A 57287-nucleotide genomic window follows, 5' to 3' on the forward strand; every position below is an offset into this window, starting at 1 on the left:
GTTCGCTGCATCGGCACGCACCGCGCCAGGCCGACCCTCGGGGATTTCACGCGAAGAGATGGAGTGTGCGTTCCTCGCGTCGGATGCAAGCTACGACGGCCTCTTCTGGACCGCGGTCCGAACCACGGGCATCTTCTGCCGGCCGACCTGCCCGGCCCGCAAGCCCAAGCCGGAGAACTGCGAATTCTTTGGCACGGTGCGCGAGGCGATGTTCGCCGGCTACCGCGCCTGCAAGCGCTGCAAGCCCTTGCAAGCGCCGGGCGCAGCGCCGGACTGGGTTGCGCCACTCTTGAGCGAGATCGATTCCGACCCACAGCCGCGCGTGCAGGCCCATCACCTTCGTGAGCGCGGTCTCGACCCGGGCCGCGTGCGGCGCTGGTTTGTGGCGCACTACGGCATGACCTTCGCGGCGTATTGCCGGGCCAAGCGGCTGGGCGGAGCGCTGCGGCAATTGCGCAGCGGCGCCTCGGTGGATGACGCGGTCTTTGAGAGCGGCTATCGCTCACACAGCGGGTTCCGTGACGCGTTCGGAAAGTCATTCGGCCAGGCGCCGGGAAAGGGCCGAAGCATGGAACCCGTGATTACCGCGATGATCGAGAGCCCCGTCGGCCCGCTGCTGGCCGGCGCGCGCGACGAGGGAGTCTGCCTGCTCGAGTTCACCGACCGGCGCATGCTTGAAGCGCAGCTGCAAACCGTGCAGCGGCGCCTCGGCGCGGCGCTGGTTCCCGGCGAGCACCGCTGGCTCAGAAAGTTGAAGACGGAATTGGACGAATACTTCGCCGGCGCACGGCGGGACTTTACGGTACCGCTGGTGGCACCGGGCACGCCTTTCCAGGAGCAGGTCTGGGCCGAGCTGCGAAAGATCCCCCACGGAGAAACCATCTGCTACGAAGAGCTGGCCAAGCGCTTCGGCCGCCCGGGCGCCTCTCGCGCGGTCGGCACCGCCAACGGAATGAACCGGATCGCGATCCTGATTCCCTGCCACCGCGTGCTCAACAAGAGCGGCGAGCTTGGCGGCTACGGCGGCGGCATGTGGCGCAAGCAGAAATTGCTGGAATTGGAGAAGGGTGAAGCCGCGATAAAAAGCATTTTTGGCTCGGTTGCCATCGGCGGCTGAAGCTGCGGCCCCCTATTTTATTTCGTGCGCGTGGCGGTGAGATCGCCGCCCTGAGTAAGCGTGAATGTCGTGGCCGGGCCCTCCCCCGCCGGGAAGGTGAATTTCACCTTGTTGTCGAAGTCGGCGACGAACACGCCCTGTCCTTGGTAGAGCAGACGGTTTTCCGGCTGTTTGGTGGCTTGCGCGTACATCTTGCCGTCACGCAGGGTGAAGACGATCTCGAGAGGGATCGTGTCGAACTTGAATTCACCGACGAAACGCTTCGCTTCATCCGCGGACACGGGGAGATCGGCCGGCACAAATTCGGGAATGTCCATCGCGGCGCGGGCGATCGAATCCGCGACCTTGCCGGGATCGAAGGAGTCGCAGTTGGCGATGACGGCGATCGAAAGCTTTTCGGCGGGGAAATATTCCAGCATCGAGCTGAAGCCAAAGATGCCTCCGCCATGCGACACGCGCTGCCGCGTTTCCCATTCGCTCACCTGAAGTCCGAATCCATAGCGGGTGTTCTTGCCGCCAGGCAGGATGGTGGGCGTGGTCATCAGCTCGTAGGACTTGGCGGAGATCACCTTGCCGCCGGCCAACGCGGTGTTCCAGCGGACCAAATCCTCGGCGTTGGATAGCAAGGAACCCGCCGCGCCCGGCACATCGGCGCCAATGGGCTTGTCATTGACGAGTTTGCCCTTCTCGAAGGAGTAGCCCTGGGCGCGGTTGGCGATCACCTCGCGGTTGGATTCATAGCGGGTGCGTGAAAGGCCAAGTGGCGTGAAGAGCTCATCCTGCACGAAAACGGCGTAGGGCTTTCCCGCGGCCTTGGCGACGATCTCGCCCAGCAGGTAGTAGGCGCTGTTGCTGTAGTTCCATTTCGTGCCGGGGTCGAAGTCGAGCGGGTGGTCCTTGAAGAATGCGACGAGTTCCGTCGGCGTGAGCTCGAGCGATGCGTCGCGCGACATGAACTTGTCGTCATTGGTGTAGGACCAGATGCCCGAGGTGTGGGTGAGGATCTGGCGCAGCGTGATCGGCTTGCTGGTGGCGGGAAAATCCGGAAGCATCTTGTCGAGCGTGTCGTCGAGGGAAAGCTTGCCCTGCTCAACGAGCTTCATGACCGCGGCCGCGGTGAACTGCTTGGTCACGCTTCCGATGCGGAACATCGTCTCCTTGTCGGTGGGAACCGCGAATTCAAGATCGGCCTTGCCGTAGCCCTTGGAGAAAATCACTTCGCCGTCGCGCGCGACCGCGATCGAGAGGCCCGCCACGTTCGGCTGCGCGAGGGCCTTGGCCGCGATGGCGTCGATCTTGGCGGAAAGGTCCGCGGGGGCATGAAGGGAGAGCGCGAGCAGGACGGGAAGAAGGGTGTGCAACATCGGGGCTCCTGTTGGTGCGGGGAAGGCATCATGGTAAGGACCCGACGAAGGTGGCGAAGTTGCAGATTCCCCTTACCGGAAACGGCCCGGCTGCTGAGGGTCGCATTGTTGATGGCGCCAGGGACTTCGCGAACCCGCCGCCGGTCAATCGTGAAGGACTCCGGCCTTGGCTTTGCACTTCGCGCACTGGCCGGTGCATGACTTCTTGGCGGTTTGCCGCTGGGCCTCCAGGGACTCTTCGACCTGATCGAGGATCGACTCGATCTGGCCCAGGTCCTCCATGACGAAGAGATGCTCCGGGGAATGCGCCAGGGACATGGGAGCGGCGAACACCTCCCGGATGTCGAAGGGGCGATGCGTTTCGAGCGGGGATTCGAGGCAGCGCCGCGATTCGACGGGCGAAGCGACCAGGCCGGAGCCGAGCAGGCGCACCTCGCCCTCCTCGCGAATGAGCCCGAATTCCACGGTGAACCAGAAAATCTTCTCCAGCCGCTCCAGCTGTGGAGGGTCCAGCTGCACGCCCACCTTGCCGAACCGTTCGAGGATGTCCGCCATGCGCGGGTCGGCGCAGAGCGGCGCGTGGCCGAAGAGATCGTGAAAGGCGTCGGGCTCGACGCCGGATTCCCGCCGATCACCGCTGTGCAGCGTCACGGTGACCGGCATGATCTTCTGCGAGAGACAGCGAAAGAAAATCCGGGAGGGCAAGTGGCCGGTGGTCGCGCGAATCTGCCATCCGGTCAGCGCGAAGAGGCGCCGGGAGACTTCCTCCACCGAGGGCACGCGCGACTTGCTCAGCTCCAGCGCCGCAGCGCCATCGCGCCAGGCCGCGCTGGCGTGCGCGGCGAGATGCGGAATTTGAAATTGGGTGAGGGAATCCCACGCCTGATGGTCGCGGCGCCGATAGCCGCGCTGGTCCTGCTGAACGAAAATCTCATCCAACGGCAAGTTGAGCGAGGCATCATCCTCAAGACTCTGGATGGCCCGTCGGGCGGCATCCATTTCCAGGGGATGGATCACGGGTACGGCACGAGAGCGGGTTGAAACCATGGCCTGCCTCCTTATGTAGACTCGTCTAGTATAACGAATTATGGATATGTTTATCGTTATTCATCAAAATCCCAATTTCACGGCTGATTCACGCCATTTCTGCCAATTCGAATCCGCGCCTTCGGCCCCGCTCCCCTGCCCCCCTGTGGCCGATTGGGCGATGGATTCGCAGATACGCTTTGGGCATGAAAGCCACGCAACTTCTCCTCGGGCTCCAGGCCATGAACCTGGAGCAAATCCACGGACTTCTCAACGGACTCAATGATTCACACCTCACGACCTGTCCCTACAAGGGCGGCCACGATGTGCGCTGGGTCCTCGGACACCTCGCCATCAGCATGGATTTCGCCGCCAGCATCCTCGGACTTCCCAACGCGTCGCCCGAGGAATGGAACAAGCTTTTTGGACCTGGCGCCAGCGGCCAGACAACGAGCGGACCCAACATTGCCGAGCTCGTTAGTGTCATCGATCGAGGTCATGCCCAGGTTGCGACGGCGCTGTCGAAGGCGGATCCCGCGCTGCTCGAGCAACCGCACGGCATGGATTTTCTCGCCAAGTCGCCCCTGAAGTCCAAGGGTGATGTGCTGGGACTCCTGCTGACGAATCACGAGAGCTACCACATCGCGCAACTCTCGGCGTGTCGCTGCGTCGCCGGATTGAAGCCGCTCTTTTGATTCCTCCTGATCGAGGAACCCTGAATGCGTGAGTCCCGATCCATCGCCCGCTCGCATCGTGCCGGACGCTTTGCGTTGGTGCTTGCCATGGCCCTGTCGGGAGTTGCCGCGATCTTCGCCGCCAAGGCGTGGGCCGGCAATGCCGCGGAATCCTCGGCACAGGCCGGGAAATCCCCGCGGATTGCCGAGAGCCTCAAGGCGAAATATCCCAAGTCCGAAGGTCTGCTGGTGGTGCACTATGCCCGCGCCGACAAGAAGTACGACCGATGGAATCTCTGGTGCTGGCCCCAGGGCGGAGAGGGCGCTTCCTATCCCTTCACCGGCAAGGACGGCTTCGGCCGATACGCGGTCATTCCCTTCGACAAGCTGCCCAAGGAGGCCGGGTTCCTCGTGCGCCTGGGCGACTGGGAGTCGAAGGACATCGAGCATGACCGCTCGGTCAAGTTTGACGCGGGCAGCACGCGCGAAGTATGGCTGGTCGCCGGCGATGACCATGTCTACGCCGATCCCGAGATCGATCAGTCGCTGCGCGTCACCGGCGCCTTCCTGGATTCCGACAGCGCCATCACCCTGGCCACCTCGGCACCGCTGAGCAAGGAGCAGACGCAGAAGGCACAAATTGTGCGCCGCGACAAGCGCCCCGGCGCGCCCAAGATCACCGGCATCGCGCCGAGCCACGAATCCGGCACCTCGCGCTCGCTCTACACCGTGAAGCTGGCCAAGCCCGTGGCCGACGCCGACATCGCGGCGCTGCAGATCGAGATTCCCGGTGCGAAGCCGCAGACGCTCTACGCGCGGAACATCCTTGACCAGGAGCGTTTCACGCCGTTGCAGGCCCATTTGGGCGCCTTCTGCACGCCTGAGAAAACGGATTTTCAAACCTGGTCTCCGGTGAGCAGCGGCGTGCAGCTTCTCTTCTACGACAGTGTGGATGCCAAGCAACCCTCGCGCAGCGTGCCCCTGCAGCGCGGCGAGAAGGGATTGTGGAACGCGGAGGTTCCGGGCGATTTGCAGGGCAAACTCTACCGCTATCGCTTCGACAGTTATGGCGAGCAGCGCGAGGTTCCCGACATCCACACCTTCGCGGCAACGGCGGACGGCAGCTTTTCGGTGGTCGCCGACTTGAACCGCCTCAGCCCCAAGGAGTGGGAGTCGACCGCGGCCCCGATCCTCAAGCATCCGACGGACGAGATCATCTACGAGGTCCACGTGCGCGACTTCTCCATCGCCGACTCCGCGTGCCCGACGGCGCTGCGCGGCACCTACCTGGGGCTGACGCAGGAAAGCGCCGCCAAGGGCGGCATGATGAACGGCGGACTCTCCCATCTGAAGGAGCTCGGCGTGACGGCGGTGCATCTGCTGCCCATCGAGGATTTTTCCGCGGCGCCCAAGGAGTACAACTGGGGCTATTGGACCGCCTTCTTCAACGTGCCCGAGTCGAATTACTCCAGCGACGACAAGGATCCCCTGCAGCCCATCCGCGAGGTCAAGTCGATGGTGCAAGGCCTGCACGCCGCGGGCCTCCGCGTCATTCTTGATGTCGTCTACAACCACACCTCCAGCACCGGCACCTCGTCGCCCTTCGACCAGACGGTGCCCTTCTACTTCCACCGCACCGCGGACGACGGCCACTTGATGGACGACACCGGCGTCGGCAACGCGGTCGCCGACGAGCGGCCGATGGTGCGCAAGTACATCGTCGACAGCCTGGCGCATTGGCTGACCAACTACAAGGTGGATGGATTCCGTTTCGACCTGCTCGGCACGCACTACCCGGAGACGGTGAAGGCGATCTGCGACCGGCTTGTCGCGCTGAAGCCCGACATCACGCTCTACGGCGAGCCGTGGACCGGTGGCGGCGTCACCCACTTCGGCAAGGGCGCCCAGAAGGGAATGCGCATCGGGGTCTTCAACGACAACATCCGCAATGCGGTGCGCGGCGACCTGGACGGCACGACGACGGGTTTCGCCACCGGCCCCGGGGGCGACGCCGCGGCCTTGAAGCGCGGCGTGATCGGATCCATCGATGACTTCACGCTCGAGCCCGGCGAATCGGTGAACTACGTCGCGGCCCACGACAATCTGACCCTATGGGACAAGCTGCTCAAGGCGCAGCCGAGCGCCGACGACGCCACCCGCCGCGCCATGCAGAAGATGGCGCTGGGCATCGTGCTGACCAGCCAGGGCATCGCTTTTCTGGATGAAGGCAGCGACTTCTGCCGCACCAAGAACGGCAATCACAATTCCTACAACGCCGGCGACGAAGTGAACGCCCTCGACTGGAAGCGCAAGATGGAGTACCGCGACGTCTTCGACTATGTCAGCGGGCTGGTGGCCCTGCGCAGGGAGCATCCGGCCTTCCGCATGGGGGACAACGCCTCGGTGCGGAAGTCGGTCAAGTTCCTCGACAACGCCGGAACGGTGTCGTTCACGATCAACGGCTCCGCCGCGGGCGACTCCTGGCGCGACATCTTCGTGGCCTACAACGGCGAACCCAGGACGCAGCAAGTCACGCTGCCGCCCGGCGCCTGGACGGTGGTCGTCGACGCCAAGCAGGCTGGAACCGAGCGGCTGCGCCTGGCGTCGGGCCTGACGGGCATGCCCGCCTACTCCATGATGGTGGCCTACAAGAACTAGGCGCCGGCGAGCGCAGTGCGAGGAGTCCTCAATGAAGAAGCAACTGCAACGATGCTGGTGGTGCGGCGAGGATCCGCTCTACGTGGCCTACCACGACCGCGAGTGGGGCGTGCCGGAAATGGACGACCGCGCCCTCTTCGAGAAGCTGGTGCTCGACGGCTTCCAGGCGGGACTCTCCTGGATCACCATTCTCCGGAAGCGCGAGGCTTTCCGCGCGGCATTCGCGCAGTTCGACCCGCACAAGATTGCCAAGTTCGGCAAGAAGGATGTGCGCCGCCTGCTCGCCAACGCCGGGATCATCCGCAGCCGCAGCAAGATTGAAAGCGCCATCGGCAACGCCCACGTGTGGATCAACATCATGAAGGAGGGCGAGGGCTCCTTCCGCGACCTGCTCTGGCAGCACGTGGATCACCGGACCCGGCAGAATCGCTTTCGCCAGAAGTCCGACCTGCCGCCGGCGACGCCGGAAAGCGAGGCGATGGCCAAGTGCCTGAAGAAGGTCGGGTTCAAATTCTGCGGGCCGACGATCTGCTACGCCTTCATGCAGGCCGTGGGCATGACCAACGATCACCTGGTCTCCTGCCCGCGGCACGCCGCGGTAAAGAAGCTGGCGCGGATCAAATGATGGTGCAGGCCTCGTCGAACTCGAGGCGCGGCGAGCGCGGAAAGAGCTTGCCGGCGTCGCCGTAGCCGAGGTTGCAGAGGAAATTGGAGCGGTGCTTGGTGCCCGCGAAGAAGAGTTTGTCGGCGGCGGCGTTGTCGAAGCCGGACATCGGCCCGCAGTCCAGCCCCATCGCGCGGGCGGCGAGGATGAAGTATCCGCCCTGAATGCTGGAATTGCGGAAGGCCGAGTCGGCGATCATTTTTTCATTGCCCACGAACCAGGAGCGCGCATCCGCGGCTGGAAAGAGCTTGGGCAGCTTCTCGAAGAACTCCATGTCCTGGGCCAGGATCGCCGTGACCGGCGCCGCCTTGGTCTTCTCCTGGTTGCCCGGCGCCACGCAGGTCAGCAGTTTGGCCTTGGCGGCGGGCGATTTCACGAAGACCACCCGGAGCGGGCTGCAGTTGGCGCTGGTCGGCGCCCAGCGCATCGCATTGAACAACTCGCGCAGCGTGGCGTCGCTCACCGGCTTGTCAAGCCAGGCGTTGTGCGTGCGGGCGTTGAAGAACAGCTGGTCGAGCGCGGTCTGCGGGATGTTGGGCATGGGTGAAGTGTAGCCCGTTTTATTTTGCCGACTTCGTCCGCGGGATGAAGTCGATGACTCTCTTTGTCAGCTCGGGATTGATCGGCAGCGCGGGATCCGAGTACGAAGCCAGCTGCTTGGCTTGAACCGCTGGAACGGTCTTAAGGACGTGGTTCATGCCCTCGATCATCACGAGTTGCGCGGAGGGCGCCGCCTTCTTCAGCGCCTCGGCCTCCTCGACCGCGACCTGGATGTCCGTTGTGCCCTGTCCGATCAGGATGGGAACCTTGAGATCCGCGAAGATTTTCGCGGGGTTGTGCTTGAACCACGAAATCAGGTAGGGCTGCACCGAGGGCCGGTAGAGGGCCTGGAGCGCGGCGGGCACGGCATTGATGGTGCGCCCCGACTCGAGCTCGGAAAGGATTTTTTCGTTGGCCTGGAAAAGCTCGGGGGTCAGCTTGCCGTTCATCTGCTCGCGCAGGATCAGCCCTGCCGGGCGCGCGACGCCCGCGAGGGAGACGAAGGCGTCGGGATGAACGCGCGAGGCTGCGATCGCGCCGATCAGCGAGCCCTCGCTGTGGCCGATGATGGTGATGGTGGAGAATCGCGGATCGCGCCTCAGTTTCTCCACCCAGGCGGCGGCATCGTCAACGTAATTCTCGAAGCGCAGATTCGCTTCACTGGGACCGGCGGCGCGGCTGGCCGAGATCCCCCGCTTGTCGAAGCGCACCGAGGCAATGTTGGCTTCGGCCAGCGACTGCGCCAGCATTTGAAGTGAATTGTTCTTCCCCTTCAGAGCGCCGCTGTTGCCGTCGCGGTCCGTGGGACCGGAGCCGGCGATGATCAGCGCCACAGGAAAGGGACCGGTTCCGCCGGGCATGAGCAGCGAACCGCGAATCACTCCGGTGTCGGTGTCGAGCTTGAAGGGTTCCTCCTTGGGCGCTGCGGCAGCGGGAACCGCAGGCGCGGCGGGCGCAGCGGGCGGCGTTGTCGCGGGAGCGGTGGCCTGAGCCGCCAGAAGCACGCCAAGAACGATGGACGAAAACCAGCTCATGCGATGCAATCCTTCCGGCCGGATTTGGAGCGGCGCGGACGCGCCAACCTCACCGTCGACCAGCGCCAAGTTTAATCGAAGTCGGTTCTCAATGGACACGCGGGCCATCGTCCGCAACAACCGATTGTCCTTATACTGCGGCGACATGCCCAAGACCGAATCGTTGGCGCCGTTGGAGATGGATCCCCAGAATAAAATCATGATCATGTCGCCCTATGGTGCGCCGGAGGGGCCGGGCATGGACCTGGCGGATCTGTTCGTGGCGGCCTGGAGGAGCCGCGTCCTGCTGATCGTGTCCTGGATCGTCCTGACGGTGGCGATCTACGCCGTGCTGGTCTTGCTGGGAAAAACCACGGTGAGCACGGTCATCCGCAGCGGGCAGCTGAGCGACGCGATCCAGACGCAGGACCAGATCCGCAACCAGATCACGCAGCTGATCTTCCCGCTCCAGATGCAGTCGCTGGCCAAGGAGAAGCAGCATCCCGTCGCCGCATCGGTGAAGGTGGACTTGCCGCGGAACTCGGATTTGCTCGAAGTTTCGATCACCAGTTCCAGCCTGTCCGAGGACGAATTGAACGACCTGCTTGAGCAGGTCACGCAGGCGTGGTCACGCACTCAGTCGGTCAAGATCACCAACAATGTGCAGTTGACCCGGGATCACATCACGCTGCTTGAGAACGAGATCGTCTCGATCAACAATTATGTCAACAGCCTCAACACCAAGACCGATCCGATGCAGCAGACCGAGGCCGACCGGATGCGGATGCGCATCGACTCGCAAAAGCAGACCATCTTCTCCCTGAATAACTCGATCACGACCTTTGAGCAGCCCCTCATCCGCAAGCCCTTCGAGACCCTGGAATCGAACCTGGCCGTGGGGATCCGCGGCGCCGGCCTCTGCGTCCTGCTCGGCGCCGCCTTGGCGTGCTGCGTCGCGTATTTCGGAAGCGTGGTCCGCGTTGCGCGGTCGCGACTCCGGAATAGTTGACAGGGCGCGGGGTTTATATAGACTGGCCCCCCTATGAAAAAATCATATAAACAGCTCGTCAAGGACATCCAGCAGCTCACCGCCACGGCCAACAAGATCCGCAAGGCGGAAATCTCGCGGGTCAAGAAGGCGATCAAGACCAAGATGGCCGAATACCAGCTGAGCCTGCACGACCTCGGCGCCGTCGGCGCCGCCGCCTATGCGGGCGCCCGCGACGGCATGAACAAGGCCGTGTCAAGCAAGTCCCGCGCCGCCAAGGCCGCGAAGAAGGTCAAGGACAAGCGCAGCATTGTCAAGCCGAAGTACCGGCACCCCAAGAGCGGCGCCACCTGGTCCGGCCGCGGAAAAACCCCGCGCTGGATGGCCTCCGAGCTGAAGCACGGCAAGAAGCGCGAGTCGTTCCTCATCAAGAAGTGAGCGGACGCGGCGGCATGGGTGTGAGCCCCCTCGGCGCGGACATCACCGCCCGCGGGGTCGGCGACCCCCATCGACTGGGACCGGGATCAATCACCATGTTCAACCTCGGCCCCATGCCCCTGGTCAACAATCTGTACGACACGGCGGACGCCGCGGAGTCCGCGCGTCGCCACCCGCTGAACGTGGTGATGGACGGCGACCTGGTCGCTCACCTGGATCACCAGGTGCCGCCCGATGAGATGTATGCGAACTACCTCTACCGCTCGGCGGTGGGCGCCCCCTACGTCGAGCACTGCAAGCGGATGTGGCGGGATCTTGCCGGGCTCAAGCCGCGGCGCATCATCGACATCGGCGGCAACGACGGGACACTGCTCGCCGCCTTCCAGTCGCAAAGCGCTGAGAAACTCGATCGGGTCAACGTCGACGCGTCCGCCTCGGTCGGGCCGGAGAACCTGGCCAAGGGCATCCGCTACGTCAACGCCTACTGGGGCGACGCCGATGTGGGCAAGGCCGATGTGATCGTCTCGACCAACGTCTTCCAGCACACGGCCGACGTCGACAAGTTCCTCCGCGGCATCCAGAAGCACCTGGATGGCGTGTGGGTGCTCGAATTCCCCTACTTCTTCACCACGCTCCTGACCAACCAGTTCGACCAGATCTACCACGAGCACTACTACTACTGGCTGGTCACGCCGCTGGTGAAGCTCTTCAAGAAGTACGGTCTGACGATCACCTCCATCAGCGAGCAGGAGATCCACGGCGGCTCGCTGCGGATCATCTCCACCAACAAGCCGCTCCCCGATCGCGGGGTTCACGAGAAGTTCGTGGCGCAGGAGGCGGCATACGACTACACAGGCTGGGCGGCGCGGATGCGCGACAAGATCGAGCGCGATCGCGCCTTCTTCAAGGAGTTGAAGAGCACGTCCACCATTGCCGGCTTCGGCGCCGCGGCCAAGGGTTGCATCTACCTCAACGCAGTCGGCTGCCACGCCCAGCTGGACTACGTGGTCGACGACACGCCGCAGAAGCAGGGCAAGTTCATTCCCGGCACGCGGCTGGAAGTGGTGCCGCGCGAGCGGCTCTTCGCAGATCAGCCCGACTGCCTGGTCGTGCTCGCCCACAACTTCAAGGACTACATCGCAACATCGCTCCGTCCTCATTACAAGGGGCGCATCGTGGCGATGATTCCCGAGTTCGCGCAGGTCGACCGGACCTGAGCCGGCTCGCGGCGCAGGATCACTTGAAGGGCTTGAAGTGCCGCCGGGAGAGATCCCACCCGAAAAGTCTTTCCAGGCGCATCATCATCCGGTACTTCCGCTCCTTGCGGGTGATCCGATAGTCGGGATCGGGCGCGAAGCCGCGCTCCGACTCCTCCTCGATCCACTTGTGGATGACCGCGGGATGCGTTCCCTGGAAGCGGGCGAGCCCCATCGGATCGGTCTCATAGCGCTTGATGGCCGCGGCCGTGGAGCCCCAGTACTTGGTGACCCGCGCAATCTTCTTGTTCATCGACTCCACGCTGCGCACGAAGCCGTAGTGGTAGATCGCGGCGTCCGCCACGGCGGCGCGCGGATAACGGCCGCGCCGCTGCCGGTCCATGACCACCCAGTAGAGGCCGTCGGGGGCCCAGGTCCGGATGGTGTTGCGGATGATGCGCGGCTCGCGGCGGTACCAGCCCGGGCTCACCGATTCCCATTCGGCGCTGCCGAAGAAGTGGTGGAAGTGAAAGGCGATCGCGTCGACCTGACGGTTCTCCAGGTGGCGCTGCATGCACTCTCGGATGGCGGGCAGGTCCTTCTCGTGCACCACCTCGTCGCCCTCCAGGTAGAAGGCCCAGTCCCCGGTGCAGTGGTATTGCGCGATCATCTTCTGCTGGGCGTAGACGAAGCCGCGGTCGTGCATCTTCTCGTTCCATTGCGTCTGCAGGATCTGGATCTTCGGCGACTGAATGGCGCGGATCCTCTCAAGCGTGTCGTCCTCGCCCTGGCCCACCGAGATCACGAACTCGTCGCACAGCGGCAGCACCGACCGGATGCTCTCCACGAACGGATACCCCAGCAGCGTGCCGTTGCGAATGAAGGAGAACCCGCTGACTTTCATGGCGTGGCGGATGATAGAAACATTTCAGGCGCGGATCGCGCCGAAACCGGAGCCGCGATTCCCTGAAGGTAGGATGAGCTGCGACAACGACCGCCATGCCTTCCTCCAGCCGCAACCTCCGGGACTATTTCGCCAGGCCATTCACGCGGCCGCCGCGCATCCGCGACCACTACCCTGTTGGCGAGGGCGCGTTCGGTGAGACGCTCGAATCGCTCCCGATGAGTCCCATGCAGGCGCTGGGGGCGAATGTTCGCAAGTTCATCCTGAAGCACCGGATCAGTTTCCGTTCGCTCAAGCGAGGGCGGGTCCGGGACCACTTTCCCGTCGGGCGCGGCACCTACGGCGAGCCCACCGTCCAGTTTCACAACGCGGCGAATCTGCGGATCGGCTCCTTCTGCTCGATCGCCGACAATGTGAACATCTTCCTCGGCGGCAACCACCGGATTGACTGGATCACGGCCTATCCGTTCAATGTCTTCCGCGCCTCCGCGAGGCACATCAAGGGCCAGCCGCAGACCAAGGGGGATGTCACGATCGGCAACGATGTCTGGATCGGCGACGGCGTCACGATCCTTTCAGGTGTCACGATCGGCAACGGCGCGGCCATCGGCGCCAAGGCCGTCATCGCCAAGGATGTGCCGCCCTACGCCCTGGTGGCGGGCAATCCGGCGAGGATTCTGCGCTATCGATTTCCAGAGCACCAGATCGCGGAGCTCCAGCGCATCGCGTGGTGGAACTGGTCGGATGCGAAGCAGGAGATGGCGATGCCGATCCTGCTGTCGGGCGATGTCGAGAAGCTCATTTTGTTTGCCGACAGCCATCGGCACATCGACTGACGACTTCGCGCAGCGACTCGCGCCACGGCGGAAGCCGGCATTGGAATGCGTTGAACAATTTTCCGCAGTCCAGCCGTCCATTTTTCGAGCGCGGCGCCGGCAAGGGATAGTCGCTCGAAGGGATGGGAACGACCTTCGTCCCGCGCTCCACGGCCGCCGGTGACAGCCCCACGATCGCCTGGGCAAACTCGAACCAGCTCGTGCTTCCGGTGCCGGTCGCGTGGTAGATCTCCGAAGCAAAGTCGCCGGGAGCGGCGAGCACACGCTGGACGACCTGCGCGGTCGCGTCGGCGAGGGAGCCCGCCTCGGTGGGATTTCCGAATTGGTCGTTGACCACGCGGATCTCGTCGCGCTCGCAAGCGAGCCTGAGGATGGTCCGCACAAAATTGTGTCCGTGCGAGGCATAAACCCAGCTGGTCCGCAAAATCACGAAGCGACCCCCGGCCGCCGCCACCGCCTGATCGCCCTCCCATTTGCTCCTGCCGTACTGATTGATCGGATTGGGCGCGTCGCTCTCGACATAGGGCGCGCCCTTGGTGCCGTCGTAGACCGCATCGGTGGAGTAGTGGATCAACAGGGCGCCGAGCATTGCCGCCTCCTCCGCCATCACGCCGGGAGACTCCGCGTTGATGCGACGGGCGAGCTCCGACTCGCTCTCTGCCTTGTCGACCGCGGTGTAGGCCGCGGCGTTGACGACGATCTCGGGTTTGGCGTAGCGCACCACCTCTCGCAGCGACGAAGGCCGGGAGAAATCCGCCTGGCTGGGGGTCGGAACGATCAGCGTTCCGATCGACGTGAGCGACCGCTGCAACTCGAGTCCAACCTGTCCGTCGCCGCCGAACAGCAGGATTCGGCGGGCCCCCTGACTCAAGGAAAGAGCTCCGCGTCCTTGAAGGCTGACCCGGCCGCATCCTTGGCCGAGAGGATGGGCGTCGCGGAGAGCGGCCACTTGATGCCGGTTGCGGGATCATCCCAGCGAATGCAGCGCTGGTGCTCGGGCGACCAGAAGTCGGTGTGCTTGTAGAGCACCTCCGCAGTTTCGGAAAGGGTGAGGAACCCATGGGCAAAGCCCCTGGGTATCCACAGTGCGCGGCGGTTCTCCGCACCGAGGCGCGTGCCGACCCAGCGACCGAAGTTCGGGGAGCTCTTTCGCAGGTCCACGGCGACATCGAAGATCTCTCCGGTGACAACGCGGACGATCTTTCCCTGCGGCCGAGCGATCTGGTAGTGCAGGCCGCGAAGCACATGGCGGGTCGAGCGCGAGTGATCATCCTGCACGAAAGCGTCCATGCAGCCCGTTGCACTCTGGAATGCTCGTGAGTTGAAACTCTCAAAGAAGAACCCGCGGTCGTCGCGAAACACCTCCGGCTCGATCAGCATGACTTCGGGAAGATCGGTCGGCGTGAATTTCATCGGCGCCTCAGCGCTCCCGCAGCATCTGCATGAGGTATTGGCCGTAGTCGTTCTTGAGCATCGGCGCCGCCAATTTCTCGACCTGGGCCCGGTCGATGTAGCCCTGGCGGAAGGCGACCTCCTCGGGGCAGGCGATCTTCAGGCCCTGGCGGTCCTCGAGCGTCTGCACGAACTGGCTCGCCTGCAGCAGCGACTCGTGCGTTCCGGTGTCGAGCCAGGCGTAGCCGCGCCCCATCAGCTCCACGTGCAGCCTCTTGCTCTCCAGGTAGGCGCGGTTCACATCCGAAATCTCCAGCTCGCCGCGCGCCGAGGGCTTGATGCCGGCCGCGACGCGCAGCACGTCGTTGTCGTAGAAGTAGAGCCCGGTCACCGCGTAGTTCGACTTGGGCTTTTCGGGCTTCTCCTCGATCGAGGTCGCCTGCCCCGCGGCGTCGAAGGCCACCACACCGTAGCGCTGCGGGTCACGCACGCGGTAGGCGAAAACCGTCGCGCCCTCCTCGCGCTTGGAGGCCTTCTGCACCAGGTTCTGGAACTCATGCCCGAAGAAGATGTTGTCGCCCAGCACCAGCGCCGTCGGGGCCTTGCCGACGAATTCCCTGCCGATGATGAAGGCCTGCGCCAGCCCGTCGGGCGAGGGCTGCGGGGCGTATTGCAGATTGATTCCCCACGCGCTTCCATCGCCGAGCAGCTTCTGGAAGAGCGGCAGATCCTGCGGCGTGGAGATGACCAGGATGTCCCGGATGCCCGCCAGCATCAGCGTGGTGAGCGGGTAGTAGATCATCGGCTTGTCGTAGATCGGCAGCATCTGCTTCGAGAGCGCCAGCGTCACCGGATGGAGCCGCGTGCCCGAGCCGCCGGCCAGGATGATGCCGCGCCGCTTCAAACCGAAGTCTCCTGCCGCTTGGAATAATTCGTGTCCACCCACTCGCGGTAGGCGCCGCTGGTCACGTTGGCGACCCACTTCTCGTTGTCCAGATACCAGCGCACGGTCTTCTGCAGGCCGCCGGCGAAGGTCTCCGCGGGCTTCCACTTGAGCTCGCCCTGGATTTTCCGCGAGTCGATGGCGTAGCGCCGATCATGCCCCGGCCGGTCCTTCACGAAGGTGATCTGCGTCCGGTAGGACTTGCCGTCCGACCTCGGCCGCAGCGCGTCGAGGATGTCGCACAAGGTGTGGACCACGTCAAGATTTTTCATCTCGCTGTTGCCGCCGATGTTGTAGACCTGTCCGACGCGCCCCGACTCCAGCACGCGCCGGATGGCGGAGCAATGGTCGGAGACGAAGAGCCAGTCGCGCACATTCTGCCCGTCGCCGTAGACCGGCAGCGGCTTGCCCTGGAGCGCGTTGTGGATCATGAGCGGAATGAGCTTCTCCGGAAACTGGAAGGGCCCGTAGTTGTTCGAGCAGTTGGTGGTGAGCACTGGCAGTCCGTAGGTGTGGTGGTAGGCGCGGACCAGGTGGTCGGAGGCGGCCTTCGAGGCGGAATAGGGGCTGTTGGGCTCGTACTGCTTGCTCTCGGCGAAGGCGGGATCGGCCGCGCCGAGCGAGCCGTAGACCTCGTCGGTGGAGACGTGCAGAAATCGAAAGGCGGCCTTCTCCGCGCCGGCCAGCGCGTCGTGGTGCTTGCGGACGCACTCGAGCAGCCGGAAGGTGCCGACGATGTTGGTCTGGATGAAGGACTCCGGCCCGTGGATGGAGCGGTCGACGTGGCTCTCCGCGGCGAAGTTGACGATGGCGCGCGGATGGTGCTTCTCCATCAGCTGCTCGACCAGCGCCGAGTCGCCGATGTCACCGCGCACAAAAGTGAGCCGCTTGTCCCCGCGAAGTCCGGCGAGATTCTCCAGGTTGCCCGCGTAGGTCAGGACGTCCAAGCCCAACACCGGCTCGCCGCCGCCACCAAGCCAGTCCAGCGTGAAGTTGGAGCCGATGAATCCGGCGCTTCCGGTGACGAGGATCATTCGGTTTCATCCTAGGACAAATCGGCGGGGATTTCACGGCGCGCCGGCGCCGCCCGCGGGGGTTGTGCTACCTTTTTCGTCATCCCACCAAGAGCCCGCGATTGACCACTTCCGCGACGAACATCATGTCCATCATTGTTCCCACCTGGAACAACCTGCCCTATCTGCGGCTCTGCGTCGAGAGCATCCGCAGGAACTCCGCGTTCGACCATGAAATCGTCGCCCATGTCAACGAAGGAAGCGACGGGACGCGGGAGTACCTGACGCGCGAGGGCATCCGCTTCACGGAATCGCCCGCCAACGTCGGCATCTGCATCGCGATGAACCAGGCGGCCGCGAGCTCGACCTCGCCCCTTCTCTGCATCATGAACGACGACATGTACTGCCTTCCCGGGTGGGACACCTGCCTGCTCGAGAAGGTGCGCTCGCTCGACACCCGGCTGTACATGATCTCCGGGACGATGATTGAACCCCGGGGTGCAGGAAATCCCTGCGCCGTGTCGGCCGATTTCGGCACCTCCATCGAGACTTTCTGCGAAGCGGAGCTGACCCGGAAGTTCACCTCCCTGCGCATGCTCGACTGGTATGGCTCATGCTGGTGCCCCTTCATCATGCACCGCGACGCCTGGAACCAGGTCGGAGGACTGAGCGAGGAGTTCTCGCCCGGGATGAGCTGCGAGAACGACCTGGCCATGAAGATGTGGAGGGCCGGTTGCCGGATCTTCCTCGGACTCGGCGGATCGATGGTCTACCACTTCCAATGCAAGTCCACGGGGCGCGTGAAGCGGAACCCCGGCGCCAGGCAATTCCTGAAGAAGTGGCGGATCAGCTCATCGCTTCTGGACCGCCACTATCTGCGCAAGGGCTTTCCGGCGCGCTCCATCAAGCTGCCGGAGCCGAGCCGCACGCCGCTCTACTTTTACGACCTGGCTCGAAGCAAGGCGAAGCTCGCCGCGCGAACGCTCTTCGACCGCGACTAGAACCAGGCGTCAGGCGCGGGAAGGCGAGGCGCTTTTGGCGCCGCCCGATTCCGGAAGCGGCATCGTGGAGAGGGTCATCATGATCACGCCGATGGTCAGGAAGACGCCGCGGGTGTGGAAGCTGTCGAACATGGCCGCGCAGAACCAGATCACCGAGCCGCCGAAGACGCCGATGCGCGTGGGATCGAGCTGGACGAACTTGAAGGCCCGGACGAAGAATGCCCCGGCCCAGACCGCGAAGAGCAGCAGGCCGACGACGCCATTCTCGGTGAGGATCATCACATAGGTCGAGTGGGGCGTGTCGTAGTACTTGATGTCGATGCCCGGATACTCGATGCCGGTGACGTTTGCGGTCGCCTTCTTGTAGCCGCCGAGACCGACGCCGAAGATCGGGTTGGTCCGCCACGCGACCATCGACATCTTCCACATCGCGATCCGCGCCTCCATCACCTGCGGCGTGCCGCTCTGCAGGGACTGCTCGGTCTCGACGACCGCCTGCCGGACCTTGACGACCAGGGCCTCGCCCGCGAGGAAGTAGACGCCCCCCACCACGGCCAGTCCGAGCACGAAGCGGATCGCGGCGCGGCGCAGCCAGCCGCGCACCGCGAAGACCAGCACGATGTTGGCGACCAGGATTTCCATCAGGATCGCCACCAGCGCCGCGCGCTGGCCCGCCCAGACAAACCCCAGCGCCGAAAGCACCGCCATCGGCACGCACAGAAGCATCGCCTGCCAACTCACGGCGACCGCCAAAAAGAGCCAGCAGCTCAGCGCGATCGCATCCCAAAGTCCCGTCATGGTCGGATGACGAAGTCCGGCCAGCGTGTTCTGCCCGTGGTGCGTGACTCCGAACGCGGCGCCCGCCAGCTGGATCCCCTGCATCACGACGGCCGAGAGCAGGAAGCCCGCCAGCAGCCAGCGCCACTGCCGGTGGAGCGGCCAGAGCATGGGCATCCACACCAGGAATTTCAGGGTTTCGAAACGCTCCAATCCTTGCGAGACATCGGGCGACCACACAATCGTGATCGCCAGCCACGCCGCCGAGAGCAGCATGAGCCGGATCCAGGTTTCGCCGAACATCCGCTTCCAATCGGGCAGCAGGGCCGGGGCTCGCAGCAGCGTGGCGCCCAGCAGCACGAAGATGCCGACGCTGGAGGTGGCGGTGGAGATCGCCTCGCAGACCATGGCGACGAAGGCCGCCACCAGGTGCGCCGGCACGCCGATGAAATCTCCCTTGAGCCGGGGAACCGGAATGTAGAAGAGCGTGAGGTCCAGACCGGCCTTCGCGAAAAGCCTGGTGATCCAGGGATCCTTCTTCAGGCGGGCCGAATCCAATTCAATTGATCCCGTCACTCGGCATCCTCCGCACATGCTCGACTTTGCGGAGGAACATCACCAGGGACCGACCAAAGAGCAATGCCGGTGAGTTGATGTGCGAGAACATTTCCCGGTTCCGCCCCATGTGCTCCCTGTTCGCCCAAGGGCCGAAGAAAATCCACAGCGCCCACGGCAATCCCAGCAGCCAGATCAGGACATACAAGGGCATGAGCACCTTCCGCTTGTACTTGTCCGTGGCGATGGACTCCACCCGACCGCCGAAGTACTCGGCCATGTAGCGCAGCCGCAAATAATCCACCGGCGCGATGTGGAACCGGTCGGTCAACTCGTCCCTCCCGATTTCCCGCACATTCGCCGGAAGAAACTGGTAGAGGGTCCCGGTCAGCAGAAACTGCAGGCGGGAGTAGTAGCTCAGCACATTGGGCGTGGAAAGGACGACCATGCCTCCGACGCGGCAGACGCGCAGCAGCTCCTTGATCAAATGGTCGGGTTCAAGCATGTGCTCGAGTCCTTCCAGGCAGAGCACGGCGTCAAAAGAGGCATCTTCGAAGGGAAGATCGTGGTTCATGTCCACGCGGACATAGTCCGGCCGGGCCTGGGCGAGGTCCGCGCAGACCACCTCGTGACCGAGCTCCCTCAGCGCGTCGCTCAACTGCCCTGCGCCGGCCGGGATGTCGAGCATCCGCATCGGCGGCTTGCCCACGAAGGACTGGATGACGCGGCGCATGTAATCCGTAAGTTCCTGGTTGTTGGAACCTGAGTGGAAGCTCGCGCAGGACAATTTCGGCTCCGGGGTCGCGGCGTGCGCACGCGCGTCGGCCGCCCGTCGGGGAGCCCGAGATGGTCCGCCACTCGGGATGGGCGCCTGTTCGTTGATTTCTGTGGGCTTCAACACGGCGATCATAAGGGAAATTACACGGACGCCGATGGTGCACGTCGGCGCCCGTCCCGCGCGACATGGTCGCGAATGAACGCAAAGGACCTCAATCCTTCCGGCTTCGCTCGAAGGTGGCCATGGTGTTGGCGAAGCGCCCGATCGCGTACATCACCAGCGCCACCATGCCGCGCCAGCCATCCAGGAATCCGCCGCGCAGGAGTCCATGCTTGAAGACGATCGCGCAGGCGCTGCAGAAGCTGTAGAGCAGCGGAAAAGTTTTTGGTCGGCGCACTTCCGCCGAGAGGCGGGCATATTTCGCCGCACGCTCCATGGCGTCGCAGACTCCGTCCCAGGATTCGTGGCGGCAGACGCCGGCGGCGCGGATGGTCGGCCCGTCGGCCTCGACGCGCTCATGCACGGGCTTGTGCACCATGCCCAGCGCGCCGCGCCGGCCGCAACGCACCACCCAGTCGGGAAAGCCGACGTGGTGGATCCATCCCCCTTCGTACCACATTTTCCGGTTGATCTCGATGGCGCGGACACCGGGCGCCGCCCCCTGAATCGCCTCGCGCAATCCCTTCTGCAAATCCGGCTCCAGGCTCTCGTCGCTGTCCAGCAGCAGCACCCATTCCTCGGTCGCGGCCAGCGACAGCGCGAACTCCTTCTGCTTCGCGTAACCCTGCCAGGGGTGGTGCACGACCTCGGCGCCGAATTTCCGGCAGGCCTCGATCGTGCCGTCGGTGCTGCCGGAGTCGACGACGTGGATCCTCCGGGCCAGGCCCCGCGCGCTCTCAAGGCAGCGGGCGATGGTCCTCATGCTGTTGTGGGTCGTGACCACCAGTGCGAGATCGAGTTGGGAAGTGTTTTGCATTCGAATGGGAATCCGCCCCGCCGGGATGCGTCGGACGAGTGGAAACTAACAGACGCCTGAGCGGTCGGCGAGTAACCTCGCGCCGGATGAGCGAAGCCATCGACATCGATTCCGCCTCGCTCGCGAGCATCCTGCAGGAGGCGGTCCGGGCGGGCGCCGACGCCGTCCATGCTGCCGGCTCGCCGAAGGCCATTCAAAAAAGCGACTCCAGTCCGGTCACGCTGGCGGATTTCGCCGGTCAATGCGCGATCACCGAATCGCTGGTCCGGCGGCTGGGATCCGCGATCCGGATCGCGGGCGAGGAGAGCGCCGACGAGACCGGCGCCGCGGGCGAGGAGGAAACCCTCCACGGAGTGACCGAGGTGCTCAACCGCGCGGACACGAAGATGCAATGGACCATCGAGCGCGTGCGCTCGACGCTGGCCATGAGCCGCGACGCGGGCGGGGCGGTCGGATCGCTCTGGACCATCGATCCGATCGACGGGACCAAGGGCTATCTGCGCGGCGGCCAGTTCGCGATCGCGGTCGGACTGCTGGTGGATGGCGCGCCCTTCGCAGGAGCGATCGGATGTCCGCGGCTCGGACTCTCTTCGGCCGCGGCCGACTCGCAAGGAACGCTCGCCTTCGCCATCCGCGGCCGCGGCGCCTGGCAGGTGCCGCTCAAAGGCGCGGCCGCTCCAACTCAGATGCGGGCGCGATCGTGGTCGCCCGGCGGAGCGATTCGACTCGCGGAGTCCGTGGAAGCGGCTCACTCCGCGCATGACCGCGCCCTGGCCATGATCTCGCCCGCGGGGAGCGTCACGTGTTTGCCGATGGACAGCCAGGCGAAGTATGTCCTGCTGGCCCGCGGGGACGCCGACTGCTTTGTGCGCCTCTCGCCCAAGCCGGACTACGGGGAAAAAATCTGGGACCACGCCGCGGGAGTGGTGATCGCCCAGGAGGCGGGCTGCGCAGCGTCGGACGCTTCGGGCGCGCCGCTGGATTTTCGACGCGGCCGCTCGATGCATCCCGGCGCCGGAGTTTTCTGCGCCCACCCCGCGCTGCACTCGGCGGTTCTTGGCGGCCGGCCGCAGCGCCCTGCCGGCGGCACGTCCTGACCCGATTCACGTGCTGCGCTACTTCAGGAATCCGCCGCGTGTCAGCTCCTGCGCGATGCGCTGCGCCGCGGCCGCCGGGTCCTCATCCGCGCGGACCGTGATCCGCGCCTCCTGCGGAACCTCGAAGCGGACCTCCCCATCGTCGCGATTCATCGATCCCCCCTCCACATGGATCAGCACGAAACGCTCGGAGCCCACGAGCAAGCGAGCCTTGTCGCGGGCCTCCTGCTGCGGCGCCACCATGCTGCAGATGGCGATCAGTCCCTGGTCGTTGAGGAGCCGGGAGACTTCCATCGCGCGGCGCAGATTCTCGCTGCGCGACCTGGGATCGAATCCCAGATCGCGGCTGAGCGACCGGCGCATCGACTGGCCGTCGAGCACCACCGCCGCATGGCCGGCATCGAAGAGTCGGCGGTTGAGCTGGTGGGCCAGCTTCGCCTTGCCCGCCCCCGGCATGCCGCAGAGCAGCAGGGTGACCGGTCGCTGCGCATGGCGCTGCTCGCGATCTTCAAGCCGCACCAACTGCGGCCGCTCCACCAGGCCGGCCACGGCGCGGGTGTCCCAGTGCGACTGCCGCATCCCCTGCTTCAGGCGGATCATTCCCGCGCCGACCGTCGCGCAGGTCAGGCGGTCCACCAGGATCAGCGCGCCCGTGCCGCGGCAATCGCTGTAGGAGGTGATGGCGATCGGCTCCTCGCACTCGATCTCCACGCGGCCGATGGCGTTGAGCGCCAGCATGACCGCAGGGCGCTCGGCGAGTGCGTCGATGTCGTGCTCCCAGTGGATGGCCCGCACCCGGGCGCTGGTGGTGCGCGTTCCGGCGCGGAGAATCCATTGCGACCCCGGCTGCAGCGGCTGCTCCGACATCCACACCAGATCGGCCTCGAAGCGCTTCGCGACCGCCGTGTCCCCGCCCTCCCCCGCGATCACATCGCCGCGCGAGCAGTCCACCTCGTCCTCAAAGGTCAGCACCACCGCGTCGCCGGCGCTGGCCACGGGGCGGTCGCCATCCGCGGTCGCGATGCGGCGCAGCCGCGTGGACTTGCCCGAGGGCAGCACCCGCACGCGCTCGCCGGCGCGGATCGATCCCGACTCCACACTGCCGGCGAAGCCGCGGAAATCCAGATCGGGTCGGAAGACCTGCTGCACCGGCATGCGAAAAGGTCCGTCGAGGTTCGGCGGCTCCACGGGCACCGAATCGAGCAGCTCCATGACCGTCGGTCCCGAGTACCACTTCATGCGTTCGCTGCGAAGAGCGACATTGTCCCCCTGCAGCGCCGAGATCGGAATGGCCACCGGATCGGCGATGCCCAGGTGTGCACAGAGCGCGCGGAAGTCGCTCTCGACCTTGCGGAAGGTCTCCGGAGACCATTCCGCCAGATCCATCTTGTTCACGCAGGCCACCACATGGCGGATGCCCAGCAGCGCCGCGATGAAGGCGTGGCGGCGCGTCTGCGAGGTCACGCCATGCCGCGCGTCGATGAGCGTGATCGCCAGCTGGCAGTGGCTCGCTCCGGTCGCCATGTTGCGGGTGTACTGCTCATGGCCGGGGCAGTCCGCGATGATGAACGACCGCTTGGCCGAGGAGAAGTAGCGCCACGCCACGTCGATCGTGATGCCCTGCTCGCGCTCCGCCTTGAGGCCGTCCACCAGCAGGGCCAGATCGACCTCGCCGCCCCGCGTGCCGTGCACCTTGCTCTCGGCCACGACGGCGCGCATGTGATCCTCGAAGACGCGCCCCGTGTCGTGCAGCAGGCGGCCGATCAGCGTGCTCTTGCCATCGTCGACGCTGCCGCAGGTCAGGAAGCGCAGCAGCTCGTGCCGCTCATAGCGGTCGAGAAACTGCCCCACATCGGTGCCGGGCACGAAGGTCACGCTCATCAGAAGTAGCCCTCGCGCTTCTTCTCTTCCATGCTGCCGATGGCGTCGTGATCGATCAGCCGACCCTGCCGCTCCGACGTGCGGGTGAGCAGCATCTCCTCGATCACCTCGACCAGCGTGGTGGCATTCGATTCCACGGCGCCGGAGAGCGGATAGCAGCCGAGCGTGCGGAAGCGCACCATGCGCCGATCGGCTTTCTCCCCCGGCTTCAATTTCATCCGGTCGTCGTCCAGCATGATCCAGGTGCCGCCGCGATTCACCACGGGTCGCTCCCGGGCGAAATAGAGCGGCACCACCGGCAGTTTCTGCCGGTGGATGTAGAGCCAGACGTCCAGCTCGGTCCAGTTGGAGAGCGGAAAGACGCGCATGCTCTCGCCGGGAAGAACACGGGTGTTGAAGAGATTCCACAGCTCCGGCCGCTGGTTCTTGGGATCCCAGCGGTGATGCGAGTCGCGGAAGCTGAAGACGCGCTCCTTGGCGCGGCTCTTCTCCTCGTCGCGACGGGCGCCGCCGATGGCCGCGTCGAAGCGGTGCTGCTCCAGCGCCTGCCGAAGCGCCTGGGTCTTCATGACATCCGTGTAGAGCTTGGACCCGTGGGTGAAGGGCGTGATGCCCTGGGCCAGGCCCTCCTGATTGGTGTGCACGATCAACTCCACGCCCAGATCCTTCGCCACCTGGTCGCGGAAGGCGATCATCTCCCGGAACTTCCAGGTGGTGTCGACATGCAGCAACGGGAAGGGAGGCTTGCCCGGCCAGAACGCCTTGCGGGCAAGGTGCAGCAGCACCGTGGAATCCTTGCCGATGGAATACATCAGCACCGGCCGCTCGAACGAGGCCGCCGTCTCCCTCAGAATGTGGATGGCTTCGGCCTCGAGTTCGTCCAGGTGGGAATTCTTCATGCGATCGTCACGCCGCGCGTCGCTCCGGGCGCCCGCGCCGAATGCTACCTTCACCCCACCATGCCGCCGAAGATCGTTGACGGAGCGACCATCTGGCTCACCGGCCTCTCGGGCTCGGGCAAGAGCACCATCGCCCAGGAGCTCGAGCGCCAGCTCGTGGCCTCGGGCCGTCGCGCGGTTCGGCTGGACGGTGACGAGCTGCGGCGTGGCATGAACCAGGACCTCGGTTTCGACGCGGCGGGTCGGCAGGAGGCGGTGCGCCGCGCCGGCGAGGCCGCGCTGCTGCAGGCCGGGACGGGCGCCGTCGCCATCGTGTCGATGATCTCCCCATACAAGTCCGGCCGCGATCTTGTGCGCCAAAGGCACGGCGCCTCGAACCTTCGATTCATCGAGGTCTTCGTCGATTGTCCCCTTGCCATCGCAGAGAAACGCGATCCCAAGGGGCTCTACCGGAAAGCCCGCGCCGGGCTTCTCAAAGGCATGACGGGCATCGACGATCCCTATGAGGCGCCGCAAGCGCCGGAGGTGCGCCTGGACACATCAACCCACTCGGTTCCGCAATGCGTCGACCTTATTTGCATTCATTTGCGGTCGCAAGAACAAATCATGTAGACGCGGTATACTGAACCGCTTGGTTTGGCCCATTTTTGCCCATTCCACTTTTTGATCTGCGACCATCGGACCCCACATCACACACCTCACATCTCATTCCCCGCTTCTCAGGCCGAGCTCCACCAAGCCCACCTTGGTCATGCTGCGCTATTTTGTGCCGCTGATTGTGGTGCACGCTGCGGCCCTGCTAGCGGTGATGCCGAGTCTGTTCTCCTGGACCGCTCTGCTGATCGCGCTCGCGGGCGTCCACGTCTTCGGCCAGGCGATCACGATGGGCTACCACCGCCTGCTCACCCACCGGAGCTTCGAAGTGCCACGCTGGTTCGAATACGGACTGGTGGTGCTGGCCCTCTGCTGCCTGGAAGATTCTCCGGCGCGTTGGGTGGCGACGCACCGCAAGCATCACGTGCACAGCGACGAGCCCGAGGATCCGCACTCGCCGCTGGTGACCTTCCTGTGGGGGCACATGGGCTGGCTCTTCCTGCACAACCGCGAGCTGCACCAATGGGCGAACTACGAGCGCTACGCCAAGGATGTCCTGCAGGATCCCTTCTACATGTGGCTGGAGAAGAATCCGACCAGCCCGCTCTGGTTCTACCTGGGCCAGTGCGTGGTCTTCTTCGCGGCGCCGCTGGCTCTTTCCAGCATCTGGCTTGACTGGAACAGCGCCCTGTATTTCGCCGCGGGCGTGCTGGTGTGGGGCGTCTTCGTGCGCACCGTGCTGGTCTGGCACATCACCTGGAGCGTGAACAGCCTGACGCATCTCTTCGGCTACCAGAATCACGAGACCGATGAGAACAGCCGCAACAACTGGCTGGTGGCGCTGGTCGCCGCCGGTGAGGGCTGGCACAACAATCATCATCACGACCCCTCCTGCTGCTCCGTGCAGCATCGCTGGTGGGAGCTGGATGTGACCTACTGGGAAGTCCGCGCCTTGAAGGCCATCGGCATCGCCAAGGACATCGTGCCCCGACGCGAGGTGCGCGTCGAGGAAGCCCAGAACGCGGCGCGAAAATCCGTGGTTTCCAGCCTGAACTGAAGACAATTTGATTTCGGCACCGACTTCGCCGCTTCGATGCGCGGCGGCCTTTTACCAATCCTGCCGTGCGGGAAATTTCGAGCAATCCACCACCAGATCGAACCCCGGTCGCAGCGTCGACGGCGGCGTCATCAGGAAACGAATGGGATGCTTCGGATCCGCGCGGTTGATCCACTCGCCGATCGAGTCGATGCCCATCGACTGCAATGGCCGGATCATGACCGAACCGTAAATGTGTCCGCTGTAGCAGTTCTGCGGGAAGTAGACGCAGGCCGCCGCCTCGCCCGGCTTGCCCGGCGGCAACGCGGCCTGGTGGTCCAGCACGATTCGATTGATCTCGCGGGCGTAGTACCAGGTCATGGAGAACTGGTAGGTGCGGCCGGCGACTCCGTAGAGACCGACGACGCAGAGCACGGCCATCGCTGCCGCGGCGATGAAGCGCCCGATGAAGCGGTCGTTGTCGTCGGCCGGGTTCCACAGCATCAATCCGGCGGTCACGATCAGCAGCCCCGATCCGATGTTGGGGCCGAATCCATACAGATCGGAGACCGCGCCCATGGGCAGGGTCACGACCACGCTGAACATGCAGACGCACGCGGCCAGCAGCGCCCGGCGCAGCGGCACATGGCCTGGTGTCTTGCGGTGCAGGATGCGCAGCGCCCCCGCCGCGATCAGCACTCCGCCCGAGGCGAGCAGACTGAGCACCGGAAGCGCCCGCAGCGGCAGCATCGCGGCCTCGTCGTTGAAGATATGCAGCGGGCCGTTGGAGAAAATGCCGAACATCGACATCAGCGCGTTGGTGAGGATGTTCTCGCCCAGCCCGATCTGGTAGCGGCCCTCCGGCGCCTCGTCGATCGGTGCCACGCCGCCGAGACCGCCGAACTTGTAGCGAATGACCAGGTAGATCAGCGGCATGACCGCGACCGGGAGCAGCGCCAACGCGGCGCGCAGGGTGGCGCGGCGATCCATCCCGCGGCAGGCGGCGATCGCCACGATCACGCCCGCGCCGATCGCGGCGCTCCAGCCGAAGAAGGTTTCCTTGACGTTCATGGCCACCGCGGCGATGACAAAGAGAAGCGCGAGCGTGCCCCCGATCGACCCGCCCCGCCGCGCCGCCGCAAAAAGATCCCAGGTCAGGATGCCGCACCAGAGCCCGAGGGCTGCGACCCAGGTCTGCGAGCAGGTGTCCATCTGCCAGAGCGAGGTCATGGTGCTGGGCGAGAGCTCGATCCAAATCAGGATCAGCGGGGCCGCGATTGGCGCCGCGGGAAGCACCCGCCGCGCCAGCGCCACCACGCCCAGGGCCAGCAGCGCCATCCCCGTGAATTGCACCGGCAGCACGGGCCAGCACCAGAGCGTGCGCGGGTCGCAGAAGCTGGCGACGATGTTTTCCAGGGGGCGGAAGCTGTTGGTGTGAAGCCAGCCGTGGCGGATGTTCTCCGCCAGCGAACCGACGTTGAGATTGCCGCGGACGAATTTCAGGTCGTCGTTGGAGACGTTCAGCCCCCAGTGGATCGGCGCGACCAGCAGCCAGAGGAAGAGCAGGACCGCGGCGGCCCAGGCCCACTTCACCGCCGCGCCCGAAGTGCCGGCGCCCGAGGTCGCGCCAGCGCCGGTTGAAGTGGAGGAAATCGTCGTCACCGCGTTGAAGTGTAATCATCGCGGGGCTCTCCGCTACGCTGCACGCCATGAGAGCCTTGTGGGTCGCGGCCTTCGTCGCAGTTCTGCTCTCGGCGATCGCCGTGCGGGCGCACATCCAATTCGCCAACGTCATTCCTCCGGCGATGGATCCCGCCTACTACCCGGTGCAGGCCTGGTGGCTCTTCAATGAAGGTCGCCTGCTCTACCAGGATGCGCCGCTGATCTTCGTCATCGACGGGATTGCCGCCAAGGCGCTCATCCTGGCGGGAATGCAGGGCGACCGCGCCTATCTGGTGGCGGCGCAGGCCGTCGACTGCATCACGGAGCCGTGGGTCGCGCTGTTTGTCTTCCTCTTCGGCTTCGCCTGGTGCGGCGGCGCGAAGCGCGGCATTCCCATGGCGATGGCCGGCGCGCTGCTGGCGGTGCTCAGCGCCCCCGTCATCCGCATGGTCAGCGACTTCGAGAAGAATTCGCTTGGACTGGTCTGGGCCGTGATGGCCTGGTGGTCCCTTTGGCGCGCCCTGCACGCGGGCAAAAGCCCGGAAAGCGCTGCGCGTTCGGTCCGCTGGCACGTCGCCACGGCATTGGCCCTGGTGCTGGCGGCGCTCACCCATGGCGGGTCGTTCGGTTGCGCCGCGCTGGGTGCCGCGGCGATCATGGCGGTCTGTCTCGCCAGCGGCGGCATCTCGCGACGAGCGCTCATCATTGGAGTGGTGTCCGCGGTGATCGTCGGATCACTGTCGCTGGCGCTTCTGAGCGCCGCCAGTCCCGCCCGTGCCCAGACCCTGTTCGAGGCGCCGCAGAAAATCTTCGGCCAAGGCGAACGCAGGGACATGCCGATGCACCGACCCCGCGGCCCGGACGATGACTTCGCCCGACAGGGAAACATTCGGCCGCCTCCAATGCCGGGAGGTGGGGATCCCCGCGGCGACATTGCATTGCGCGATGATCGCGGCCCGCAAGGCGATGGAAAATCGCGCATGGGTCCACCCATGGGACCGCCGGGCGGTCGCGATTCCCACGGAACCTTCATCGGTCTTGGTGTCGGGCTCTGCGGAATCCTCGTCGTCGCCCTGCGCTGGAGGCGCGAAGCCGGCGCCGACCGCGCGGTCATCATCGGGCTCAGTCTGCTGTGCATGCTGCTGGTCTGCCCCTTCCTCAATCCGGAATACGCGCAGCGGCTGGGGTTGATGGCGCCGGTGCCGGTCGCGGTGGTCTTCACTTTTCTCGGCGCCCGACTCGTCATGGCGAAAAAGACCTCGCCACTGGAAGCTCCCGCGCCGCTGCTGCCGCCCGGAAAGGCGCTCTACCGGGCCTTCGCCGCCTGGTGGATCGCGGTGAGCGTGGCCTACGGGGCGGTCCACTCCATCACCGGGATCTCGACGCCCGGCGCAGTGCTCACCGATGAGGAATTGCGGGAGCTCTTCGCCCTGCGCAGCGAGATTCCCGAGCCGCGCACCACGCTGATCGTCGCCGCGCATGGCATCGAATGGTGGGCGGGATACGCGCTGCACACGCCGGTTCGCATCGACCGCGTCCCCGACGACGCGGCCTCGAAATATGCGCGGGTCCTCATCCTGAAAAAGACGATGAACCAAGGGCGCCGCCCGCCGATGCCCGACGGTGGCGCCGCCAGAAATCCCGACGGCCCCGGCGGCCGCCCCGCTCCTCCGGGCGAGCAGGTCTTCATCCCCGACAACGCGCGAAGCATTCACCGGGGCGAGCGCTTCGAGCTCTTCGAAGTGCCTCTGGACAGGTGACGGGATTGCGAGGAACTAGAAGGCGTGGGCGGCGCTGCGCATCTCGTTGCCCTCGGCCGTGCCCATGGCGTAAGTGAAGCCGCTCTGGATGGAATAGGCGCCCACGCCGCCGCTGCGCGAGAGAGCGAGCACCCCCACTTGGAAATTTCCGGCATCGGGCGTGTTGCGGATCATGCGGGCGACCGCTTCCTGGCAGGCCTCCTGCGCCGAGGCGCCGAATCGCATCCGTTCCACGATCAGAAACGCGGCGACCGAGCGCATGGGAATTTCCCCGACGCCGGTGCAGACTGCGCCGCCCACCTCGCCATCCACGTAGAGTCCGGCCCCGATGATGGGCGAGTCGCCGACGCGACCATGCATCTTCCAGGACATGCCGCTGGTGGTGCAGGCGGCTGCGAGCCGCCCCTGCTCGTCGCGCACCAGCATGGCGATGGTGTCATGGTCGCGCTCGCCGCCTTTGATGCTCGGATTCGCATCCGCCGGCCGGCGCGGCGCGTTCTCGCGGTTGGCCTGGGGCTTGTACTTCTTCTCCTTCAGCCACTCCTGCCACGCGGCCCGCGCCTCCGGATGCAGCGCGTCGGGAAGGATCTCCACCCCCTGTGAGCGCGCGAATTGCTCCGCCCCCTCGCCGACCAGCAATACATGGGGCGTGCGCTCCATCACCATGCGGGCGAGGGAGATCGGATGGGCCACGCCGCGCACAAAGGCGACCGAGCCGGCGCGGCCGCGCTCATCCATGATGGCGGCGTCGAGCGTGACGAAGCCGTCGCGGTCCGGGTATCCGGCCAGCCCCACGGTGTGCTCGTTGACATCGGCCTCCGTCACCATGACGCCCGACTCCGCGGCGTCCAGCGCGCTGCCGCCCGAGTCCAGCAGGCTCAGCGCTCTGGCGTTGGCGGCCAGCCCAAAGTTCCAGGTCGAAAGGACCACCGGTCCGGTCGCGCTCTCCGCGGAGGATGCATCGTTCGCGGCGCTTTCGGGAGTCGACTTTGATTTTGAATTTTCGTTCATGGTGCAGGCTGCAGCGGAGGCTCCGAGCGTGGCGGCAACGATCGCCCGGAGGGAGTCCCGGCGCGAAAGGCCCGCAGAAGGAACTCCAGGAATGGGAATCTCGCGACGGATCATCGACGAATCGCCCATCATGCTAACGAATCCCGGCGCAGCTCAGGCGAGGATCGAGCACATCACGGTGATGATGGCCGCGGCGCAGAGGTCCAGCACGAAACCGACGCGCAGCATCTCCCGCATCGGCACGCGGCCGGTGGAGAAGATCAGCGCGCTGGGCGGCGTGCCGACCGGCAGCATGAAAGCAAAGCTCGCCCCGAGCGTCGCCGCCACGACCAGCTTCTCCGTGGGGATGCCCAGGCCGGGTGCCATCGCCCCGACGATCGGCACTGCGGTGGCCACTAGGGCCGTATTCGAGGCGATCTCGCTGGCGAAGATGAGCATGGTCACGACCAGGAAGAGCAGGATCGGCGCCGGCACGACCGCCAGACCGGAGAGCGAGCGGGCCACCGCGTCCGAGACGCCGGTCGACTGCATCGCGTCCGCCAGGCTCAGTCCGCCGCCGAAGAGAATGAACACCCCCCACGGCAGACGGCCGGTCAGCGCCCAGGGCACAATCGCCTCGCCGCTGCCTTTTTTCTCGGGAATGATGAAGAGCAGCACCGCGGCCGCAATGGCGATCATGCCGTCGCGCAGCTTCAGCTGGGGAATCCACATTTTGAGGAAGGGCGCGCCCACCCACGCCACGATGGCGCAGGCGAAGATGACCACGGTGATCCGCGCGGCGCGGCTCATCGGCCCGCGCGGCACCGGCAGCGAGATCGCCGTGGCCGAGAGCCCCTTCATCGGGCACATGACGCGGAAGACGATCTGGGTGGCGATCATCATCACCGCCGCCGTCGGCACCCCGATCATCGACCACTGCAGGAAATCCATGCCCGATCCGTTGGCGCGGAGCCATTCCGCCGCGATCGGATTCGGCGGGCTTCCCAGCAGCGTCATGACGCCGCCGATGCTCGCCCCGTAGGCCACCGCCAGCAGCACCGCCCGCTCGAAATTCAGAAAGGCGCGGTGATGCTCCGGCTTCTCGCCCGCTCCGCCCGCGAAGCACGCCACCGCCGCCATGGCCAGCGGCAGCATGATCGCCGCCGAGGCCGTGTTGGAAACCCAGGCGCTCAGCAGCGAGGTCGCAATCAGAAATCCCGCGATGATGCGGCCCGGCGAGTGGCCGATGTGCGAGAGCACAAAGGCGATGAAGCGCTGGCCCAGGCCATGCCGCTCGATGGCGAACCCGATCGTGCATCCGCCGGCGAAGAGAAAGATGATGTCGTTGGCATAGGGCGAGAGGATGTCCTGCGTAGTGCCGATGTTGAAGAGCGAGAGCACGATGACCGGCAGCAGTCCCGTGATCGCCAGATCGACCGCCTGGGTCGCCCACCACGCGGCCATCCACGCCAGCAGTCCGGCGACGATCGCCCCATTGCTGGAAAGCCCGGCACCCGTCATGCCCGACGGACCCAGCACAAACCAGACCAGCACTCCCAGCAGCGGTCCGGCGAGGAACACGGCGCGCTTCATGGCGACTTCCTCATGCGAAGCGCTCCGGCCTGAGTTTCTCGATACTGAAGGGCTGGCTCCTTCCGCCGATGATGTTGCTCACCAGCAGACCGGTCGCAGGCCCGAGGCTGATGCCCAGCATGGCGTGGCCGGCGGCGGCGATCGCGTTGCGCAGATGCGCGAAACGCCCCAGATAGGGAAGTCCGTCCGGCGTGACCGGGCGCCGTCCGGTCCAGACCGGGCGCGCCTGCTTGTGCCGCGCGTCGAAGGCGCCGGCAAAGGCTGGCAGAAAACGCGGGATCGACTCGCAGATGCCCTGCACGCGCCGGGGATTGACCGTGTCATCGACGCCGCCGATCTCCATGGTGCCCGCGAAGCGCAGCGCGCCGCCCATCGGGGTCACCGCCACGCGGGCCTCGACGAGCAGACAGGAAGTTCGCGGCATCTGCGCTGGTTCCTGAATCGTCATGCTGTAGCCCTTGCCCGCCTGCATCGGAAGTTCCGCGCCAAGCTGCCGCGCCGCCGCTCCCGACCAGGACCCCGTGGCGATCACGAACTCATCGCCTTCGATCCGCTCGCGCGTGGTCCTCACCGCCACCACCCGGTCCCCGAGCATGTCGAAGCCCGTGACCTCGGTGCCGTAATGGATGTCCGCGCCAAGGGCCAGCTCCTGCATCACCAGCGCCGGATTCAGGTGCGCGTCGTCGTGGAAGTGCACGCCGCCGCAGACGTCCAGCGTCAATTCCGGTTCCAGCGCGGCAACCTCGCCCTGCGTCAGCAGCGAAGCGCGCAGTCCGATCTGGTTGGCGCGGCGGGCGACCGCGGCCTCGTGGGCCAGCGTCGCGGACTTCTTGCACAGCACCAGCAGCCCCTTCTGCACCAGGCCGATGCGATTATCGCTTTCCGCGGCGAGCTCCACGTAGAGTTTCTTGCTCAGCAGGCTGATGTCGCGCAGCAAGCCTTCGCAGCCGGCCACGTGCGCCGGCGTGGCGCTGCGGTAGAACTTCCAGAGCCACTTCATCAGGTCGCGGTCCAGGCGCGGGCGGATCCAGAAGGGACTCTTCGGGTTGCCCAGCATCCGCAGCCCCTTGGCGATCATGCCCGGCGCGGCCAGCGGCACGAAATGGCTCGGCGAGACCAGCCCGGCGTTGCCGAAGCTGCAGCCGGAGGGCCCGGGCGAGCGCTCCAGCACGATCGCCTCATGGCCGTCCCTCTTCAGGAAGCGGGCGCAGGAGAGGCCGATGATGCCGCCGCCGACGATGACCACGCGACTCATGGCCGGAGATTAACGCTCGCGCCGCTTCAACGCGTCGCCGAAACTTCTTTACACTTGCGGGCCATGTCCGACACCGCGACCAAGTCCATGGAAGAAATCGTCTCGCTCTGCCGGCGGCGCGGCTTCATTTTCCAGAGCTCTGAGATCTACGGCGGCATCAACGGCTTCTGGGATTACGGGCCGCTGGGCACCGAACTGAAGCGCAACCTGAAGAACGCCTGGTGGCAGGATGTCGTGCGCAACGAGCTCATCGGGCCGATGGGCGACCCGGTGCAGATCGTCGGGCTCGACTCCTCGATCATCATGAATCCCAAGGTCTGGATCGCGTCGGGGCACGTGGGCGGCTTCAACGATCCGATGGTGGATTGCCGTGAAAGCAAAGCGCGATATCGCGCGGACCACCTGATGGTGCTCGGCGCCGCCGAGCCCGCGGCCCGCCTCTACGCCTTCATCGACAATGACACCGAGCAGCGGGCCAAGGCGGAGAAAATCCTGCTGAAGTACGAGCGCCGCGAGGCGCTCGACGCCGCCCGGCATCTGATCCGCGCCTACACCACGCTCACCGCCGAGGAGCGCGCCCGCTGTGTCGGCCCCGAAGCCAAGGAGCCGGGCACGCTGACCGAGCCGAGGCAGTTCAACCTGATGTTCAAAACCAACGTGGGCGCCATCGAGGATCCCGCCAACGCCGCGTACCTGCGCCCCGAAACCGCCCAGGGCATCTTCGCCAACTTCGACAACGTGCTCAACAGCACCCGAGTGCGCGTTCCCTTCGGCATTGCGCAAATTGGAAAAGCATTCCGCAACGAGGTGACGCCGCGCAACTTCACCTTCCGCAGCCGCGAGTTCGAGCAGATGGAGCTGGAGTTCTTCATCCGCCCCGAGGAAGCGGCGCAGTGGTATCCGTGGTGGCGCGACCAGCGCTTCGCGTGGTGGCAGTCGATCGGACTGGCCGGCGCCAACCTGCAATTGCGCGAGCACGACCGCGACGAGCTGGCCCACTACGCCAAGGTCGGCGCCGGCACCAGCGACATTGAGTACCGCTTCCCCTTCACGGCGCCGGGCTTTGGCGAGCTCGAAGGCGTGGCCCACCGCGGCGACTTCGACCTGCGCCAGCATGCCGAACACTCCGGCAAGAACGACAAGGCGAAGTATTTCGACCAGGAAAAAAACGAGCGCTACTTCCCGCACGTCATCGAGCCCTCCGCCGGCGCCGACCGCGGCACGCTGGCGCTTTTGTGCGAAGCCTACACCAAGGATGAGTCGCGGCCCAGCGGCGTCTACATGAAGTTCCATCCGCGCATGGCCCCGGTGAAGGCAGGCATCTTCCCGCTGGTGAACAAGGACGGCATGCCCGAGATCGCCGAGAAGCTCCACCGCGAGCTCCGCAAGCGGCATGTCTGCGAATACGACCCCAAGCAGACCATCGGCAAGCGCTACGCCCGCATGGACGAGGCGGGCACTCCGTTCTGCATCACGATCGATTCGGACACGCTCACCGCGCAGACCGTCACGATCCGCCACCGCGACACGCAGCAGCAGGAAAAGATGAACATCGACGCTGTGCCCGCCTGGCTCGACGGCCAAGTGGGCTGAGCGCGACTTCTAAGCGTTCGGGCCAGCGCAGAGTCAATTTTATTTTGACTGAATCGTGGCCTTGCCCTCGCTGAGGGCCTTCACGTTGTCGGGATTCGCCATCCATGCCTTGGCCGCCGCGTCATCCCGAAGTGTGGCGTTCAGGAACTCCAGCACGACTTCATTTGTGACCGCGGAGACGAGTTGCGGATCGGTCGGATCCTTCGCCCCCGCATCAAGCGCCAGCGCCCGGGACTTGCCGCCGAAGCTTGAGTGCGTGGCGCCCTCGACGAACACCAGCCACGCGGGCGGGCCACCGGCCGCGGTACCGCGGGAAAACTTGAATCCATCCTTGCGGGCCTCCGGTGTTTCGTCGGTGGCGGGCGTCGTGTCGAGCGAGCCGGTGAAGTAGAGCATCGGCACGGAAATTTTCTTCCATGAGTCCTGGGTGAGCGCCTTGCTGGTGAGCCCCTGTCCGGAAATGATCACGCCCGCCTTGAAGCGCGGTTCGATGTAACTCTTGAGGCCTTCCATGTACGACTTGACCGTCCGGTCCAGCCCGCGGGCCTCCATGCCGGCGGCCAGCGCGGCCGTGAACGCACCCGCCGAATGCCCCGCCACCGCGATTCGGGTGCGATCGATTTTGCTGCTGCCGCCCCTCGCGCCGAACAAACCCGAATTCGCTTCGATGGTGTCGAGTGAATCTAGGATGAAGACGAGATCCTGGACTCGGCCGCGCAGATCCACGGTCTTGACCACCGCCCTGGGATTCTTGACCAGCTCCTTCGGATCCTTCATGTACTTGGCGCTGTCGGCGTGCGTCGGACGAATGACCACGAAGCCGCGCGCTGCAAGGTATTCCGCCAGCAATGGAAACGCCTCGTCGGAGCCGCCCATTCCGTGCGAGAAAACAACCAGCGGATAGGGCGGCGGAATTTTCGCGTTGGCGTCCAGCGGCTCGGCCGGGGCAATCACTGTGATCTCAAGGGATTTCGAGCGCTTCTCATCCTTGAGGTTGAGTGTCGCGACAGGAGAAACTTTATAGAGCGGCTTGGAAACGGCTGCGTCCGGCGCTCGCTGAAATCCGATCGCCAGCATCGCGAACAGCGCAACCAGACCGCGCCACGAGGATCGGGATCGAATCCACCGTCTTCCGCCGCGGCTGGCGATCGAAGCGCGCATCACGCCTTGTCTTTGGCCGCCATCATGCGGAGCATGTCCAGACAGCGCGTGGCGTAGCCGCTCTCGTTGTCGTACCAGCTCACCACCTTGAAGAATCGGTCGTTCAACTGGATGCAGGCGCGGGCGTCGTAGATGCTGCTGCGCGGATCGCTCATGAAATCGCTCGACACGACCTCCTCCTCCGTGTATCCGAGCACATCCTTCATGGCGCCCTCGGACGCAATCTTCATGGCCGCGTGGATGCGGTCCAGGCTGGTCGGCTTCACGGTGCGGAAGGTCAGGTCGACGCAACTCACGTTGGCCAGCGGAACGCGGAAGCTCATGCCGGTGAGCTTGCCCTTGGTCGCGGGCAGGCAGAGCGCCACCGCCTTGGCGGCGCCGGTGCTGGCGGGAATGATGTTCTGGTAGGCGTTGCGCCCGCCGCGCCAATCCTTCTTGGACGGCCCGTCCTGCGTCGGCTGGGTCGCGGTCGCGGCGTGCACCGTCGTCATCAGGCCTTCCTCGAGTCCGAACTCGTCCATGATCACCTTCACGATCGGCGCCAGGCAATTGGTGGTGCAGCTGGCGTTGCTCACAATGGTGTGGCGCGACGGGTCGTACTGCTCGTGGTTCACCTTGTAGACCAGCGTCGGAATTTCCTGCTCGCTCTTGGTCGGCGCCGAGATCAGCACGCGCTTGGCGCCGGCCGCGATGTGACCCTTGGCCCCCTCGAAATCGGTGAAGCGCCCCGTGCTCTCCAGCACATACTGGCAGCCGAGATCCTTCCACGGCAGCTTGCCCGGCTCGCGCTCGCTCATGGTGCGCGTGGTCATGCCGGCGACGGAGAAGGAATCACCGGAGGCCTTCACCTGCTGCTTGAAGCGGCCATGCGTGGTGTCGTACTGCAGCAGGTAGGCGAGGTTGTCTGCGGGGACCAGGTCGTTGACGCCGACGATCTCGAAACCACCCTGCTCAACCGCGGCCCGATAGACCAGCCGGCCGATGCGACCAAAACCATTGATGCCGATTCGAATTGCCACGGGAATCTCCTTGGTTGAAAACCAGTTGCGAAGGGGTGAAGATAGATCGTCCTCGCCCCCTTCGTCCACTGCCGCATTTTGCGGCTAGACCGGCGGCTTTGGATGGCGGCGAACTTCGCGCGCCTGCTTGCGCAACGCCACGTCGTAGAGGCCGGGGAAGGCATTGATGACGCCTGAGGCCAGGCGCACTGCGAGGCTGGTCCAGACCTCGCTCCGCGGGCGGCGCAGGCAGCGCACCACCGCGTCGGCGACCTGCTGCGGAGTCTGCACGAACATCTTCGGCGCATGATCAGGCACGGTCTTGCCCTGTGGATCGATGCCGGCGCGCAGAACGGACTGCTCGAAGAATTCCGTGGCCGTCGCCACCGGATGCACGCTCGAGACTTCGATGCCGTGGGGCTCCAATTCAAAGCGCATGGCGCGGGTCATCATGGCTTGCGCGGACTTGGTGGCCGCGTAGGCTCCGAAATAGGGAATGGTGAACTTGGCCAGGCAGCTCGAGCACATCAGCAGGTGGCCGCGCCGCTTCTGGCGAATCATCTGCTGTGCCGCCAGCGAGAGCAGCTCGGTGGCCGCGAAGAAATTCAACTCGAACATGGCGCGGATCTCCGCCATGGACATCTCATGGACCGCTTTTTCCATGCCGTACCCGGCGTTGGCGAAGACCACGTCGACACCGCCGAAGATCCGCTCTCCTTCTTGCAGCATGCGTTGTGCCGCGCCGGGCACGGCCGCGTCCAGCTGCAGCGCCACGGCCTCGCCGCCGCGGTCACGGATCCGCGCCACCACCCCTTCGAGCCGATCCGCGCGCCGAGCCACCAGCAGCACGCGCATGCCGGCGCGGGCCATGGCCTCCGCGGTCGCGGCGCCAATGCCGGAGCTGGCGCCGGTCACGATCGCCGCTCGATTTTGAAGGGATCCAATCGCCATAATGGAGGGCGCAGCGTATCCTGCTCGCCGATGCGAGGAATCCGACTCTTTTCCGTGGCCGCCGGCGCCGCACTGTTGATCGCGGCCGCGCTCGCGACCGGCTGCGCCAGCGCCGGCAAGACACCGGATTCCAAGCACCAGCGCGGCATCGAAAGCCTGGACAATCGCGAGCCGCTGAAAGTCGGCGTGATCGACCTTCCCCCCTACGCGTTCCGATCGGGCGGCGGGCATTGGTCGGGCCTGGCGGTCACGCTCTTCCATCAGATCGCCAAGTCCTCCAGCCTGAAATACTCCTTCGTGGAATTCAAGGACATGCCGGAGCTGGTGCGGGCCATCGAATCGAATTCCATCGACCTGGCCGCGATCGCGGTGGATCCCACCCCCGAATATGAATTGATCATGAATTTCTCGAACTCGTTCGACGAGAGCGGCACCAGCATCGTCATCCGCAAGCAGAAGTCGCTTCCGTTCCTGGAGATGATCGAGCAAATCTGGCAATCCAACATTCCCGCCTTCACCGGCATCGTGCTGCTGGTGCTCTGCGTGGTCGGCATCCTGGTGGGCTTCGCCGAGCGGAAGAAGAACCCGTCGCATTTCGGTGGAAGCTTCCTGGGCACCATCGGCGAGGGGTTGTGGTGGAGCTCCTCCACCATGAGCACGGTGGGCTACGGCGACCGCGTGCCGACCACCCGCAGGGGCCGCGCGCTGGGCGGGCTGTGGATGCTGATCTCCTTCGGGCTCATGACGGTCCTGGCGGGCATGTTCTCGAGTGTCCTCACCATGTCGCAGTTCAACTCGCTCATTCGCTCGGTCAACGACCTGGCGCAGACCCGGTGCGGCGCCGTGGAGAATTCCGCCGCGTACGACGACGGCAAGGACTTGAAGCTCGCCATGAGCCCCTACTCGACGCAGGAAGATGCTCTGACCGCCCTGGCCAAGGGAGAGATCGGCGCCGTGCTGGGCGACACCGTGCAGATGCGGTGGATCCTGGAGCAGCCCGAATGGAAGGGTCTGGCCATGCTGCCCGCGCCGCTGGTCACCCTGTATGCCGCGTTTCCAATCTCCAACAGCGTGGATCAGCGCACCCTCGACGTCATCAATTTCCACCTGCTCAAGATCACCGACTCACCGGAGTGGGAAAACATCCGCCACCTCTTTCTCGGAGCCCAGCATGAATGACTCGTCCGCGTTTCTCGGCGTCCCCCGCTGCCTGATCGGCATGGTGCATCTGGCGGCGCTGCCGGGATCGCCCCGCTCGGAGCTGCGCGTCTCGGAGATCGCCCGCCAGGCGGTGATCGAAGCCAAATTGCTCGAGAAGGCCGGCTTCGACGCCATCCTGATCGAGAACATGAACGACCTGCCCTACCTGCGGCGGAATGTGGGCAGCGAGATCACCGCGGCGATGACGGCCTGCGCCCTGTCCATCCGCGCGGCGGTCGAGGTGCCGATCGGGCTGCAGATCCTGGCCGGTGCGAATTGCGAGGCGATGAGCGCGGCCCACGCCTGCGGCGCCTCCTTCATCCGCGCCGAGGGCTTCGCGCTGGCCGCCATCGCCGACGAGGGGATCTTCGACCAGGCCGACGCGGGGCCGCTGCTGCGCCACCGCAAGATGCTGGGGGCCGAACGCGTGCTGATCGCGGCCGATGTCCTCAAGAAGCACTCGAGCCATGCCATCACGTCGGATCTCAGCGCCGCCGAGCAGACCCGCACCCTGATGTTCTGCGGCGCGGACGCGGTCATCGTGACCGGCAGCGCCACCGGGCAGCCCGTCAACTTCGAGCAGCTGGGCCTGGTGAAGGAGGTCTCGCGCGTGCCGGTGCTGGTGGGTTCGGGGGCGCGGGCCGACAACGTTTCCGAGCTGCTGGAGATCGCCGACGCCATCATCGTCGGCAGCGACCTGAAGCGCGGCGGTCGCTGGCAGAATCCGATCGACCCGGCGCGAGCCAAGGCTTTTGTGAAGGCGGCACGGCGATAGCACGGCGAGGCGCGGGCGCGCCTCGCGCGATACCGCTCTCGGCGCCGCGTGGGTTTGGCTAGGATTGCCGCATGCAGGTTTGGCTCAACGGCCGCATTCTTCCCCTTGAAAAGGCCATGATCAGCCCGCTGGACCGCGGGTTTTTGTTTGGCGACGGCGTCTACGAAATGGTTCGCTTCTTCGATCGCGTCGGCATGGCCATGGCGGCGCACATCGAGCGCCTCGACCGCAGCCTGAGGCTTTCGCGCATCGAGGGATTCGACGCCTCCGGGCTGCCCGCGCTCTGCGAGAGCCTGCTCGATGCGGAGGATCTGCGCGACGCGAGCGTGTATCTGCAGATCACCCGCGGCGCGGCCGCCACGCGATCGCATCTGCCCCCCGCCGGCATCCAACCCACAGTCTTCGCCATGGCTTCACCCTGCGGCGCATTGAGCACGCTCGAGGCCGCGGAGCCGATCGCGCTTTCCGTGCAACCCGATCAGCGCTGGCAGCGCTGCGAGATCAAGTCGATCAGCCTGATGGGCAGCATCCTGCCCATGCTTGAGGCGCGTGTGCACGGCGCGGAGGAGGCCATCCTGGTTCGCGACGGTCGGGTCAGCGAGGGATCGAGCTCGAATGTCTTCGTGGTGCGCGGCCGCGAGGTCGCCACGCCGCCCATCGATAGCGACCCGGCGATTCTCCACGGCACCATGCGCACGCTGGCGATCGACGCGGCGCGGCAGATCGGCCTGAAGGTCGCCATCCGGCCGGTGATGGAAGCGGAGCTTGCGGCGGCGGACGAGATCTGGATCACCAGCAGCCGCCGCGTGCTGGCGGGATGCGTCGCGCTCAACGGCGCGCCCTTTGGCGGCGGCCGTCCGGCGAAGCTGGGCGACGACGTCGTCCGCGCCATGCGCCGGGCGGTGGAAAATCTCCTGGTCAAGATTCCCTAGAATCAGGCTCCCATGTCCGCACTGCTCGCCATTTCCGTCGGCAACACCTGCACCTCCTTCGGCCGTTTCGTCGACCGCAAGCTGGTGGCGTCGGAGCGCGTCGAGAACGCGCAGGAGCAAGCCATCGTCGACGGCATCGCGACCGCATGGGGCGAGCTGGCCGACCCGGACGCGATCGTGGTGATCGCCAGCGTGAATGACGCCTTCGCCGCGCCGCTCAAGAGCAAGATCGAGAAGCGCCTGAAGACCGAGGTGCTGCGCATCGGCAGCGACTTGCCCGTGCCCATCGGCATCTGCCTGGACGCCGGCGCCACTCCCGGCCAGGACCGGTTGCTCGCCGCCGCCGCGGCCTACGACTCGCTCAAGCAGGCGGTCGTGGTGGTCGATGCGGGCACCGCGATGACCGTTGACTTCGTCGATGGCGAGGGTGTCTTCCACGGCGGAGCCATCATTCCCGGCGCCGCGCTGCAGTTGAAGTCTCTTCACGAGCACACGGCGGCGCTGCCCCGTGTGGCCTTCGCCCAGCCCGATCCCAAGGAGCCCTTCGGAAGAAACACCGCGGCGGCGATGCTGCTGGGTGTCTACGAAGGAATGCGCGGCGCCATGCACCGGCTGGTGGAGCGCTACGCCGAGCACTACAAGGCCTTTCCCATGGTGGTGGTCACCGGCGGCGACGCCGACGTGCTCTTCACCGACGACGACCTGGTCGACCGCCACGTGCCCGACCTGGTGCTGATGGGCATCCGCGTGGCGGCGGAGAAATCCATCGAAGAGGACTCGTCCGATCACGACGCCTCCGTCGACGCGCGGGAGGAATGACCGTGGGCGGCGGCATGGCCAGCTGGCTCACCGCGGGAGGCGCCGGCGCGATCGCTGCCTTTCAAGTCGATGCGGAACCCCCGCTGCTTGCCGGCGCGCTGGGCATCGATCTGCCTGCCATCGGCGAAGCGGGCCTGCGCCGCATCTGTGATCTCGACGACGCAGTGGTCCTGCGCACGAGCGCGAGGACGCTTCTGGTCACGCCACACGGCGGCGCCCGGATTCGTCAGCGCCTGGTTCGGGCCCTGATGGACGCCGGCGTCGCGTTCGCATCGCCCGAACAACGGGCGCCTGAAGAGATTTATGTCGAGGCGGCCAACGAACTCGAGGCGCGCATGCTCCAGGCGGTTGCTCAGGCGGCAAGCGCCGACGCCATCCCCCTCCTGCTGGCCCAACCCGGGCGATGGAAATTATTCGGCGAGCCGACGTCGCAAGACCTGCCCCGCTCGCAACGGCTTCGATGCCTCATCCATCCTCCGACGGTGGTCCTTGCCGGCGCACCGAACGCGGGCAAGAGCACGCTGCTCAACGCACTGGTCGGCCGGACCGCCGCGGTTGCGTCGCCCGTCGCGGGCACGACGCGCGATTTCGTCTCCGCCAGGGTCCTGCTGGCTGGGCTTACTTGCCGCGTGGTCGACGCGCCGGGCTTTGCCACGTCGGATGACGCCATCGAGCAGGCGGCGATCGCCCGCGCTCGTCGCGAGCTCGCCGAAGCCGATCTCGTCATCGCGCTGGCCGCGCCGCACCAGGCCTGGCCTTCCTTCGAACAAGATCGCGTGCTCCGCATCCGAACCATGTCCGATCTGCCCCGCTCCGCGCCTTCTATCGGTGACAATGGCAACGCACTTCGCGTCAGCGCGAAAACCGGCGAGGGTCTGATCGAATTTGCCCGGGCCATCCGCGAAATCCTCGTGCCCGCCGCCGATCTCGCCAGCAACCGACCCTGGCAATTCTGGTAGGCGGCGATCAAAGGCCCATGATCGAGTAGCCGCTGTCCACGTAGATCGTCTGGCCGGTCACGCCGCCGGCCATGCTCGAGAGCAGCCACGCCGCGGTGTCGCCCACTTCCTTGCCGGTGATGTTGCGGCGCAGCGGGGCCTTCTTCTCGACCCAGTTCAGGATCTCGCCGAAGCCGCCCACGGCCATGGCGCTGAGGGTCTTGAGCGGCCCGCCGGAGATCACGTTGCAGCGGATGTTTTTCGCGCCGAGCTCCATGGCCAGGTAGCGGTTGGTGGCCTCGAGTGCCGCCTTGGCGACGCCCATCACGTTGTAGCCGGGCACGGCCTTCTCGGCGCCGTAGTAGCTCAGCGCGATCATGGATCCGCCATTGGTCATCAGCGGCACGGCGCGGTTGGCCATCGCCTGGTAGGTGAACGCGGAGAGATCCATCGCCTGCGTGAACACATCCCGCGGCGTGGAGGCGAACAAGCCCTCCTTCAGCCAGTCCTTGTTGGCGAAGGCGATCGAGTGCACCAGAAAATCGAGCTGCCCGAAATCCTTCTGAATCTTGGCGAAGACTTGGTCGAGCTGCTCGTCGCTGCCCGCGTCCATCGGCATGAGCCAGGGATCTTTCACGTTCAGTTCCGTGAGCGCCTGCCGAATGCGTCGCTCCATCTTTTCCCCGGGCAGGTGCGTGAAGAGGCATTGACCGCCCTGGGCCAGGATGCTCTCGGTGATGCTCGTCGCGTAGGAGCGATTGTTTGCGATGCCGACGACGAGTCCGCGTTTTCCGTCAAGAATTCCCATGAAGTTTCCTTTGAAGTTGATCCGGTCCGTCCATCATCATCGATGCCACGCACGTGGCGAACTATTTGCCCGCGGGCGCTCCAAGCGGAGGCGGTACCGGAACCCCGTCCGCCGGCTGGACCACACCATAGGCCCACAGCTTCTGCGTCTTGTCGCCGGTCTTCAACTCCATCTGGAACTGAAACAAGCCGGGAGTCTTGGATTTCGGAGTCACGCGGCAGCGGACCTGGTGGTTGGCGCCCTGCGGTTCCTGCGCCAGCATCTCCGCGGAGAAGTTCCCCGACACGCTGGCAACGCTCGACACCGGCTCGGTCCAGTCGACCAGTTCGAAGGTGAACTCCTTGGAGCCGCCCGCCGGGATGATCCCCAGGTTCAGGTTGTACTCCTTCATGCGCACCACCGGCACGATGTTGCTTTTTTCGGTGCGCATCTTCAGCGCCAGCACCGGTGCGTCCGTCCGGTCGGTCAGCGCCAGGCACCACGCGGGCAGCGCGCTGGGCAGAAACGTGCTGAAGTCGTAGCGCACCAGATAGGTGCTCCGGGGCTGATCCTTGGCCGGGTCGAATCCGATGAAGGCCGGCGTTCGGTTGTCGACCGAGAGAATCCGGAAGGGCTTGCGGTCGACGCTTTCGATGACCACGCGTCCCGCGACCGGGACGTTCGGCAGCACGTTGATCGCGGGCGGCACCGCGCGCAGCGCGACCACCACCTCGGCCCGCACATCGACTTCGACGGGCTTGCTGTAGCCCTCGACGATCACCTTCACCGTCGACTTGCGCGGCCCGGTGGCGATGGCCGCCGCCAGGCTGGCATCGAACGCAATGGATTCACCCGGTTGAATGACCCGGCCCGAAAGATCGGTCGTGGTCGTGCAGGTGCATGTGGGCTGGAGGGTGATGATGGTCAGGGGACCGCTGGTGGGATTCTTCAGCGTGAAGATTCCGGTCTTCGCTTCGCCGGGGGCGATGAATCCGAAATCCAGCATCGGTGGCTCGATGGTCAAAGGAGGGGGTCCGGTAATGACACCCCTGGGTGGGACCGGAGTGGTCGTTGCCGGAGGGTCGGAAGGGCTTGAGCCGAACGCCGAATCCGAGCCGGCGCCCAATGCAAAAACAAGGCTTAAACCAAGGCAAAAAGCCCTATTTGTCATCGTCAATCGGCGCATATTCCTCACCTCGATCATACGAGAATTAAGCATGGAAAGTCGCATTCGGTTTCGAGACGCCCCGTGCCTGAGGGAACTCCATGAAAATCACAATTTCAAGTTTTTTTGATTTCCTCATTTGCATCATTTGAAACTTGGGATAGTCTGGGTGGGTCTAAGAGGTTTGGAAACGGATCTCAAGGATAAACTGACGAAAGATGCTGGAATCCAGCTTTTTCGTGTGTTTCGGCCGCACGGGCGGCACTCAAATTGCCCTTTTCCCTCCCTCCGCCCCCGGACCTAGTGTCCGGGGGTATTTTTTTTGGACTTTTTTCCTGAATCAGTGGCAGTGGTTTCGGGATGCCATGCTCCCGCCGCGTGTTTGGAGGAGCGGCAGTCGCTAAACTCGCCCTTCTTTTCCTCACAATCGCCGGCTCCCTCCGGCCAGACTGGACCACCCATGAAGAGCACCGATCTACGACCCGGAACCGCCATCAAACTCGACGGCCGCCTCTATCTCATCATGACCTACACGCACGTCACCCCCGGCAACCTGCGGGCCTTCGTGCAGGTGAAGATGCGCGACCTCAAGAGCGGCTCGCTGATCGACAAGCGGCTGCGCAGCGGCGAGGAAGTCGAGCAGGTGGAGCTGGACCGACGGGCCATGGAGTACCTCTACAAGGATGGCGCCAAGTTCGTCTTCATGGACAACGAGAACTATGAGCAGGCCGAGATGACGGAGGAATTCGTCGGCGACCTTCCCCTCTACATGCTGCCCAACACCAGCGTGATCGTGAACTGGTGCGACGGCCGACCGATCGCCATCGAGCTGCCGAACATGGTCGAGCTGGTCGTCAAGGACACGACCCCTGGCATCAAGGGCGCGACCGCGACCAACCAGCTCAAGGAAGCGGAGCTCGAGACGGGATTGAAGACCCGCGTTCCCCCCTTCATCGCCATCGGCGAGAAGCTGCGCATCTCGACCGTGGACGGCTCCTACCAGAGCCGCGCCTGACGGACGCACCAACTTGAGTTGACAGTGCTTCGGCCTCGGCTTTAGCTGTATTCCAGAAGCAGCAATCCAACGTCGCCGCCATCGACTTCGCCGCTTCCATCAAGATCCGCCGGGCAATCCGCGGGCACGGGGCAGACTCCGAAATCCAGAAGCATCAGGCCGAGATCGCCGCCGTCCACTTCGCCACTGCCGTCCAGATCCGCGGGGTTCCCGCAGGCGGGCGCCGCGCTGACATTGAACGAGGTCGGAACATTGAGCGGTGCCCGCGTGACGATGAACTTGGTCTCGGCTTCGACGAACCATGTGAGCTGCGAGCCGCAGGCGATGCCGGGCAGCGTGGCCCGGTACTTGTTGCTGCCGATGCTGGTCATGACCGCGCTCTGCGTGGCGCCGCCATCCACGCTCCACTTCAGGCGCACGCCATTGGCAATGAGCGTGCTGATGTTGGGAACGGCGAGCGCCTCGACGGTCGCGGGCGTGTTCTCCGCGACGGTGCTTCCGGGCCCGAGGGTGATGGAGACCGGGCACGATGCCAGCAACTTCTCCATCATCACCATGGCGGCCGCATGATTCTCCCGCGCATTGGGAATGATCGCGCTCGTCGGCATGACAAAGCCGTAGGAACCGAGGTCGCGCACTTCGAGCGTGCCGCTCATCATGCCGATGGTGCCGTAGCCCCAATCGTCGATGCATCCGGCGACCGCACCGTAAATGGCGTAGCTCCGGCCCGCCGCGTAACTCGTGCCGTAGAGAGACCCAAGGGCGGTCTGCATGGGATATCCGACGGCCTGCAGCGCCGCCTCGTCCGGTGTCACGGTATTTGTGTAGGACCAGGACCAGAGCCATTCCTGGCCATAGCTGTGGAAATCGATGAAGCCGCACAGGTTGGCGGCGTGGGCCAGCATGAAGTCGCGCATGCCCGCAGTTTCCGGCTCGCTGAAGGCGGCGGTGCCCCGGTAGGTCTCGTTGCTCGCCACGCCGCTGGAGCCGGCGCCGCCCCAGCCGATGCTCCAATTTCGATTCATGTCGACGCCATAAGTGGACCCGCTCACCAGCCGCCGGTTCTTGCGCCACAGGCGGTTGTTGGTCCAGGAGTATTCGTAGCCATCCGGATTCTGCACCGGGAAGATGTAGACCTCCGCTGAGTTCAGAATCGCGGTGATGCGCGGATCGATGCCGTCCTGCTCGATCAGCTGATCGGCGATCCACATGGTCGTCATGGTGGCCGCCCATTCGCGGGCGTGGGCGGTGCCGGTGAAGATGAATGCCGGCACATTCGTCCCGGCCGGATAGCGCGAGATTCGGACGCCCCGAATGGTGCGGCCCTGAATCGATGTCCCCGCCGTCACGATCGAGACCAGAGTGGGATGCGCCGCCACCAGCGCGTCCAGCCGTGCGTTCACCGCGGCAAGATTCTTGAAATCGGCGAACCAGTCGGCACCCTCCGCCGGCTGGGCAAGACGGACTTGCTCATCGTCGATCCGCTCCTGCAGATCCGGAATCAGAACGCGATAGGGAACGCCGACTTTGCCCAGCGTGTCCAGCGCGAACTGCGACAGGCGGAAGTCCGCCTCGCCGCCAACATCCACGCCGTGGCTCCACATGTCGTTGCTGAGTTGATTGACCAGCACCAGATCCGGCGCACTGCGGATCAGGACCCTTGCCACCACATCCCCGTCGAAGCGGGCCATTTCAAGGGCGCCCTGGTCTGCGGGAACGGCGACGGGCTGACCATGGGCCGGAGGTGCGAAGGCGAGCGCGGCGCGCAGGACGAAGGGAAAGAGTTGCATCCCGTCAGGCTAGCTGCAACAAGGGCAAAATCAAGAAAAACTTGCTGTTTTCAGCCAATCGGATCGCTCCACGATTGACCTTTGCGGGATTCGGAGGCACAGTACCGACTTGAGCATTCGCACACGCCACAACAATTCGGACTCGAAAGCGCGACGTCGCCGCCTGAAAGGACTTCCGGGAGTGCTCGCGGCCTGCGCGTGCGTCCTTGCGGCGGGCTGCACGGGTTCGCAGCATCTGGCCAAGCCCTGGGCCTCGCCGATGCAGTACTCGACGGGGCTGCCGGACGCCCCCTATCCGCCGCGCGACCTGGTCATGTTCGACGCGGTGAATGGCCGCGTGCTGATGTGGAGCGATCTGATCGATCTCGCCGCGTGGGCCGATGTGATCGTCATCTCCTACGTCGAGGATGACGCCGGCGGAGTCTGGATGCAGGAAGCCGTGACCGAGGACACGATCGCGGCCTTTCCCACCAGCACCTTCTTTCAATCCAGCGGAGACACCGGCGCCGTGCTCGCCGAACTGAGCGGGGATTCCTCCAAGAGCAAGCATGTCCTGATCCACTACAACGGGACGGAGAGCCTGCCCGACCTTTCCAGCGCGATCCGCTCGAGGTATCCGAACTATCGCGTCTTCACCCTGGCGCTCCTGCCCAGTCCGGTCCGGTTCCTGCGGAACGAGGATGTGCGCAAGGCCGATGTGGTCGCCTACACCACGCCGACGCGCGTGGTGTTGCCCAGCGAGCTGCAAAGCGATCAGCCCCGCTCCGTCGAGGATCGGAAGGAACGAAAGTAGACGCGGGCTTATTTGGCGCAGACCTGCTGCAGCTCGGCCTGGGTCTTGATAATGCGGAAGAGCTTCTCGATCTTCATCATCGACATCAGGGTGTGCAGTTCCTTGTTCACGCCGAAGAGCAGCGGCGTCGCCCCGACCGCGGCGGCCTGGTTGCGGCAGGCGATGCACATGCCCAGCCCCATGCTGGCCATGAAGCTGACGGTCGAGAGATCCAGCACGAGGAACTTGATGTTCTTGCCGAACTGCTTGAAGTAGGGATTGAACTCGTCGGTGATGATCGGGCTCTCGCGCTGACCGATGTTGGGACCGGCCGGGCGGATCATCAGGATCTTGCCATCCCAGCCGATCTCGACGAGCGACGTTTTTTTCTGTGCGGGAAGTTCGATGGGTGCGGTGCTCATGCGGGGTTCCTCCGCGCGGAGGTTACCACGATCAGCCGCGGCGCTTCAACTGGGTGTCGGGAGAGACCAGCGCGCGCAGCTCCGCCCGGACCGGCTCGTCATCGGAGAGTTCGAGCAAAGCCACGGCACCCTTGTCCAACGCCACCGCGCGCTCGCTTGCCCCCAGAAGTCGAGTGATCAAGTCACCCAGGGAGGGTTCATGTCCCACCAGCGCCACGCGGTCGGCGGTGCGGCTCATTCGAATCAGCCGAAGCAAAGCCTCCACTGCCGCAAAGCCGCCCTCGGTCTCGAGTTCAGTGCAGCGCTGCGGTGCCGGCCACCGGGCTTCCTCCTGGAGGATCCGGGCGGTTTCCCACGCGCGGCTCCATCGGCTCGCCAGCACCAGCGACGGGGCCGCCTGCCAGCGCGGAAGCCGCCGGGCGAACTTCGCAAACTCGCGATGACCGCTCCCCGAGAGCGGGCGCAGCGTGTCGTCGGGAAAACGCTTGTCGTCGCGTTCCTTGGCACGGGCATGGCGCACCACGATGAGCTGCATGCCTCGCAGGATACTTCGTCGGGGGCTACCTTTGCGTCATGGGCACGCTCACCATCATCAATGCCCGCGTTGTGACGCTTGCGTCTGACGGCTCGGAGGGCGGGGCACGCCGGGGCGCCGCGATGCGCGAGCTCGGTGTGATCGAGCATGGCTACGTGCGAATGCGCGACGGCGCCATCGCCGAGGTCGGGGCAGGCCACGCCGCGCCCAAGGGCGGTGAAGTCATCGACGCGGGCGGCCGCGTCTGCATGCCGGCGCTGGTCGACTGCCACACGCATCTCTGCCACGCGGGCGAGCGCTGGAGCGAGTGGGACAAAATTCGGGCGGGTGCAAGCTATGAATCGATCCTCGCCCAGGGCGGCGGGATCATGTCCACCGTGGCCGCGACTCGCCTGGCGCTTCCCGACGCGCTGGAGCAGGATCTCTCCATGCGGCTGCGGGCTCTGGCGGTCCTGGGCGTGGGAACCGTCGAGGTGAAGAGCGGCTACGGACTGGAGTGGAGCAGCGAAGTCCGGATGCTCGAGGCGATCGGAAGGGCCGCCGGAAAAGCGCCGCAACTCGTGGTCGCCACCTGTCTGGGCGGCCATGCGATTCCGAGCGACAACCCCCAGTGGCCCGCGCAATTCGCCGGCCGGATCGCCGAGTTGGCGCGGCTTTTTCCGGGGATCGCGGTGGATGCTTTCTGCGAGCGCAACGCGCTCTCCGTGGAGCAGTGCCGCGCCATCCTTGCCGCGGCACGCGAGCATGATCTTCCGCGCCGTCTGCACACCGACCAATTCAATTCCATGGGCGGCGTTGCGATGGCCCTGGAACTTGGCGCGGACACCGTGGACCACCTCGAGGCGGCCGACGCGACATCGATCGAGGCGATCGCACGTTCTTCGACGATCGCGGTGCTCCTGCCCTGCTCCGCGTTCGCGCTGGGCGGCTCCTACGCCGCGGGACGCAAACTCATCGACCAGGGCGCCGCGGTCGCCCTGGCCAGCAACGCGAATCCCGGCAGCGCGCCCACCGTCGATCTGCGCTTCGCCATGCACCTGGCGGCGCGCCACTGCGGGCTGACCGCAGCGGAGGCCTTGACCGCGGCGACCTGGAACGCCGCCTGCGCGCTGCGGCTTCAATCCACAGTCGGCAGTCTGGAGCCGGGAAAGCGCGGCGACGCCATCGTGCTGGAGGAGCGTGACGAGCGGGCCCTGGTGCATGGCTTCGCCGGGCCGCCGCCGCGGCATGTCGTGCTCGGCGGGCGGCTCGCGAGCCCCCGGTGACCGCCCGCTACCATCTCGGCCTCCATGGTTGCCGTCTCCCCCCGCGACATCTCTGACGCCCGCGCCGCGGCGCAATGCGTCGTCGAAACGCATCGGCGACTTGCCACGTGGCTGCGCGTGGGGCTCACCCTTGCGGAGGTCGACGCCTTCTGCTTCAACGTCTTCCAGGAACTGAAGTGCGAGAGCGCCTTCAAGGGCTACAAGGTGCGCGGCCATCCTCCCTTCAAGAGCCACACCTGCCTGAGCCTCAACGACATGGTGGTCCACGGCGAGCACGATTCGATCCGCGAGCCGCTGAAGGAAGGCGACCTGCTCGCCCTGGACGTGGGCGTCAGGCACCGCGGCTTCATCGGCGACGCGGCGTGGACCTATTCGATCGGGTCGGCGACGGAGATGGGGCTGCGCCTGCAGAAGTGCGGGCGCGAAAGCCTGCGCCGCGGCATCGCCTCGATCCGCGCCGGACGACCGCTGATCGAATGGGCCAAGGCTGTGCAGGGCTACGTGGAAAAGGAGAGCGGCTTCTATCTGGTGCGCGGACTCGGCGGCCACGGCATCGGGCGCTCGCTGCACGAGGCGCCCTACATCTCCAACACGGCGCCCTCCTATCCGGGCGAATGGAACGAGGCGTGGACCACCTTCGAGACCGGCATGCTGCTCGCGGTGGAGCCGATGATCTCGCTGGGCACCAACGAGGTCCGCGCCGTCGGCAGCGCCTGGCCGATCTGGACCGCCGATGGGAGCCTGAGCGTGCACTACGAGGCCGATGTGATGGTGACGGCGACCGGCTGCGAGAATCTGACCGCGGGGATGGATGAATTGCCCGACGTCGTGGGGTGCCGAAATTGACGGACTCGACGTCGAAGCCACGCGTCGCGCTCTTCGAGGCGATCCATCCGGCGGCCGTGGCCATCTTCCAGGAGAACGGATTCATCGTCGACGCCATGGACCGAAGTCCGACCGCGCCGGAACTGGCGGCGCTGGCGAAGGCCTCCACCATGATCGGCGTGCGCAGCAAGACCAAGGTGACGGAGGCGCTGCTGCAGGCCTCCCCCGCCATCGCGGCCATCGGTTGCTTCTGCATCGGCACCGACCAGGTCGACCCCTCCGCCGGACGGCTGGGCATCCCGGTCTTCAACGCCCCCTTCTCCAATACCCGCAGCGTGGCCGAAATGACCCTGGCGGAGATCATCTGCCTCTCACGCGGCCTTTTCCAGAAGAGCTCGCAACTGCACGCGGGCAAGTGGGACAAGAGCGCCAAGAATTCCCGCGAAGTGCGCGGCCGCACGCTGGGCATCGTCGGTTACGGGCACATCGGCAGCCAGCTCAGCGTGCTCGCGGAGTCGCTGGGAATGCGCGTGGTGTTCTACGACGTCGCCCGCAAGCTCTCGCTGGGCAACGCCCAGGCGCTGCCCTCGATGGAGGCGGTGCTGGCGGTCTCCGACTTCGTCTCGCTGCACGTGCCCGACAATGCCTCCACGCTCGGCTTGATCGGCGCGGCCCAGCTGCAATGGATGCAGCCCGGCGCAATGCTGGTGAACAACAGCCGCGGCAAGGTCGTCGATCTCGCGGCGCTGGCGGCCGCGCTCAAGAGCGGCCACCTGGGCGGCGCCGCCATCGACGTCTTTCCCGAGGAGCCTGCGGAAAATGGCGGCGGCTTCTCCACGCCGCTGGCCGGCGCGGCCAATGTCATCCTCACACCGCACATCGGCGGCAGCACCGAGGAGGCCCAGGAGGCGATCGCGGTCGACGTGGCGGAGAAGCTCTCGCGCTTCTGGTTCCAGGGGTGCACCTCGGCGAGCGTCAATTTCCCGCCGGTCGACCTGCCCAACCTGCGCGGCGGACAGCTGCGCATCCTGCACACGCACCGCAACGTGCCCGGCGTGCTGAGCAAGATGCACGCGCTGCTGGCCGGCGCCGGGGTGAACATTAACGCCGAGCACCTGCAGAGCGACGCGCACACCTCCTACGTCATCCTGGACGTCGACGCTTTCAAGGATTCCAAGGTCATGGAGGCGCTGCGCGTGCTGCCGGAGACCATCCGGATGCGCGTGGCGGGCTGAAGATCCCCCCGGTGGGGTAACCGCTCCCCCGAGGCGCCGCATTATCATGCGGACATGAAGACATCCAACACCGTTTCGCTCCTGCTCGCCGGCGCCCTCTCGGGAAGCCTGCTCACCGCCGCCTTCGCTTTCGTGCCGCCGCCGGAGCAAACCAAAGGCACCGCCATGGCCCCCGTGGTCGAGACGGTGCAGGGCGAGACTTTCACCGACGAATACCGCTGGCTCGAATCGCTCGAGAAGGATTCTCCCGCCGTCCGCGACTGGACCACGATGCAGATCGATCGCACCCGCGCCGCCCTGGATGCGCTGCCCTGCCGCGCCGCGATCGCCGCGCAGCTGGAGCCGCTGATGAAGCTGCCCAGCGTCGGCACCCCGGTCATGGCCGGCAGCAACGTCTTCTACACCGAGCGCAGCGGCGACCAGAACCAGGCCGTGCTCAAGGTGCGCCCCTCGGCGACCGGCGCGCCCCGCGAGCTGCTGAATCCCAACTCGATGAACGAGAAGGGTCTGCTCTCGCTGGATTGGTGGCGACCCTCCCTCGACGGCAAACTCATGGCCTACGGCAGCAGCCTTTCAGGCAGCGAGATGAGCGAGCTCCGCGTCATCGACGTCGCCACCGGCACGACCCTGCCCGACGTCATCACCGGCAAGGTGGACTTCGAGTCCTGGACTCCCAAGGGCGACGGCATGATCTACTCCTCGCTGCGCGATCCCAAGGATCCCTACAGCCGCGAGGTGCACTTCCACACGCTCGGCCAGCCCGTGGCCAATGACGCGGTGCTGCTGAAGCAGACGGTGCCCAGCGATGTGCCCTTCAGCGGCCTCAGCCGCGACGGCAAGTGGCTCATGCTCGGGTTCAGTCATGGCTGGCAGTCCAACGACCTCTCGGTGGCCAACTTCGAGGCGTGGCTCAAAAGCGGCAAAAAAGACCTGAAAATCGTGCCGGTGGCGATCGGCATGCCCGCCAAGTTCTATCCCCTGGAAGTGCGCGGCGACACGATGTACATGCAGACCACCCTCAACGCCTCGAACGCGATGGTGGTCGGAGTGGATCTGAACCACCCGGAGCAGGCCAATTGGAAAACCATCATCCCGCAGCGCAATGACGAGGTGCTCGAAGGCGTGAGCTTCTCCCAGAAGGAGATGATCGGCACCTACACCAAGCACGTCTGCTCGCGGCTGGAGCGCTTCGACTTCACCGGCAAGTCCCTGGGCGAGATTCCGCTTCCCGGTCTGGGCACCGCCGGCATCAGCACCGACGACGAGCACGCCGACGCCTACCTGAGCTACACCAGTTACGACGAGCCGCGCACCATCTACCGCCTGGAGAACGTCTCCGAGCCCAAGCTCGCGGTGTGGTGGAAGCCGACCATCCCGGTGGACCTTTCCAAATTCACGGTGGAGCGGGTGCGCGTGTCCAGCAAGGACGGCACGATGGTGCCGCTCTTCATGGTGCGCAAGAAGAGCCTCACCCCCAACAGCGCCTGCCCCACGCTGCTCTACGGCTACGGCGGATTCAACGTCAGCCTGCAGCCCGGCTTCAATCCCTCCATCATTCCGTGGATCGAGGCGGGCGGCATCTACGCGGTCGCCAATCTGCGCGGCGGCGGCGAGTACGGCGAGAGCTGGCACGAGGCGGGCATGCTGGACAAGAAGCAGAACGTCTTCGACGACTTCTACGCCTGCGCCGAGTGGCTCATCGGCAACAAGTGGACCGACTCCTCGCATCTGGCCATCCAGGGCGGAAGCAACGGCGGACTGCTGACCGGCGTGGCCGTGACGCAGCGTCCCGACCTCTTCGTTGCGGCTATCAGCGCCGTGCCGCTGCTGGACATGCTGCGCTACCAGCAGTTCCTGCTGGCGAAGTACTGGGTCCCCGAGTACGGCTCGAGCGAGGATGCCAAGCAGTTCAAGTGGATCCGCGCCTACTCCCCCTACCAGAACGTGAAGCCCGACACCAAGTACCCCGCGGTGCTCTTCACGGCCGGCGAGAACGACAGCCGCGTGCACCCGCTGCACGCGCGGAAGATGACGGCGCGGATGCAGGCGGTCACGGCGAACCTGAAGGACGCGCGGCCCATCTACCTCTGGGTGGATCGCGACGCGGGCCACGGACAGGGCAAGCCGCTGGCCAACCGCATCAAGGAGAGCGTGGACATGTGGTCCTTCCTGATGTGGCAGACCGGCCTCTGCGACTCGGTCGCAAGCGGCAACTCCTCGGTGGCCCCGGTTCCGGCGGGCAAGAGCAAGAGCTGATTCGCTGATCGACTGATCAACCGACGACCTGGAGCCGCGCGAATTCCAGCACGAGCGATTTCACGCCCACCTTCTGGAAGCGGACGCGCACCATCGTGCTCGAGCCGCGAGGCGAGAGGCTCTCCACCACACCGCGCCCGAAGAGCGGATGGCGCACCTGCATCCCGGCGCGCATGCCGCTTCCGCCCGCGGGGTGATCGACGCCGTCGTCCGGCGCCTCGGCATCCTCCCCGTCAAAGTCTTCCACCTCGCGGCGCCGACCCTGGGCGCGGTCCTCGCGGGTCACGCCCTCGGGCAGTTCGCGGATGAAACTGCTCTCGATGCAGGACATCGGAATGCCGCGCTGGGTGCGCACGCCCGCCGCGGTGATCAGCAGCGTGCGCTCGGCGCGGGTCATGCCCACGAAAAGCAGCCGCCGCTCCTCCTCCAGCTGCTCAGCGCTTTCGAAGCTCCGGGCGTGGGGCAGGCTGCCCTGCTCCACGCCGATGATGCAGACGAAGGGAAACTCCAGCCCCTTGGAGGCGTGCAGCGTCATCAGCGTCACGGCGCCCAGCTCCGGGTCGAAGGCGTCCGAATCCGCCACCAGCGAGACCTGCTCCAGATAGGCCCGCAGCGCGTCCAGCAGCGTGCGCAGCGGCGGCACGGCGTCCTCCTCCCCGCCGAGACCCTCGCGGGCCATTCGGTCCACGACGAAATCCGCCGAGGCGCTCACCACCTGGGCCAAATTTTCTGTGCGCGACTCACCGGCATCCACGGCCGTGCGGTCGGCCAGCAGGTAGTAGGACTCCAGTCCGCTCTCCTTCAGAATGCGTGCAACGAAATCGCTCAGCTCACCAGGCAATCCGTTCTCGGCGTCATGGCGCCACGAGGCGACGCGGGCGGCGAGCTCGGCGGCGGCGTGGGCGGCGCGCTTGGTGGCGCCGGATTTTTCAGCGTGCCGCAATCCCTCCAGCAGTGTCTCGCCGTTCTTGGCCGCCCACATCTCGATCTTGTCAAAGCTGGTCGAGCCCAGGCCGCGGGTCGGCGTGTTGACGATGCGCTGCAGCGCCAGGTCGTCGCTGGGATTGGCCGCCAGGCGCAGATAGGCGAGCAGGTCGCGCACTTCGCGGCGGTCGTAGAAGGCCGTGCCCCGCACCACCTGGTAGGGAATGGAGCGCCGCCGCAAAGCCTCCTCCATCACCCGGCTCAGCGCGTTCATGCGATAGAGCACGGCGACGCCGCGCCAGGGAATGCCCTGGTCGCTCGCCTGCTGGATGCGGTCTGCCACCAGCGCCGCCTCCGCATGCTCGTCCTCGCAGCGCACGTAGGCCGGCGCCTCCCCCTCGCCCTTCATCGACTTGAGTTCCTTGGGACGGCGCTGCCGGTTGCGCGAGATCAGCGCCGCCGCGGCCTCGACGATGGGGCGCGTCGAGCGGAAATTCTCACCCAGCGGAACCACCTTGGCGCCGGGAAAGTGCTCCTCGAATCCCAGGATGTTGCCGATGTCCGCCCCGCGCCAACCGTAGATGCTCTGGTCGGGATCGCCGACCACGCAGAGGTTGCGGTGCTCGCGGGCAATCTCAAGCACGATCGCGAACTGCGCGTAGTTGGTGTCCTGGTACTCGTCCACCATCACGTACTGGAAGCGTCGCCGCAGCGCGTCGCGGACGCCCTCGTCCGTCCGCAGCAGCAGGGCCAGCTTCCCCAGCAGGTCGTCGAAATCAAGGCCGGCGTTGCGCGACAGAACCTTCTGATAGGCGGCGTAGATCCGGGAGACGACCTTGCTGCGCCAGTCGGTGGCGGAGGCGATCGCCTCGTCGGGCGAAACCAGCTTGTTCTTCAGGCTGGAAATTTCCCCGAGCACTCCCGCGGGCGTGAAGCGGCTCTCGCTCTCGCCGGACTCCTTGATCGCCGCCTTGCACGCGGCGCGCTGGTCGTCGACGTCAAGCACGTTGAAGTTGGGATCAAGCCCGGCCTCCACCGCGTACCGGCGCAACACCCGCGCACCGAAGGAGTGAAACGTTCCCGCGAACAGGCGCGCGCGATCGGGAAGATCCGCCGGCAGCAGCGCCTCGACGCGGCGGCGCATCTCGCCCGCGGCCTTGTTGGTGAAGGTGAGCGAGAGAATGCTCCACGGCGGCACGCCCAGCGAGACCAGGTGCGCAATGCGGTGCACGATCACGCGCGTTTTTCCCGAGCCCGGACCCGCGAGCACCAGCAGCGGACCTTCCCCATGGACCACCGCTTGGCGTTG

Annotated in this window: 52 protein-coding genes (1 of these 52 running past the window's edge); 25 read left to right on the top strand and 27 right to left on the bottom strand. The window is 65.5% G+C overall.

Features of this window, described 5'->3' with window-relative positions; all coding sequences use genetic code 11:
- Nucleotides 1-58 precede the first annotated feature (58 nt).
- On the top strand, nt 59-1117 hold the full coding sequence (locus tag K8R92_12060) for a methylated-DNA--[protein]-cysteine S-methyltransferase (protein MCE9620625.1): 1059 nt from the start codon (nt 59-61) through the stop codon (nt 1115-1117).
- Nucleotides 1118-1134: 17 nt separating this feature from the next.
- Here the strand turns inward: K8R92_12060 and K8R92_12065 are convergent, their stop codons facing one another.
- Together K8R92_12065 and K8R92_12070 are read right to left on the bottom strand one after the other, a co-directional pair.
- Complete coding sequence (locus K8R92_12065) at nt 1135-2481, bottom strand: beta-lactamase family protein (GenBank protein ID MCE9620626.1); 1347 nt, start codon at nt 2479-2481, stop codon at nt 1135-1137.
- Nucleotides 2482-2625: 144 nt separating this feature from the next.
- Entirely contained in the window at nt 2626-3528 is a 903-nt protein-coding gene (locus K8R92_12070; GenBank protein MCE9620627.1) for a hypothetical protein, read from the bottom strand.
- A gap of 185 nt (nt 3529-3713) precedes the next feature.
- Here K8R92_12070 and K8R92_12075 point away from each other — a divergent pair, with 185 nt between their 5' ends.
- Genes K8R92_12075 through K8R92_12085 form a run of 3 tightly spaced genes read left to right on the top strand, consistent with a single transcriptional unit; the run spans nt 3714 to nt 7464 of the window.
- Nucleotides 3714-4202 carry a DinB family protein gene (locus K8R92_12075; protein MCE9620628.1) on the top strand — a complete coding sequence of 163 codons (489 nt, stop codon included), beginning with the start codon at nt 3714-3716 and terminating at the stop codon, nt 4200-4202.
- A 24-nt stretch (nt 4203-4226) separates the two neighbouring features.
- A complete protein-coding gene (pulA, locus tag K8R92_12080) occupies nt 4227-6839 on the top strand; it encodes a type I pullulanase (GenBank protein MCE9620629.1) in 2613 nt (870 codons plus the stop codon).
- Nucleotides 6840-6870: 31 nt separating this feature from the next.
- The gene (locus K8R92_12085; protein ID MCE9620630.1) at nt 6871-7464 is read left to right on the top strand and encodes a DNA-3-methyladenine glycosylase I; all 594 of its coding nucleotides are present in this window, start codon (nt 6871-6873) and stop codon (nt 7462-7464) included.
- Here K8R92_12085 and K8R92_12090 read toward each other — a convergent pair.
- Both K8R92_12090 and K8R92_12095 read right to left on the bottom strand, forming a co-directional pair.
- A complete protein-coding gene (locus K8R92_12090; protein ID MCE9620631.1) occupies nt 7457-8044 on the bottom strand; it encodes a malonic semialdehyde reductase in 588 nt (195 codons plus the stop codon). The genes K8R92_12085 and K8R92_12090 overlap by 8 nt on opposite strands.
- A 19-nt stretch (nt 8045-8063) precedes the next feature.
- A complete protein-coding gene (locus tag K8R92_12095; protein MCE9620632.1) occupies nt 8064-9077 on the bottom strand; it encodes a lysophospholipase in 1014 nt (337 codons plus the stop codon).
- A 145-nt stretch (nt 9078-9222) separates the two neighbouring features.
- On the opposite strand from K8R92_12095, the gene K8R92_12100 reads away from it, so the two are divergent.
- The 3 genes from K8R92_12100 to K8R92_12110 are packed head-to-tail and all read left to right on the top strand — an operon-like array spanning nt 9223 to nt 11699.
- Nucleotides 9223-10065, top strand: coding sequence for a hypothetical protein (locus K8R92_12100; protein ID MCE9620633.1), 843 nt, complete (start codon nt 9223-9225; stop codon nt 10063-10065).
- Between the two features lie 33 nt (nt 10066-10098).
- On the top strand, nt 10099-10482 hold the full coding sequence (locus K8R92_12105; protein MCE9620634.1) for an H-NS histone family protein: 384 nt from the start codon (nt 10099-10101) through the stop codon (nt 10480-10482).
- A complete protein-coding gene (locus K8R92_12110) occupies nt 10479-11699 on the top strand; it encodes a class I SAM-dependent methyltransferase (protein MCE9620635.1) in 1221 nt (406 codons plus the stop codon). Before K8R92_12105 ends, K8R92_12110 begins: the two co-directional genes overlap by 4 nt.
- 19 nt (nt 11700-11718) lie before the next feature.
- Here K8R92_12110 and K8R92_12115 read toward each other — a convergent pair whose 3' ends face one another.
- Entirely contained in the window at nt 11719-12582 is an 864-nt protein-coding gene (locus tag K8R92_12115; protein ID MCE9620636.1) for a glycosyltransferase, read from the bottom strand.
- Between the two features lie 227 nt (nt 12583-12809).
- Between K8R92_12115 and K8R92_12120 the strand changes: the two genes are divergently transcribed.
- Nucleotides 12810-13418: a CatB-related O-acetyltransferase gene (locus tag K8R92_12120; GenBank protein MCE9620637.1), complete on the top strand. Its 609-nt coding sequence runs from the start codon at nt 12810-12812 to the stop codon at nt 13416-13418.
- Here the strand turns inward: K8R92_12120 and rfbD are convergent.
- Genes rfbD through rfbB form a run of 4 tightly spaced genes read right to left on the bottom strand, consistent with a single transcriptional unit; the run spans nt 13381 to nt 16787 of the window.
- Nucleotides 13381-14289 (bottom strand): dTDP-4-dehydrorhamnose reductase, encoded by a 909-nt coding sequence (gene rfbD, locus K8R92_12125; GenBank protein ID MCE9620638.1) that lies wholly within the window; start codon nt 14287-14289, stop codon nt 13381-13383. The two genes, K8R92_12120 and rfbD, sit on opposite strands and share 38 nt — an antisense overlap.
- Nucleotides 14286-14831, bottom strand: a complete 546-nt coding sequence (gene rfbC / locus K8R92_12130) for a dTDP-4-dehydrorhamnose 3,5-epimerase (GenBank protein ID MCE9620639.1) — start codon at nt 14829-14831, stop codon at nt 14286-14288. The genes rfbD and rfbC overlap by 4 nt, the downstream gene beginning before the upstream one ends.
- A 7-nt stretch (nt 14832-14838) precedes the next feature.
- Entirely contained in the window at nt 14839-15714 is an 876-nt protein-coding gene (gene rfbA, locus K8R92_12135; GenBank protein ID MCE9620640.1) for a glucose-1-phosphate thymidylyltransferase RfbA, read from the bottom strand.
- Nucleotides 15711-16787, bottom strand: a complete 1077-nt coding sequence (gene rfbB, locus K8R92_12140; GenBank protein ID MCE9620641.1) for a dTDP-glucose 4,6-dehydratase — start codon at nt 16785-16787, stop codon at nt 15711-15713. The genes rfbA and rfbB overlap by 4 nt, the downstream gene beginning before the upstream one ends.
- A 122-nt stretch (nt 16788-16909) precedes the next feature.
- Between rfbB and K8R92_12145 the strand changes: the two genes are divergently transcribed.
- On the top strand, nt 16910-17767 hold the full coding sequence (locus tag K8R92_12145) for a glycosyltransferase (GenBank protein MCE9620642.1): 858 nt from the start codon (nt 16910-16912) through the stop codon (nt 17765-17767).
- A gap of 9 nt (nt 17768-17776) precedes the next feature.
- On the opposite strand, the gene K8R92_12150 is transcribed toward K8R92_12145, so the two are convergent.
- The 3 genes from K8R92_12150 to K8R92_12160 form a co-directional block, all read right to left on the bottom strand.
- A complete protein-coding gene (locus K8R92_12150) occupies nt 17777-19120 on the bottom strand; it encodes an O-antigen ligase family protein (protein MCE9620643.1) in 1344 nt (447 codons plus the stop codon).
- Entirely contained in the window at nt 19104-19886 is a 783-nt protein-coding gene (locus K8R92_12155) for a class I SAM-dependent methyltransferase (GenBank protein MCE9620644.1), read from the bottom strand. The genes K8R92_12150 and K8R92_12155 overlap by 17 nt, the downstream gene beginning before the upstream one ends.
- Before the next feature lie 202 nt (nt 19887-20088).
- A complete protein-coding gene (locus tag K8R92_12160) occupies nt 20089-20853 on the bottom strand; it encodes a glycosyltransferase family 2 protein (GenBank protein MCE9620645.1) in 765 nt (254 codons plus the stop codon).
- Between the two features lie 86 nt (nt 20854-20939).
- On the opposite strand from K8R92_12160, the gene K8R92_12165 reads away from it, so the two are divergent.
- Nucleotides 20940-21950: a hypothetical protein gene (locus K8R92_12165; GenBank protein ID MCE9620646.1), complete on the top strand. Its 1011-nt coding sequence runs from the start codon at nt 20940-20942 to the stop codon at nt 21948-21950.
- A gap of 18 nt (nt 21951-21968) precedes the next feature.
- Here K8R92_12165 and cysN read toward each other — a convergent pair whose 3' ends face one another.
- Both cysN and cysD read right to left on the bottom strand, forming a co-directional pair.
- A complete protein-coding gene (gene cysN / locus K8R92_12170; GenBank protein ID MCE9620647.1) occupies nt 21969-23831 on the bottom strand; it encodes a sulfate adenylyltransferase subunit CysN in 1863 nt (620 codons plus the stop codon).
- Nucleotides 23831-24730: a sulfate adenylyltransferase subunit CysD gene (gene cysD / locus K8R92_12175; protein ID MCE9620648.1), complete on the bottom strand. Its 900-nt coding sequence runs from the start codon at nt 24728-24730 to the stop codon at nt 23831-23833. Before cysD ends, cysN begins: the two co-directional genes overlap by 1 nt.
- A gap of 60 nt (nt 24731-24790) precedes the next feature.
- Between cysD and cysC the strand changes: the two genes are divergently transcribed.
- A complete protein-coding gene (cysC, locus tag K8R92_12180; GenBank protein MCE9620649.1) occupies nt 24791-25342 on the top strand; it encodes an adenylyl-sulfate kinase in 552 nt (183 codons plus the stop codon).
- A 139-nt stretch (nt 25343-25481) separates the two neighbouring features.
- On the top strand, nt 25482-26381 hold the full coding sequence (locus K8R92_12185) for a fatty acid desaturase (protein ID MCE9620650.1): 900 nt from the start codon (nt 25482-25484) through the stop codon (nt 26379-26381).
- Between the two features lie 51 nt (nt 26382-26432).
- Here the strand turns inward: K8R92_12185 and K8R92_12190 are convergent, their stop codons facing one another.
- Nucleotides 26433-28022, bottom strand: coding sequence for a hypothetical protein (locus tag K8R92_12190; protein MCE9620651.1), 1590 nt, complete (start codon nt 28020-28022; stop codon nt 26433-26435).
- Between the two features lie 47 nt (nt 28023-28069).
- Here K8R92_12190 and K8R92_12195 point away from each other — a divergent pair, with 47 nt between their 5' ends.
- The gene (locus tag K8R92_12195) at nt 28070-29782 is read left to right on the top strand and encodes a hypothetical protein (protein MCE9620652.1); all 1713 of its coding nucleotides are present in this window, start codon (nt 28070-28072) and stop codon (nt 29780-29782) included.
- A gap of 15 nt (nt 29783-29797) precedes the next feature.
- On the opposite strand, the gene K8R92_12200 is transcribed toward K8R92_12195, so the two are convergent.
- The 3 genes from K8R92_12200 to K8R92_12210 all read right to left on the bottom strand — a co-directional run bounded on the left by K8R92_12200 (nt 29798) and on the right by K8R92_12210 (nt 33620).
- Entirely contained in the window at nt 29798-30793 is a 996-nt protein-coding gene (locus K8R92_12200) for a N(4)-(beta-N-acetylglucosaminyl)-L-asparaginase (protein MCE9620653.1), read from the bottom strand.
- A gap of 153 nt (nt 30794-30946) precedes the next feature.
- Entirely contained in the window at nt 30947-32365 is a 1419-nt protein-coding gene (locus K8R92_12205; GenBank protein MCE9620654.1) for a DASS family sodium-coupled anion symporter, read from the bottom strand.
- Between the two features lie 10 nt (nt 32366-32375).
- Entirely contained in the window at nt 32376-33620 is a 1245-nt protein-coding gene (locus K8R92_12210) for an FAD-dependent oxidoreductase (protein ID MCE9620655.1), read from the bottom strand.
- Between the two features lie 87 nt (nt 33621-33707).
- Between K8R92_12210 and K8R92_12215 the strand changes: the two genes are divergently transcribed.
- Nucleotides 33708-35213, top strand: coding sequence for a glycine--tRNA ligase (locus K8R92_12215; protein MCE9620656.1), 1506 nt, complete (start codon nt 33708-33710; stop codon nt 35211-35213).
- Nucleotides 35214-35252: 39 nt separating this feature from the next.
- Here K8R92_12215 and K8R92_12220 read toward each other — a convergent pair whose 3' ends face one another.
- The 3 genes from K8R92_12220 to K8R92_12230 form a co-directional block, all read right to left on the bottom strand.
- Nucleotides 35253-36290 (bottom strand): alpha/beta fold hydrolase, encoded by a 1038-nt coding sequence (locus tag K8R92_12220; GenBank protein MCE9620657.1) that lies wholly within the window; start codon nt 36288-36290, stop codon nt 35253-35255.
- 83 nt (nt 36291-36373) lie between these two features.
- Complete coding sequence (gene gap / locus K8R92_12225; protein ID MCE9620658.1) at nt 36374-37393, bottom strand: type I glyceraldehyde-3-phosphate dehydrogenase; 1020 nt, start codon at nt 37391-37393, stop codon at nt 36374-36376.
- 84 nt (nt 37394-37477) lie between these two features.
- Nucleotides 37478-38323: an SDR family NAD(P)-dependent oxidoreductase gene (locus tag K8R92_12230; protein ID MCE9620659.1), complete on the bottom strand. Its 846-nt coding sequence runs from the start codon at nt 38321-38323 to the stop codon at nt 37478-37480.
- Nucleotides 38324-38353: 30 nt separating this feature from the next.
- Here K8R92_12230 and K8R92_12235 point away from each other — a divergent pair, with 30 nt between their 5' ends.
- The 5 genes from K8R92_12235 to K8R92_12255 all read left to right on the top strand — a co-directional run bounded on the left by K8R92_12235 (nt 38354) and on the right by K8R92_12255 (nt 43008).
- Nucleotides 38354-39502: a transporter substrate-binding domain-containing protein gene (locus K8R92_12235; protein MCE9620660.1), complete on the top strand. Its 1149-nt coding sequence runs from the start codon at nt 38354-38356 to the stop codon at nt 39500-39502.
- The gene (locus K8R92_12240) at nt 39495-40298 is read left to right on the top strand and encodes a BtpA/SgcQ family protein (GenBank protein MCE9620661.1); all 804 of its coding nucleotides are present in this window, start codon (nt 39495-39497) and stop codon (nt 40296-40298) included. The genes K8R92_12235 and K8R92_12240 overlap by 8 nt, the downstream gene beginning before the upstream one ends.
- Before the next feature lie 71 nt (nt 40299-40369).
- Entirely contained in the window at nt 40370-41230 is an 861-nt protein-coding gene (locus K8R92_12245; protein MCE9620662.1) for an aminotransferase class IV, read from the top strand.
- Nucleotides 41231-41242: 12 nt separating this feature from the next.
- Nucleotides 41243-42049, top strand: coding sequence for a type III pantothenate kinase (locus K8R92_12250; protein MCE9620663.1), 807 nt, complete (start codon nt 41243-41245; stop codon nt 42047-42049).
- Complete coding sequence (locus K8R92_12255) at nt 42046-43008, top strand: 50S ribosome-binding GTPase (GenBank protein MCE9620664.1); 963 nt, start codon at nt 42046-42048, stop codon at nt 43006-43008. The genes K8R92_12250 and K8R92_12255 overlap by 4 nt, the downstream gene beginning before the upstream one ends.
- Before the next feature lie 7 nt (nt 43009-43015).
- On the opposite strand, the gene K8R92_12260 is transcribed toward K8R92_12255, so the two are convergent.
- Together K8R92_12260 and K8R92_12265 are read right to left on the bottom strand one after the other, a co-directional pair.
- On the bottom strand, nt 43016-43795 hold the full coding sequence (locus tag K8R92_12260) for an enoyl-ACP reductase (protein ID MCE9620665.1): 780 nt from the start codon (nt 43793-43795) through the stop codon (nt 43016-43018).
- Between the two features lie 61 nt (nt 43796-43856).
- Nucleotides 43857-44798: a DUF1573 domain-containing protein gene (locus K8R92_12265; protein MCE9620666.1), complete on the bottom strand. Its 942-nt coding sequence runs from the start codon at nt 44796-44798 to the stop codon at nt 43857-43859.
- A gap of 601 nt (nt 44799-45399) precedes the next feature.
- On the opposite strand from K8R92_12265, the gene efp reads away from it, so the two are divergent.
- Nucleotides 45400-45954, top strand: a complete 555-nt coding sequence (efp, locus tag K8R92_12270) for an elongation factor P (protein MCE9620667.1) — start codon at nt 45400-45402, stop codon at nt 45952-45954.
- A 41-nt stretch (nt 45955-45995) separates the two neighbouring features.
- Here the strand turns inward: efp and K8R92_12275 are convergent, their stop codons facing one another.
- A complete protein-coding gene (locus K8R92_12275; protein MCE9620668.1) occupies nt 45996-47744 on the bottom strand; it encodes a M14 family metallocarboxypeptidase in 1749 nt (582 codons plus the stop codon).
- A gap of 109 nt (nt 47745-47853) precedes the next feature.
- On the opposite strand from K8R92_12275, the gene K8R92_12280 reads away from it, so the two are divergent.
- Entirely contained in the window at nt 47854-48537 is a 684-nt protein-coding gene (locus K8R92_12280) for a hypothetical protein (protein MCE9620669.1), read from the top strand.
- A gap of 8 nt (nt 48538-48545) precedes the next feature.
- On the opposite strand, the gene K8R92_12285 is transcribed toward K8R92_12280, so the two are convergent.
- Nucleotides 48546-48938: an STAS domain-containing protein gene (locus tag K8R92_12285; protein MCE9620670.1), complete on the bottom strand. Its 393-nt coding sequence runs from the start codon at nt 48936-48938 to the stop codon at nt 48546-48548.
- Between the two features lie 31 nt (nt 48939-48969).
- Complete coding sequence (locus K8R92_12290) at nt 48970-49473, bottom strand: histidine phosphatase family protein (GenBank protein MCE9620671.1); 504 nt, start codon at nt 49471-49473, stop codon at nt 48970-48972.
- Nucleotides 49474-49511: 38 nt separating this feature from the next.
- On the opposite strand from K8R92_12290, the gene hutI reads away from it, so the two are divergent.
- Genes hutI through K8R92_12310 form a run of 4 tightly spaced genes read left to right on the top strand, consistent with a single transcriptional unit; the run spans nt 49512 to nt 55054 of the window.
- Nucleotides 49512-50738: an imidazolonepropionase gene (gene hutI, locus K8R92_12295; GenBank protein ID MCE9620672.1), complete on the top strand. Its 1227-nt coding sequence runs from the start codon at nt 49512-49514 to the stop codon at nt 50736-50738.
- Between the two features lie 24 nt (nt 50739-50762).
- Nucleotides 50763-51584 (top strand): type I methionyl aminopeptidase, encoded by an 822-nt coding sequence (map, locus tag K8R92_12300; GenBank protein MCE9620673.1) that lies wholly within the window; start codon nt 50763-50765, stop codon nt 51582-51584.
- A complete protein-coding gene (gene serA, locus K8R92_12305) occupies nt 51572-52798 on the top strand; it encodes a phosphoglycerate dehydrogenase (protein ID MCE9620674.1) in 1227 nt (408 codons plus the stop codon). The genes map and serA overlap by 13 nt, the downstream gene beginning before the upstream one ends.
- 54 nt (nt 52799-52852) lie before the next feature.
- On the top strand, nt 52853-55054 hold the full coding sequence (locus tag K8R92_12310; GenBank protein MCE9620675.1) for a prolyl oligopeptidase family serine peptidase: 2202 nt from the start codon (nt 52853-52855) through the stop codon (nt 55052-55054).
- Between the two features lie 16 nt (nt 55055-55070).
- Here K8R92_12310 and K8R92_12315 read toward each other — a convergent pair whose 3' ends face one another.
- A protein-coding gene (locus tag K8R92_12315) for a UvrD-helicase domain-containing protein (GenBank protein ID MCE9620676.1) crosses the window boundary here: on the bottom strand, nt 55071-57287 show its 3' portion. It continues 39 nt past the right edge of the window; the window shows 2217 of its 2256 coding nt (coding positions 40-2256); its start codon lies off the right edge, out of view; its stop codon occupies nt 55071-55073.

The sequence above is a fragment of the Planctomycetota bacterium genome, assembly GCA_021414025.1.
Classification (GTDB): domain Bacteria; phylum Planctomycetota; class Phycisphaerae; order Phycisphaerales; family SM1A02; genus SYAC01.

Excerpts from the sequence above, each read along its gene's own strand:
- rfbB (MCE9620641.1), bottom strand. The coding sequence starts at position 16,787 with ATGATCCTCGTCACCGGAAGCGCCGGATTCATCGGCTCCAACTTCACG.
- K8R92_12235 (MCE9620660.1), top strand. The coding sequence starts at position 38,354 with ATGCGAGGAATCCGACTCTTTTCCGTGGCCGCCGGCGCCGCACTGTTG.
- K8R92_12200 (MCE9620653.1), bottom strand. The coding sequence starts at position 30,793 with ATGAACGAAAATTCAAAATCAAAGTCGACTCCCGAAAGCGCCGCGAAC.
- pulA (MCE9620629.1), top strand. The coding sequence starts at position 4,227 with ATGCGTGAGTCCCGATCCATCGCCCGCTCGCATCGTGCCGGACGCTTT.
- K8R92_12215 (MCE9620656.1), top strand. The coding sequence starts at position 33,708 with ATGGAAGAAATCGTCTCGCTCTGCCGGCGGCGCGGCTTCATTTTCCAG.
- K8R92_12230 (MCE9620659.1), bottom strand. The coding sequence starts at position 38,323 with ATGGCGATTGGATCCCTTCAAAATCGAGCGGCGATCGTGACCGGCGCC.
- map (MCE9620673.1), top strand. The coding sequence starts at position 50,763 with ATGGTTGCCGTCTCCCCCCGCGACATCTCTGACGCCCGCGCCGCGGCG.
- K8R92_12310 (MCE9620675.1), top strand. The coding sequence starts at position 52,853 with ATGAAGACATCCAACACCGTTTCGCTCCTGCTCGCCGGCGCCCTCTCG.
- efp (MCE9620667.1), top strand. The coding sequence starts at position 45,400 with ATGAAGAGCACCGATCTACGACCCGGAACCGCCATCAAACTCGACGGC.
- K8R92_12100 (MCE9620633.1), top strand. The coding sequence starts at position 9,223 with ATGCCCAAGACCGAATCGTTGGCGCCGTTGGAGATGGATCCCCAGAAT.
- K8R92_12090 (MCE9620631.1), bottom strand. The coding sequence starts at position 8,044 with ATGCCCAACATCCCGCAGACCGCGCTCGACCAGCTGTTCTTCAACGCC.
- cysC (MCE9620649.1), top strand. The coding sequence starts at position 24,791 with ATGCCGCCGAAGATCGTTGACGGAGCGACCATCTGGCTCACCGGCCTC.
- hutI (MCE9620672.1), top strand. The coding sequence starts at position 49,512 with ATGGGCACGCTCACCATCATCAATGCCCGCGTTGTGACGCTTGCGTCT.
- K8R92_12105 (MCE9620634.1), top strand. The coding sequence starts at position 10,099 with ATGAAAAAATCATATAAACAGCTCGTCAAGGACATCCAGCAGCTCACC.
- K8R92_12120 (MCE9620637.1), top strand. The coding sequence starts at position 12,810 with ATGCAGGCGCTGGGGGCGAATGTTCGCAAGTTCATCCTGAAGCACCGG.
- K8R92_12210 (MCE9620655.1), bottom strand. The coding sequence starts at position 33,620 with ATGAGTCGCGTGGTCATCGTCGGCGGCGGCATCATCGGCCTCTCCTGC.
- K8R92_12285 (MCE9620670.1), bottom strand. The coding sequence starts at position 48,938 with ATGAGCACCGCACCCATCGAACTTCCCGCACAGAAAAAAACGTCGCTC.
- K8R92_12165 (MCE9620646.1), top strand. The coding sequence starts at position 20,940 with ATGAGCGAAGCCATCGACATCGATTCCGCCTCGCTCGCGAGCATCCTG.
- K8R92_12255 (MCE9620664.1), top strand. The coding sequence starts at position 42,046 with ATGACCGTGGGCGGCGGCATGGCCAGCTGGCTCACCGCGGGAGGCGCC.
- K8R92_12290 (MCE9620671.1), bottom strand. The coding sequence starts at position 49,473 with ATGCAGCTCATCGTGGTGCGCCATGCCCGTGCCAAGGAACGCGACGAC.
- K8R92_12185 (MCE9620650.1), top strand. The coding sequence starts at position 25,482 with ATGCTGCGCTATTTTGTGCCGCTGATTGTGGTGCACGCTGCGGCCCTG.
- cysN (MCE9620647.1), bottom strand. The coding sequence starts at position 23,831 with ATGAGCGTGACCTTCGTGCCCGGCACCGATGTGGGGCAGTTTCTCGAC.
- K8R92_12250 (MCE9620663.1), top strand. The coding sequence starts at position 41,243 with ATGTCCGCACTGCTCGCCATTTCCGTCGGCAACACCTGCACCTCCTTC.
- K8R92_12260 (MCE9620665.1), bottom strand. The coding sequence starts at position 43,795 with ATGGGAATTCTTGACGGAAAACGCGGACTCGTCGTCGGCATCGCAAAC.
- K8R92_12085 (MCE9620630.1), top strand. The coding sequence starts at position 6,871 with ATGAAGAAGCAACTGCAACGATGCTGGTGGTGCGGCGAGGATCCGCTC.
- K8R92_12220 (MCE9620657.1), bottom strand. The coding sequence starts at position 36,290 with ATGCTGGCGATCGGATTTCAGCGAGCGCCGGACGCAGCCGTTTCCAAG.
- K8R92_12245 (MCE9620662.1), top strand. The coding sequence starts at position 40,370 with ATGCAGGTTTGGCTCAACGGCCGCATTCTTCCCCTTGAAAAGGCCATG.
- rfbC (MCE9620639.1), bottom strand. The coding sequence starts at position 14,831 with ATGAAATTCACGCCGACCGATCTTCCCGAAGTCATGCTGATCGAGCCG.
- K8R92_12195 (MCE9620652.1), top strand. The coding sequence starts at position 28,070 with ATGAGAGCCTTGTGGGTCGCGGCCTTCGTCGCAGTTCTGCTCTCGGCG.
- K8R92_12070 (MCE9620627.1), bottom strand. The coding sequence starts at position 3,528 with ATGGTTTCAACCCGCTCTCGTGCCGTACCCGTGATCCATCCCCTGGAA.
- K8R92_12095 (MCE9620632.1), bottom strand. The coding sequence starts at position 9,077 with ATGAGCTGGTTTTCGTCCATCGTTCTTGGCGTGCTTCTGGCGGCTCAG.
- K8R92_12115 (MCE9620636.1), bottom strand. The coding sequence starts at position 12,582 with ATGAAAGTCAGCGGGTTCTCCTTCATTCGCAACGGCACGCTGCTGGGG.
- K8R92_12160 (MCE9620645.1), bottom strand. The coding sequence starts at position 20,853 with ATGCAAAACACTTCCCAACTCGATCTCGCACTGGTGGTCACGACCCAC.
- K8R92_12205 (MCE9620654.1), bottom strand. The coding sequence starts at position 32,365 with ATGAAGCGCGCCGTGTTCCTCGCCGGACCGCTGCTGGGAGTGCTGGTC.
- K8R92_12075 (MCE9620628.1), top strand. The coding sequence starts at position 3,714 with ATGAAAGCCACGCAACTTCTCCTCGGGCTCCAGGCCATGAACCTGGAG.
- K8R92_12065 (MCE9620626.1), bottom strand. The coding sequence starts at position 2,481 with ATGTTGCACACCCTTCTTCCCGTCCTGCTCGCGCTCTCCCTTCATGCC.
- K8R92_12060 (MCE9620625.1), top strand. The coding sequence starts at position 59 with ATGGAGTGTGCGTTCCTCGCGTCGGATGCAAGCTACGACGGCCTCTTC.
- K8R92_12275 (MCE9620668.1), bottom strand. The coding sequence starts at position 47,744 with ATGCAACTCTTTCCCTTCGTCCTGCGCGCCGCGCTCGCCTTCGCACCT.
- K8R92_12240 (MCE9620661.1), top strand. The coding sequence starts at position 39,495 with ATGAATGACTCGTCCGCGTTTCTCGGCGTCCCCCGCTGCCTGATCGGC.
- cysD (MCE9620648.1), bottom strand. The coding sequence starts at position 24,730 with ATGAAGAATTCCCACCTGGACGAACTCGAGGCCGAAGCCATCCACATT.